Here is a 56,749-nt window from a genome sequence, read left to right as displayed (position 1 = left end):
TTCATTTCGGGCACTGTTTGCAACAGTTCATCAGAAGGCATAGGTTCTTTAACGGCTCTTATGTTAAATCCGGAGCCAATTAAGTCATTCAGATAGGTTGAGAGGGTCCGGTGATATTTAACAACGTTCTCCGTTAAGAAGGAGGTTTCGCGTATTCCTTCAAATTGATAGTGGTCGACTGGCCAGTGAAGCCGGTTCCCTTGGTCATCCGAGTACCAATCTTGCTCGCTGCGGGAAGTAAAGATGGGGTGCTCGACTGAAAAAAGAAAAGTCCCTCCGGGTTTCAGCCAAGCATAAACTTTTTGGCAGATGGCTCCAAACGACGCGATATAGTGAAAGGCCAGCGAACTGATGACCAGATCAAATTGTGAGTCCGTAAATTGAATGTCCTCAATGGGAGCTTTGATATACGTAATGGATGGATCGTCTGTGTTTTCACGAGCTTTTTGAAGCATTTTTTCGGAAAGGTCTATACCTGTCACAGAACTTGCCTGCTGCTCGCGGACATACCGGCAGTGCCAACCGTAACCGCATCCCAAATCAAGTACGCTCTTATCGCGCAGCTCAGGTAACAGTGCTTGCCATACATGCCATTCTCCAGCACCTTCAAGCCCTTTGACGGATCGAGGCATTTGTTCGTAAGCAGCAAAGAAAGTTTCCTCATCATATTTATTCTGTTTCATCGGTTACTCAGCTCCTGCAGGTTAAAGTGGTCTTTTAAACAATAACGCTTTTAGAACAACGACCATCCATCATCATACCACACTCTCTAAAAAGAAAAGCGAGTCTTGCCTCCCGAGATCAGACAAGCGGAATGAAGCATGCTGGCAGGGCATATACATGTACAAGGCTCCCGGCTTGGGCGCTATCTTAAATAATCGGATGCGAAGGCAAATGGGAGGAACGCTTATGAGCAAGCGGAAATGGGTGTCCGGTGTGCTTGCGCTGCTGTGCATGTTGAATCTATGGAATGGAGCGGCCTTAGGGGCGGGACCTCCAGAAATCGGTACTCATGCAGAAGCCGCAGCTCTGATCGATGTGCAGTCGGGCCGGCTGGTGTACAGTAAACGGGGGGACAGGCCCATGCGGATCGCCAGTCTGACCAAAATTATGACGGCGATTGTCGCCATAGAAGAAGGCAAGCTGTCCGATGTCGTGAAAGTCAGCAGCCGTGCGGCCGGCAAGGAAGGTTCTTCTCTGTACCTGAAAGCCGGACAAGAAATGAACTTGAAGCATATGCTCTACGGCCTTATGCTGCGTTCCGGCAACGATGCGGCGACCGCTATAGCAGAGCATGTAGGGGGAAGTGTCGAAGGCTTCGCTGTAATGATGAACCGTAAAGCGGAACAGATCGGAATGGAGCATTCGAATTTCTCCAATCCTTCGGGACTTGACGAGGGGGAGCATTTCTCGACTGCCAATGATATGGCTAAGCTGGCTGCGTACAGTCTCAAGAATCCGAGCTTTCAGGAAATTGTCCAGACGAAAATGATCAAAGTGCCGAATCCGAATGATTCGTGGGAGTATACGTGGTTCAACAAGAATAAGATGCTGAGTCTCTTTGAAGGTTCCGATGGGGTCAAGACGGGATATACGAAGCTTGCTAAGCGGTGTCTCGTATCATCCGCGACACGCAGCGGCCAACAGTTCGCCGTTGTGACTCTGAATGACGGGGACGATTGGGCGGATCATGCCAAACTGCTCAACTGGGGATACGAGAACTACCCGCTCGTCTCTCTTGTCGAGAGAGGGAAGTCCGCAGAGGGCACTAACTTCGTAGCGGCGGCCGATTTCACTTATCCGCTGCTGAAGGAGGAGAAGGAGAGGATCTCCCGCATCACGGAGCTGTATCCACCGGAATCGCTGGAAGCGCGGCTGGGGGAACGCGGCAAACTCGTACTTAAGCTGGGGGATACCGTCATCGGAGCGGTTCCGCTTGTAGACGCCGGCAGCCCCAGACTGAAGGCCGCCGACAAATCGGCATTTGGCTTTCAGGCAAGTGAATCGGGTATATCGCGGTGGAATGAAATGAATGTCGTCTTTCGCAAAGTACTGAAGGCTATGCTCTCGCCTTAGGTTGTAGGAGCAAGCAAAGGGCATCCATTAGCGTAATCCGGTAAGAGAGGAGAGGAAGGAATGGTCAACTGGATCTGGTTGTTTTTTATCGTGACAGGATTTATCGTATCGGCTGTTCAAGGCAATGTGGAAGCCGTCACTCAGGCCGCATTCGATGGAGCCAAAAGCGGAGTCACCGTATGCTTCGGCCTGATCAGTGTACTCGTTTTTTGGCTCGGGATTATGAGGATTGCGGAAGATGCGGGTCTGCTGTCCAAGCTGGCTGTTCTGCTGCGCCCCGTGGTCCGTTTCCTGTTTCCGAGCATTCCGAAGGATCACCCGGCGCTCGGATACATCATGTCTAATATGAGCGCCAACATCTTGGGATTGGGTAATGCAGCTACTCCGATGGGGATTAAAGCCATGCAGGAGCTGCAGAAATTAAATCCGGACAAGGACTCAGCCAGTCCGGCTATGTGTACACTGCTTGCATTGAATACCGCCAGCATTACCTTAATTCCGACCACACTGATTGCCATCCGGATGAATTACAATTCGGTTAATCCGGCTGAAATTGTGGGGACTACCCTGCTGGCAACCGCAATTTCAACTGCCGCCGCCATTCTAGTGGACCGCTGGTACAGGCGGAAGCAAACTTTAATTCCAACGACGAGGGGGTGAACCGCCAGTGTATGCACTCGTAACCCTGCTCTCCGCCTGGGCGATCCCGGTCCTAATCGTCTTTATTCCCCTGTACGCCGCTTACCGGAAGGTTCCCGTCTATGAATCGTTTGTAGAAGGTGCAAAGGAAGGGTTCGATACCGCGATCAAAATTATTCCTCATCTCGTAGGGATGATGGTTGCCATCAGTATATTCCGGGCATCAGGTGCCCTCGAATTGACCCTCGGCTGGCTTAAGCCGCTGTTTCAGGCATTCGGGGTGCCTTCCGAGGTTCTTCCTCTGGCTATCCTGCGCCCGATTACGGGTGCGGGATCGCTTGCCTTTACGACAGACCTCATTGCCCAGTTCGGACCAGATTCGCTGATCGGGAGAATAGCCTCCACGGTTCAAGGCAGCACGGACACGACACTCTATGTGATAACCGTATATTTCGGCGCGATAGGAATCCGTAAGGCGGGGTACGCGCTCAAGGTAGGCCTCATCTCCGATGTAGTCGGCTTTATCGCTTCTATTATTATTTGCCTGCTTGTATTCTCATCCTAGCGTCCGCAAAAGCAGGGCCAAATTGTCTCTTATTGAATGCTCCTTGCAAGAAATGGTAACAATAAGAGGACAGGCTTTGGGATCGGGCTAACATTTTCCTTGATCGAAGCTTGTGATTTCCCTCCAGGATAGGTATCATAAGCTTTGAGGTGAACGTAAGCATGGAGAGATTGCAGAAAGTGCTGGCCGAGGCCGGAGTGGCTTCCCGCAGAAAAAGCGAGGAACTTATTTCGGCAGGACGGGTTAGTGTGAACGACGAAGTCGTTACGCAGCTCGGCTTCAAGGTGAATCCCGCAGAAGACGTCATTACAGTGGACGGTCGCGGCATTAGGCAGCAGACGAAAGTATATGTCATATTGAACAAACCCAAAGGCGTTATTACAAGTGCCTCTGATCCAAAAGGCCGTAAAGTCGTAACCGACTATCTGCCCGGGATAAGAGAACGCGTCTATCCGGTGGGACGGCTTGATTACGATACGGAAGGTCTTCTTATTCTCACCAATGACGGTGAATTTGCGAACCTGATGATGCATCCAAGACATCATGTCGCCAAAACGTATCATGCTACCGTTAAAGGTGTTGTGCACGGTTCCGTTCTGGATAAGCTGAGAGCGGGCATTAAGCTGGATGACGGTATGACCGCTCCCGCTGAAGCCGAATACGTTGACGTCCGTCCGGAGAAGAACGAGACCGTGATTTCGATTACAATTTATGAAGGCCGGAACCGCCAAGTCAGAAGAATGTTCGAAGCGGTGTCTTTCCCGGTTATGCGACTGAGAAGGGTACAATACGGACCGCTCCTGCTGGCCGGGCTGCCGAGAGGCAAGTACAGAATACTGCGCAATGATGAAGTTAACAGCTTGCGCGATGAGGCCTTGCAGTCACATAAAATTCAAAAAGGCCGTTAAGTCTGGCCTTTTTTTTCGTTATAATGAGTATAGTTATGTCTGAAATTGAGGGTGTTTTGCGTGAAAAAGAACAAAAAATGGATTCAAATTATCATTTTGAGTATTGTTCTGATCATCGGGGTCTACACAATTGTGAGCAATTTAACATCTTCCGATGAGAATAAGTATCCGGTTGAAGGTTCTAAAGCACCTGACTTTACTTTAGCGGGCCTCGACAACAAAACGTACAAGCTATCCGATTATGCAGGCAAGGCTGTACTCATTAATTTCTGGGGAACATTCTGTCCTCCCTGCAAGAAGGAAATGCCTGCGTTGCAGAGTCAGTATAACCTTTGGAAAGACAAGAACGTCGAATTCCTGGAAGTTAATCTGGATGCGAGCCGCGTAACGGTCCAAAGTTTTATTGACCAGTATAACCTGACGCTTCCTATTCTGCTGGATAGTGAACATGTCGTTCGCAAACAGTATGGGGTAGTCGAGTACCCGACGACTCTCTTTATTAAGCCGGACGGAACGATTATGAAGATTCACAAAGGTGAAATGGACGAACCGTTTATTGAAACCATGTTGAAGAAGTTGACGGAAGGCGCGCAGCAGGGCAAGTGAAGGTGAGCAAGGCACGCAGGGCAAATAAGCAAGACAATTGAATCTAACTGCATAGAGGGGGGATGCGGCATGTTTCAGAATACGAAATGCGAATGTGGGCATCAGAACCACGTAGGCACCGTGCTCTGCGAATATTGCGGCAAGCCGCTGACCGATGAGGCGCAAGCCAGTGACATACTGGAGATGAGATACGATGGAGTGGCCAGGCGTTCACAGCGTCAGAATCCCTCCTGGATTAACAAGATCTGGAATTTCTTTTCCTCGGTGAAAATAGCTGTCTGGATTATTGCTTTAACTCTGGTCGGCTCTTCACTCGGAACGATCTATCCGCAGGAAAGCAACTTTATTTCTGTGGAACCTTCCACTTATTACAAAGAAACCTACGGAACGCTGGGGCACATTTATTATTTGCTTGGACTTTCGCATACCTACGAATCCTGGTGGTTCAAGCTGCTGATTCTTATGATCGGCACATCGCTGGTCATATGCAGTCTGGACCGGGTGCTTCCGCTGTACCGCGCTTTGTCCAAACAAAGCATCCGCAAGCATCACAGTTTCCTGCTGCGTCAGAAAGTATCCTTCGACGGACAACTTCCGTCGGATCAGGACGAGCTGGCCTGGACGGAAGAAATGGCGAAGCAGCTCCGCAAAAAAAGATATCGCGTACATACGGACGGTACGGCACTTTTGGCCGAGAAATACCGTTTCAGCCGTTGGGGTCCTTACGTTCTTCATATCGGTCTGATTATTTTCCTGCTTGCGGTATTAATGAGAAGTTTCCCGGGCTGGCATATGGATCAATACTTGGGAATACGTGAAGGGGAAACGAAGAGAATTCCCGAGACCTCTCTCTACATCAAGAATGAGAAGTTCACGATTGATTTCTACAAACCTGAAGAAATGACAGATGAATTCAAAGAACGCAACCGCGCGGTACCCAAGATCTATGAAACGCAAGCGGTTATTTATTCATGCGAAGCCAGGTGCGACACGCCGGGACAGGAACCGGAGCTCAAAGAAGTCCACCGGCAGAAGATTATCGTGAACGAGCCCCTTGATTACAAGGGACTGCTTGCCTTCCAGTATGATTACGAAGACGACCCCTTGTTAATTTCGGTTCAGCCGACTCTTAAGAATAAACAGACAGGCGAAGCCTACGGCAGCTTTGTGCTTCCTATGAAAAACCCTCAATCTTCTTACGAAGTCGGGCCTTACCAATTATCGCTCAAGGGCTACTTCCCGGATTTCGGTTTAGACGAAAAGGGAGAACCGATTACGAAGTCGAACGAAGCCAAAGCTCCAGCGTTTATTTTTCAGATGACAGGTCCGGGCCTGAATGAAAAAGGGGAGCCGTACTTGTACTTCCCGCGTCAAGTCGACAAACAGGAATTCCGGCAAGACGAGATTAACGGTGCATTGGGCAGCAAATTCGAACTGTCCGTCGATTCGATGGATAAAGTATCATTTTCAACCTTTACTTCCTTCCTTAATATCCGCACGGACCGGGCACTCCCTTACATTTGGGCCGGTTCCGCGATAGGAATGCTCGGATTAATCATGGGCTTTTACTGGCAGCACCGACGGATTTGGATCCGGATAGACGAAGGCCGTCTGGTGCTTGGCGCGCACACGAACAAGAACTGGTTCGGAGTCCGTAAAGAGGTTGCAGCAGCTCTATCGGCAACGGGGATTAAGACCGATCAGAAGCAGCTAGAAAAAGGAGGGGATGCACATTGAATTGGTTAGCTATTAGCGGTAATGCTTTGCTTATTTCTTTTGTTATTTACTGTATCGCATTTCTGATTTTCGTGCTTGCCATTACGGGTAAGACATGGAGTAATCGTGATGCAGAGAAGCATTCGCGCAAGTGGGGAAGCGCGGCTTACATTTTATCTGCGGTAGGCCTCTTATCTCAGATTATTTACTTCTTTACCCGCTGGTATGGCGGCGGTCATTTCCCGCTCAGCAACATGTTTGAGTTTATGACATTCCTAGGCCTGGCCATTATGGCCGCTTTCCTCGTTATGTATGCGATTTATCGTACCCCGGTTCTCGGGGTGTTTTCTCTGCCGGTCGTTGTTCTGATGATCGCCTATGCGGCGGTATTCCCGAACGAAGTACAACCGTTAATCCCGGCGCTCCAGAGCTATTGGCTGAAGATTCACGTGTCCACAGCAGCAGCGGGCGAAGCATTCTTCGCCGTTGGTTTTGCAGCTGGGCTCATGTACCTGCTCCGTACGGTCAATTTTGACAGCAAAGAAGCCAGAGACCGCAAAGAACAAAGAGGTGTGGAATTTACCCTCTTCGTCATCTTCATGCTGGTTGCTTTCATCGGATCGGTCTTTACGTTCAATGCAGCAGGTTACGAAGCGAAGTTTACCAAAGAATCCATTGTGAAAAGCAATGATGGAACACAAAATAAGGTGGCGCAGTCCGTAACCTACGTACTCCCTCCCATTGTGGCCCCTTATCAAGCCAATTTGGAGCACATGGACACATTCCTCGGAATGGACAAGCCTCTCTTTACGGCCCCTTCCTGGATGAGCGGCGAGAATGCCGGTCGCAAGTTAAACACGGTCGTGTGGACGGTTCTCGGCGGCATTCTGCTGTACGGACTGCTGCGCCTGATTCTGCGCAAGCCGGTCGGCAAGGCGATCTCGCCTATTATGAAAGGCATGGAGCCGGAAGATCTGGATGAGATCGGTTACCGCTCCATTGCTATCGGGTATCCGATTTTCACACTCGGAGCTCTCATCTTTGCGATGATCTGGGCCCATAAAGCTTGGGGACGGTTCTGGGGATGGGATCCTAAAGAAGTATGGGCGCTTATCGTATGGTTGTTCTATGCGGTTTTCCTGCATTTGAGACTTTCCAGAGGGTGGCAGGGCAAACGGTCTGCATGGCTCGCCGTTATCGGCTTCCTGGTCGTTATGTTCACGCTGGTCGGTGTTAACCTGGTCATTGCTGGTCTGCACTCTTATTCCGGTGTATAATTTGAACAACACGAACATGTAATCAATCAAAGGAACCAATCATTCGCTACTATCGTTTACGGACGGAAGGGACTGTGAAACTCCATGGAACAGAAATTGCATATTCTGGTTGTGGACGATGAAGAAAGAATTCGGCGTCTGCTTCGTATGTATCTGGAGAAAGAAGGCTACGGAATTGAAGAGGCGGAAGACGGAGAGACGGCTCTCGCTCTGGCAACTGAACGTGACTTCGATCTGATTCTGCTTGATCTGATGCTTCCCGGAATAGATGGTACAGAGGTGTGTGCACGCCTGCGGCAGGTGAAATCAACTCCGGTTATTATGCTGACTGCCAAAGGGGAAGAGACCAACCGCGTCCACGGCTTTGAAGTCGGTGCAGATGATTATGTGGTCAAGCCTTTTTCCCCGAGAGAAGTCATTTACCGGGTAAAAGCGATTCTGCGCAGGTCGTCGGCTACCGCTTTTCTGTCCAAAGAGGCGAATTCAAGCAATAACATTGTATTTCCCCACCTGGTTATCGAGCATGATGCTCACCGCGTATCGGCTGGAGGGCAGGAAGTGGCGTTGACACCCAAAGAATATGAGCTGCTGCATTATCTGGCAGTTTCTCCCGATAAAGTATTCTCCCGTGAAGAGCTGCTGAAAGATGTTTGGAATTATGAGTTTTTCGGAGATTTACGCACGGTTGATACACATGTGAAAAGGCTGCGCGAGAAGCTGAACAAGGTATCGACTGAAGCTGCTGTCATGATTACCACGGTATGGGGCGTAGGATACAAGCTAGAGGTGCCGAAGTAACGTGTTCAGTCTGCGAAGTGTTGTCGGCAAGCTGTGGTTAACGATTATCGGACTCGTGGCCGTTATACTGATGATTCTTGGTTTGTTCCTCGTTCAGTCTCTGGAGCAATATTTTTCCCAGTCTGAAGATCAGATCAAGAATCTCGAGAAATTAGCAACCGATTATTCCAGCGGAGCGTCTTCTCATCCTCTGAGAGATGATGAGTATTACCAGATGGCTAACGAGCTTCTGGAACTCCAGGATGCCAGAATGATCGCACTCGACAAATCGCTTACTGAGCTGAATTCGACCGCAACCGGGAACAACGAAGAACTTCTTCGTTTCCATGCGGTCGATTTTTTCTCGGAACAAGAACTGGCTTCCGTATTAAGCGGATCTACAGTGGAGAAGCAGATACCCTATAATGCGAAAAAAACGAACACACGGAACGACTACATTGCCGTAGCAGTTCCCACTTATGCGAATCCGGATAACGGTTCCAATGAAATACAAGGTGCCATTATTATTTATCAGTCTTTGAAATCATTGGAGTCGACGCAATGGGATGTTTTTAAGCTTTTTGTCATCGTTTCGATTATCGGATTTCTTATGACGACCGTCTTTGCTTTCTTCTTGTTCTACCGGATTACACGGCCGCTGCTTCAGCTTAAAGAAGCCGCCGGCCGTATATCCAAAGGAGAGTACGGGACCAAAGTGCCTATTTTATCATCTGATGAAATCGGGGAGCTTGCGAAATCTTTTAACGTGATGGGCGAGGATCTGCAAGAGAGCGTGAGGGCGCTCCGCCGTGAGAAAGAAAACCTTGCCAGCGTACTGAGAAGCATGACAGATGCTGTCATGACCTTTGATTCCGAGGGCTCTGTCACGCTGACGAACCCGCAGGGAGATAAGATTATTCAGGAATGGAACAAAATCACATGGAACCCGGATATTCAGCCGGAGGAGGGGGAGGAGACTTCCCGCATTCCGGTAGACCGCAGCATTCCGGCTCCCCTGCAGGTTATGTTCCGCGATGTCGTCAAGGAAGCGCGTGAACAGACGGACAAACTCCACGTCGAGAACGAGGTTTGGTCGGTGGCTATGACCCCGCTGCACTCGCGTGAAGGCGTCCGCGGAGCGGTTGCGGTCCTCCGTGATGTTACGGAGGAGTTCCGCCTCGACAAGCTCCGCAAGGACTTCGTGGCCAATGTCTCGCATGAGCTGCGGACACCGCTGTCCATGGTGCAGGGCTACAGCGAAGCCCTGATCGACGACATCGCGGGATCGCCCGAGGAGCGGCAGGAGCTCGCTCAGGTGATCTACGACGAGGCGCTGCGAATGGGTCGCCTCGTCAGGGACCTGCTCGATCTGGCCCGTATGGAAGCCGGCCATCTCGAGATGAACTTCAACCGGACGGATGTAGGCGGGCTCCTGAAACGGATGCACCGCAAGTTCTCCGTCCTGGCGAGGGAGAAGGACATCCGCCTGAGCTTCGAGCTTCGGCAGGAAGACCTCTTGTGCATGGCGGATGAAGACAGGCTGGAGCAGGTGCTCACGAACCTGCTCGACAACGCATTCCGGCATACGCCGGGCGGCCGGAGGATCACGATTAAGGCAGAATCGTGTTCGTATAAATCCGGTCCCGGCTGCCAGATTGAAGTGATTGACGAGGGCCAGGGAATCCCGGCCGAGGATGTGCCGTACGTGTTCGAGCGCTTTTATAAAGCGGACAAGGCTCGGACACGCGGGGCAACCGGCGGAACAGGCCTGGGCCTGGCCATCGTCAAGAACATCGTGGATGCGCATCAGGGGACCATTACGATGCGCAGCAAGCTGGGCCAGGGCACGACGTTTACGATTGTGCTGCCTTGCCGCTCCTGCGAACTTGCGTGATGGTTCACGTGAGGGGGCGTCTGCCAAGCCGCAAGAGCGGCCATGTCAGTTGCCTGAGGAATCCTGTCCGGACTTTGCAGACATTCGAATAGCGGGGAAAAAGGCGGAAAGACTGCTGAAAAACAGCACCTTTCCGCCTTTTTTGTTGAAAAAGAAAGCTAAATCTTGTTGTACGTGAAACAATCCGAATTGCAGGCTGTCCTTAAGCTGTTGATCTTCATAAAAAAGAGCCTGCCGGGGAATAAAGATTCCAGGGCAGGCTCTTTACAACTGTCATTAGATTGCCAGTTGGCGTACATTTACGATTTCCGGCTGTTTTTCAAGCTCGGCGATCACTTCTTTAGGGGCTTTTTTGTCAATCGTCAGAACCATGATGGCAGATCCGCCGACGACAGTACGACCCACCTGCATCGTTGCGATGTTCACTTCATTACTTCCGAGAAGTGTACCCACGCGTCCGATGATACCCGGCTTATCATTGTGCGAGATAAGCAGCAGGCTGCCTGCCGGTGCGAAGTCTACCGGGTATTGGTCGATTTGTACGATTCGCTCGCCATAACCCGAAAGCAGGGTGCCTGCGAAAGTACGGTCGCCTTGCTTGGACTTGATGGTGATCGTCACCAGGTTCGTAAAAGTGCCCGTAGTGGACGATTGCTGCGTCGTAATGTTGATGTCTCGCGATTTGGCCATATGCATTGCGTTTACAAGGTTAATACCTTCTAGATGCTGGGTGAATACACCCTTCACGATATAGCGTGTCAGCGGGTTGGTATCGACATCGGCAAGATCCCCGGAATAGCTGACAACGATTTCTTGAACAGGGCCTTCGGTCAACTGACCCGCAATAAGACCGAGCTTCTCGCCAAGATTAAAGTACGGCTGTAGCTTATTCATAACGGTTGCCGGAACTGGCGGCATGTTGACTGCGTTCTTGAACGGCTCATCGCGCAGAATGTGCAGCAACTCTTCCGATACGTCAATCGCAACATTCTCCTGGGCTTCAATTGTGGAAGCTCCGAGGTGAGGCGTCACGATGATTTTCGGATTATTCAGGAAAGGATGACTCGCTTGCGGAGGCTCCTGCTCGAATACGTCGAAAGCGGCGCCAGCGACAGTTCCGCTTTCAATCGCTTCCACGAGCGCGTTCTCGTCAATGATTCCGCCGCGTGCGCAGTTAACGATGCGTACGCCTTTTTTCATAATAGCAAACTGTGCAGGACCCAGGATATGACGGGTTTCGTTAGTCAGTGGAGTATGAACGGTAATGAAATCCGCTGCCGCCGCGATATCATTGACGGAGCCGAGCTTCACGCCGATTTTCTCAGCACGCTCTTCCGTCAGGAACGGGTCATAGCCGATCACGTTCATTCCGAATACTTTGGCGCGTTTGGCCACTTCGCTGCCGATCCGGCCCATGCCGAGAATACCCAGCGTTTTGTTGCGCAATTCAACGCCGACGAACGTTTTACGATCCCATTCACCGGTGACCGTTTTTTTGTAAGCTTGAGGAATCGAACGGGCTACCGACATGATCATGGCAAAAGTATGCTCGCACGTAGCAATGGTATTTCCGTCAGGCGCATTGATTACGACGATTCCGTGTTTGGTAGCCGCTTCAAGGTCAATGTTGTCGACACCGACACCTGCGCGGCCGATCACTTTCAGCTTAGGAGCCGCATCCATGATGCGGGGAGTTACTTTGGTCTGGCTGCGTACAAGCAGCGCGTCGTAATCGCCGATGATAGCGATGAGTTCTTCTTCGCTAAGTCCGGTTTTTTTGTCTACCTCAACATCGCTTGCGTCATGGAGCATTTGAATGCCCATATCGCTGATTGGATCCGATACAAGTACTTTAAACATGATAATGCCTCCTCAATGGTCTTTTGAAAATATAAAAAAACCCCCGAACCTCATACGTAACCCGTATGAAGGGACGAGAGTTATCTTCGCGGTGCCACCCAACTTTACCTCACGCTTGCACGGGAGGCCTTATAAGTCCTAACAAGGACTTTGAACGATAACGGGTTCTGCCGATTGATCCTCCGCAGTGCTTCGGACCGATGCTCGGGAGTGCTCTGTATACGCGTATCCTGCCGGTTCTCACCAACCACCGGCTCTCTGAAAGGCTAGCATGCATACTTGTCTCCGTCAACGCTTTAACGTGTTATATGACTTTAAGTTGACCTTAATGTAACATGGCTTCGTCGGGGGTGTCAATAGGGTTTGAGCGAGTTTCACGCATTCTTTGCAAAGTGCCGCGGTGTCCATGGAATAGTCCTCTTTACGGCTTGAGGTTGCTCCGGGAATTGTGTATTCTGCATAGAGGCATAGATACGGATGAAGAATGAAAGGTGGTTAATCCTTTGAAACAGATCGGACCGGAACCTTTTCTAAGGCTATTAGAAGAAGGGGAGAATATTCACGGGAAATACAAGGTGATCGATGTACGGGAGACAGTTGAATGGAACTACTATCATTTGAAGGGGACGGAGCACATTCCGATGAATACGATTCCGGGACGTCTCGGAGAACTTCCTGAGGACGTTCCGCTTTATGTGATCTGTGCTCACGGCGTACGAAGCGAGATGGTATGCGCTTATTTGCAGCAAAACGGTTATGAGCAGCTGATCAATGTCGAGGGCGGTATGGCCGCGGTATCGGGATTGCGGGGCTTCGCGTACGATTAAGCGCCTGTGATTCCCTCATTCATTTAAGCGTGCAGTCTAGATGACTGCGCGTCTTTTTTTGTGCAGCGGCAGATGTAACTTTTGAAGAGTCTGGTTCGTTATAAGAGAGTAAGATTTTCTGAAGCGGCAATTCATGGTATGTTAAAAGAAGAGCGCCGAGTATGCTGGGCAAGTGCAGCGGGGCGCTATTCTGATAAAGGGCAATTGGGAGCCAATTGATTCCCTGGGAAGGACCTTCATGAATAAATGGAAATCGAAATGGAAGGATCTCAAAAATATCCGCTTCCAAAAAGCGGTTCGTGTAGACGAACTGAGCGATAAGGTCCTGCTGCTGAACTTATATGCAACGCAAGTTTTAATTCTGATCATCGGTGTGGTTATGCTCCTGATTCAGCAAACGGATATGAAGACTCTGCTTTCATTTAAGCCGGGTTGGGGGATTCTTCTGTGGGGCGGTGGACTGGCCCTGCTTGTTGTTGCGGCGGATCTGATCGTAACGAGGTTTGTGCCGGAGGATGTGATGGATGACGGCGGGGTCAATAAACGCATTTTTGCAAAGAGGCCCTTATGGCATATCGCCGTTCTATGTTTAGTCGTTTCGGTCTGTGAGGAACTGCTGTTCCGCGGAGCTATCCAGCACTATCTGGGCCCGTACTGGACGAGTATCTTATTCGCCGCTATCCATGTCCGTTATCTGCAGCATTGGCTGATGACAGGTCTGGTTTTCAGCATTAGCTATGGGATTGGCTGGATTTATGTACATACCGGTTCTCTTTGGACAGCCATTTGCGCTCATTTTATTATTGATTTTATTTCAGGATGCATTTTGAGGTACAGTAAGGAGGAATAGTGAAGCATGCGCCACAACCAGACCGGCGAGGAATTGGTTAATCAGCCGAACACCATTGAAGCAGGCGAAGCGGCCGAAGATGAAAGCCATTACCTGCCCCCGCGAAGTTCCGTTCATCCGTCTGAGCAAACGAAAGTAACCCGGACTTTTTATCAGATCCTGCTTCTTTTGTTTCTTCTGCTCGTAGTCGGACTTGGCTGGTGGGGGATTGAATATACGTCCAAACCGTAAATGGCCGGGATCGTTTATACGTTGGATATTAAAAGCCTGCACTTGGGCGAATACGGGCTTATGATGCCGGTATTGCGCCCGAACGCAGGCTTTTGTTACGGATGGTTTACGATTCCGCAGTTATTTGCGCCGGATCGACAAACGTATAGCCTTTCTTTTCCAGCTCTGTAAGCAGTTTGTCCAGCGCCTCTGCTGTCCAGGGAAGTTCATGCATCAGAATGTTGCTTCCGGGATGAAGCTGTTCAAGTACGTTGGCGACAATTTTGTCCGGATCGTTCTTCTTAGCGGACATTTCCCAGTCCATAGATCCGTTGGACCAAGTCATATAAATCAGTTGATGAGCCTTGGCCTTTGCTTTGACCGCATCATTGCCCGAACCGTAAGGCGGACGGAAGAACCGGGGTTTACTGCCGGTCATCTCTTCCAGAATTTGGACCACATCCCCAATCTGATGCTCCAGATTATCCGGATTCTCTTTCTTGAGATCCACATGGTCCCAGGAATGATTGCCAAGGGCTTGTCCACGATCATGGATCAGTTTGGCGAGTTCGGGATGCTGCTTGATACGGGTTCCGTTCATGAAGAAAATGGCTTTGGCTTTATGTTTATCGAGAGTGCCGAGCATAGATTCAAGCATGGCTTTTTCTTTGGGCCCGTCATCGAAAGTTAGAAGCACCACCTTCTTTTCGCCGCTCGCATCGACTGGGACGACATCATAATTTGAATTGATGCGGTACTTTGTTTTCTGGGAAGCCTCCGTGGAAGGCGCCGGCGTAGCCTGCTGCGCGTTAGCGGAAGGCGAGGGGGCTGGGGACTGCGGCGCTGCGGATGAAGCTGGGGCAGGAGAAGGCGTCCCCGGCTCAACCTGATTGGCAGATGGCTTTGTACCGGCGGTTTTGCTCTCCGTCCCAGGTCCGCAGGCTGTGAGTGCCAGGCTGAGGGTAAGAGCAATTCCGGTCGTACGCACAATATTCGTAAGGGTCATGGCATTAAAGCTCCTGTCTTAATTAATTTGTGTAAAGTTCAAGTTAATGCGGCGTATCCTTTTCAAATCCTATCGTATTACTCTCTATATAGGTTTTATGCTACCGCCGGTATATTATACCCGTTGATCCGAAGGGCGAATCCCTGCGATTCCCTGCAAAGCTGCGCATGACCCCTGTAGAGCCGAAGCAACCTAAGAGAGGTTCATTCATTCTAAACTTTGGAGGGATACAGATGAGATTCAGTTCTATGCTTATCGGGGGCATCGCCGGTGCAGCGCTTGCCGTATATGTCATGAATCGTAAAAGCAGCTTCAGGGGTGCTTTAATGAGTTCCGGCAGCAGTACGGGCAAGGCAGTCAGCGGAATGATGAATGAAGCGCTGCAGATGTTTTCGGGGAAATCAGCTGCAAATTCGCCGAATCAAAGTCAGGCTGGCAATTCCGGCCACTCGGACTCGAAAGCCGCTTCTCAAGGAAGCAGCCAATCTTCTTCCTACCCGCAGCACAAGAAAAGCCACAGTGCCGGCTCCGCCTCTAACTCGGCCCAGGACGAGCAGATGATTAAAGAACTGATCGCCAAGGATTCACATGTGAAGTCTGCCGTGGATGAAATTCTCGACAAGAACGATTCCAGGACATCCGGGACTCACTGAAGATTCCCTGCATGACCATGAGAAGAATGGACGATCCAATCCCGAACACCGCTTCTGCCATGGGCAGAGGCGGTGTCTTTAAATTTTTCCCGTATGACTAACATTTTGCGCGTGACATGGTATAATAATAGAAGGTGGCACCCAGTTATGTGCTTGTTTCAGCAAGCGCACACACCGTGGTTTTCAAACCGGCATATTATGTTTATAACCATTCAATAAAGGTGTCATGGAAAGGAGGATCCTGTCATGAAAATCGAACGTCTAAGCCCGGATAAAATACGGATTTTCCTTACATTCGATGACTTGACGGAACGGGGTATCCAGAAGGACGATATGTGGAGGGAGATACCCAAAGTTCACGATCTGTTTAGTGACATGATGGATCAGGCTTACTCCGAGTTGGGTTTTGAACCTTCCGGACCTTTGGCTGTTGAAGTATTTGCGCTTCCTGCCCAGGGAATGGTCGTCATCGTGACCCGCGGAAACATGGATTTATCCCTGCAGGCCGACATTCTTGATGATCATGAGGCGGAGGAAGTATATGAGATGGAAGTAACGCTTGAGCAAAGCGATATTATTTCTTACGCATTCCGCGATTTTGAAGATTTGCTGCGTGCCGCCAAAGTCATCAAGCCGATGTTAACGGATGGCGGGGCGCTTTATACGTATAAGAATAAATGGATCCTTCAGCTTGAACCGACGGAACTGCCTGAAGCAAAGTTCCAGACACTCATTGCAGTACTTTCTGAATACGGGGATGCTACGAATGTGACGAAAGCCGTCCTGGAAGAGTACGGCAAAGCCGTCATTGCCGAACAGGCGGTTCCGGAACTGTGCCGTCATTTCGCTTGAGTTTAAGACCTATAACCGGTGCGGCTTGACCGGGCTGGCGGATCAAGCCTGTCCCTTGTGTTCTTATACCGGACAAGATATAGGCTGCTGCTGCTGGTAAAGCATTCTCCAAAAACACCCGTTTTTGCAGGATGCTTTATTTTCATTGTGTCATAATACATAGATGAGAGGTGGTCACACCATGACTGACAAAAACATAGAAAATTTAAACGTGCTGGAATCGACTCAAATTATTATTGAACAAGCTCTGAAGAGACTCGGTTACTCGGATGAAATGTATGATTTGCTTAAAGAACCTCTGCGTGTTTTGACCGTTCGTATTCCTGTGCGCATGGACGACGGCAAGGTAAAGGTGTTTACAGGTTATCGTGCCCAGCATAATGATGCAGTCGGTCCAACAAAGGGTGGGGTCCGGTTTCATCCGGGTGTAACGGAAGATGAAGTCAAAGCGCTTTCAATCTGGATGAGTTTGAAGTGCGGTATTGTGGATCTGCCTTATGGCGGCGGCAAGGGCGGAATTATTTGCGACCCGCGCACGATGTCTTCGCGGGAACTTGAACTGCTCAGCCGCGGATATGTCAGATCCATATCTCAGCTTGTAGGACCTACCAAGGATATTCCAGCACCAGATGTTATGACGAACTCGCAGATTATGGCCTGGATGCTCGATGAATACAGCCGCATTCGTGAATTTGATTCTCCGGGTTTCATTACGGGCAAGCCGATTGTTCTGGGAGGTTCGCACGGCCGGGAAACCGCGACAGCCAAAGGTGTTACGATTATGATTAACAAAGCGCTGGAGAAGCGGGGCATTCCGCTTCAAGGCGCACGGGTTATTGTTCAGGGCTTCGGCAACGCCGGCAGTTTCCTGTCCAAGTTTATGCATGAAGCCGGTGCCAAAGTAGTAGGAATCGCGGATGTGAACGGGGCTCTATACGATCCGGAAGGTCTGGATATTGAATATCTGCTCGACCGCCGTGATTCATTCGGAACCGTGACGAATCTGTTCTCCGATGTCATGCCGGCCCAAGATATTTTGGAGCAAGAATGCGACATTCTGGTTCCGGCGGCTATCGAGAATCAGATCACCCGCGAGAATGCACACCGCATTAAAGCGAGCATTGTGGTCGAAGCGGCCAATGGTCCTACCACTTTGGAAGCAACCAAGATTTTGACGGAACGCGGTATTCTTATTGTCCCGGACGTACTCGCAAGCGCGGGCGGGGTCGTGGTTTCGTATTTCGAGTGGGTACAGAACAACCAGGGATATTACTGGTCGGAAAGCGAAGTTCATGCCAAACTTCAAGAAGTCATGGAAAATGGCTTCGAAAATGTCTATAATATTCATAAGACACGTGGAATCGATATGCGACTTGCGGCCTATATGACCGGTGTTCGCAAAATGGCTGAAGCGGCCAGGTTCCGCGGCTGGGTCTGAGTAACCGGAACGTTTATTCGTCTGCCGTAACAGAAAGGGGGAAAAGGGATGGACTTGTTTTCCGTGCTTATGGCGGCTGTTGCTCCCGGAATCTCCCTGCTTGCCTATTTTTATTTGAAAGACCGGTATGAAACAGAGCCGATTCATCTGGTCGGCAAATTGTTTCTATTCGGTGTTCTGCTGGTCATCCCCGCCATGGTTATTCAGAGTGCCTTCATTGAAGAAATCGGCGGGGAGAACCAGTTTACATTTGCTTTTTTTATCTCAGGCGGTCTTGAAGAATTTCTGAAGTGGTTCGTGGTGTATCACCTGATTTACCGTCACTCCTCATTCGATGAGCCGTACGACGGTATTGTTTACGCAGTGGCGGTCAGCCTCGGTTTTGCCACACTGGAGAATATTCTGTACGCACTTGTTAACGGCACGAGTATTTCCATGTTAATAATGCGTGCTCTGCTTCCTGTATCCGGTCATGCTTTATTCGGAGTTATGATGGGCTACTATCTGGGCAAAGCTAAATTTATGCGCGCTCATGAACGCAAATATTTGTTTGCTTCCATGCTGCTGCCGATTTTGTGGCACGGTTCCTTTGACTACATCCAGCTCGTTGCCCAAAGCAACTGGATCTGGTTTATGTTACCGTTTATGACGCTTCTTTGGATAAGGACCATTTGGAAAATAAACAGAGCGAATGAGCATTCCCCGCTGGGCCGTATTATGCGCAGTGACGAGGAGTTTGAAGTCGGATGAATTTGTCCATACTGGGATAAGAACACTTATATATTTGCGCTATGGGGTGCGGAGGGTGAACTTATGTCCGGGAACCGAATTAAAGTAACCATACGCTGCAGACAATGCGGGGAGCGATTTATCCTTAAGGGACGCCGGGACAACGGAAGAATCGAAACCGGATTTAAGCAGTGTATTTGTGACAATGACCATGATCTTGAAATGGAAACGCAAGAATGAAAAGACCCGCGCCTAAGCGCAGGTCTTTTTTGCTGTATAAACTTCTTTTGGTAGGCAGACAATAACGGCAACATCGCCTAAGAAAGGAGTTTTTAAGCATGTACAGAAAACTTAGCATGGTACTCTTTCCTCTCAGCACACTGGCCCTAGTCGGCACGGCAGTCTGGGGGTATAATCAACAGCAGCAAAAAAATGAAGTGATGGTAAGAGGCGAGAACCAGTATCAGAGAGCTTTTCATGATTTATCTTTTCATGTGGAAAAGCTACATACGGAGCTCGGCAATACACTGGCCTTAAATTCGACATCAAGCGACAGCTACCGCAAAGGACTCGTTAACGTTTGGAGGCTGACCAGCGAGGCTCAGAGTGAGGTGAATCAGCTGCCGCTTGCCCTGCTTCCATTTAATAAAACGGAGGAATTTCTATCCAAGGTGGCAAAGTTCAGCTACCAGACGTCTGTCCGTGATTTGACCCAGAAGCCGTTAACCGATGGAGAAGTAAAGACATTAAGCACGCTTTATCAGCATTCCAAGGACATTACGAAGGATCTGCGCGGGGTGCAGGATAAAGTTATCGCGAATAACTTGCGCTGGATGGATGTGCAGACAGCGCTCGGCAATAATACGGAACCCAATGACAATACCATTATTAACGGTTTCAAAACAGTGGACAAGAAAGTCGGAGAGTATACGGATTTAAAAGAAGGTCCGTTTACTATGTCAACCCAGGCCAAGTACAGCGCCAAAATGCTCGATGGGAATGATATCAGTGAGCAGGAGGTCCGTCAGAAGGCGGCAGATTTTCTCGGAGTAAACAATCCGGCAGCATTCCAGGTAGTTAAGAACGGCAATGGCGGCAGTGAGTATGAATCGTATACTTGTACACTTCCCGGGGGGAAGAACGGGGCAGATCTTTCTATGGACTTCACGAAAAAAGGCGGGCAGCTTATTTATTACTTGAACCCGCGGGATGTAAAATCGGCTAAATTAAACGTGGAACAATCCAGAGGAGCCGCTGAGCAGTTCCTGGAACGTCACGGCTATAAGAATATGACGGCTGTCAGTTTTGACCGCCATCAGAATATATGCAACATGACGTTTGCCAGACAAGATCAAGACACGGTCGTTTATCCGGAGAAGCTTGTGGTTAACGTAGCGCTAGACGACGGACAGATCATTGGCTTACAGGGAACGGATTACGTATTCGCAAACAGGAAGCATCCGCTGCTGGGACAAGAACCTAAAATTTCGGCAGAGGAAGCAAGGAAACATCTGAGTCCCAATTTGAAAGTAACCCGTCAAACGAAAGCTCTGATTATGAACGATATGAACGAGGAAGTATTGTGCCATGAGTTCATCGGAACCATGAATGGGCAAATTTACCGGATTTACGTGAATGGGGAGAACGGAGTGGAAGAGAAAGTCGAGACCATCCGCCAGGAAGATATTCAGGAAGCCAAATAATGCGGCAGGCAGCAGTACAATCGGGTACCGGATACGTAAGAGAAAGAGCGGTTTCAGGGATGCCTGGAACCGCTCTTTGTTCGCAATTTTGGTCTTCCTTAATAGAAGGGCCGTGCTATAATTAATGAAGACGCAACCGGTGCATCAGCGCGCCGCGCAAGGAATAGGAAGAGGGATGAGGAATAACTGTGGCTGAGCTAATGAAAGTGAACCAGCTTCTGCATCTGCAGGTCAACACGATTGACGAGGAAGAAGCCAAGCAGGAATACAAAGCAAGGATTTCGGATGTACGGGCCGATACGATTCTAATCGAAGTTCCGATGAACGAGCGTACCGGCAGGCTGAAGCGTCTCTACACGGGAGATGAACTGAATGCCTTTTACATTAGCGACGGGGGTGTCAAGAATTACTTCCAGTCTTCGGTAATCGGATTCCGTGAGCAGGGAATCAAGCTCGTAGCTATCGCTAAGCCGGATCCGGCATCTATCACCAAAATACAGCGGCGAAGTTTCTTGCGTATTCCAGCCGAGCTCGAGGTCTCGGTTGCCTTCGCCGATCACACCCCATTTATTGCTCTCACTGAGGACGTGGGAGGCGGCGGCGTGTCGTTTATTTGCGGCGGGGAAGAGAAGATCGAAGCATCGGATCACGTCAACTGCTGGCTGGTGGTTCCCTACAAGAACGGGACTATCGAACATATTAATTTCAAAGCAGAAGCCGTCCGTATCAAACCTCTTGAATCGGGCCGTAAAATCGTCATGCTGCAATTCAGTGAAATCGCGGACCGCGATAGGCAGAAGCTTATCCAATACTGCTTTGAGAAGCAGTTCGATCTCCGGAAGAATTAATTCAGCGTCTTACATAATTTAACCGGTTTCGGGTAACACTGCATCCAGGGCGCTGTTTGACAGGAGGATGCGTGTGAGGAGCCGAAAAATTACACAACGTAAAGAACCTTTATCTCATAATAGCTACGAGCAACTGTTTGTTGAATTTTCCGATCGGGTTGAAAGAATGCTGTTCAGATTGGTCGGTTGTGTCCTGGTTCTTCTGATCTTCAGCCAGCTGCTGTTGCAGGCCGCCCCACTAAGAAGCATTATGACTAGAGTCGATCCCCTTGAAGGAGATCCTTATGTCCGGCATTCGCAGAAGCAGCAGCGTTAGGGCATGAGCCGATTCGCGCGCGTCGGCGTTTTTGCATCTGCCTCCCGACTATGGTATAATTTACAACGTTAGCAGGCTATGCCTGCTTTTTTGTTCGTAAGGTTGTACTAGGAGGAGCCTTGGTTTTGACTAAATTTAATATCGCAATCGATGGACCTGCCGGTGCAGGCAAAAGCACCGTCGCACGAATGGTAGCGGGCGAACTTGGCTTTATTTATGTAGATACGGGAGCCATGTATCGTGCGGTGACCTGGAAAGCCCTCCAAGACGGCATTGATCCTGGAGATGCACCAGGCGTAACCCGAACAGCTTCGGCTATGCAGATCAGCCTGGTGCCCGGCAAGGACGGCCAGCAGGTATTTGTGAACGGTCAGGATGTATCTGTCCCGATCCGCAGCAAGACCGTAACCGATCATGTCTCGCAAATCGCAGCAATCCCTGAGGTCAGAGAGCTGCTTGTGAACTTACAAAAGCAAATGGCCGCATCCAAGGGTGTCGTGATGGATGGCCGCGATATCGGCACGCATGTACTTCCGGATGCGGAGGTCAAAGTATATTTGACTGCAAGTGTGCGTAAGCGGGCCGAAAGAAGATTTGAAGAGGTCCGAGGCGCAGGTGCGGTGACGACCCTTGATGATATGGAAAGGGATATCGCCCGCCGGGACAGGCTGGATGAAGGCAGAGAGGCTTCCCCTTTGGTTCAGGCCAAAGACGCCATCCTGCTGGACAGCACGAATATGACCGTACCCGAGGTAGTCGAGTACATTCTTGAGTTAGGCCGATCGAGAACAGGCGGTGAGCACCAATGATGTTTTACCGGTTCGCGCGGGGACTTTGCAATCTTTTTTATGCCTTATTCTTCAGGCTTCGCGTAATTGGAAGAGAGAACATCCCCGAAGTAGGAGGGGTCCTGCTGTGTTCGAATCATATCAGCAATTTTGACCCTCCGACTGTGGGAATCCGCCTTAAGCGCCAGGTACACTTTATGGCAAAAGCGGAGTTGTTTCAAATTCCGGTTCTTGGTCCAATAATTAATAAACTGGGCGCTTTTCCGGTCAAACGGGGAGGCGTCAGCAAAGAATCGATCAAGGGGGCAATTTCCCTTCTTCGGGACGGTCATGTACTCGGGATTTTTCCGGAAGGAACGCGCAATAATCCAGGCGGTATCGGCAAGAAAGGCGCGGCAATGTTCGCGCTGAAATCTGGTGCAGCGGTTATTCCTGCTGCTATCATAGGCGATTACCGGCTATTCCGCCGGATGACGGTCGTCTACGGTAAGCCTGTTGATTTAACATCCTTCACCGAATCAGGTTCGCCTGATCTGGAACAGGTCACCGAGCACATTATGCAAGCTATTCAGGCCTTAGCCGATGAATATCGGAACAAGGTCGCTTAATTTTTTGAAAACGAACCCGGTTGTGTAGCCGCTTCACTTTCTAACCGTGAGCTGCTTATACAAATTAACCGATGGTGTGTTTATTTTGAGGAGGCGTATCCCTATGTCAGAAGAAATCAAAAACAACGAAACACAAGCGAATGAAAACCAGGCTGAGCAAGAAGCTCAAGAATTGATGAGCCAAGCTGCTGCTGTCAAAAAAGGCGATATCGTAAAAGGTAAAATCATCAAAGTTGAGCAGGATCAGGCTATTGTCGATATCGGTTATAAGTACGATGGAACGATTCCTCTCCGTGAACTTTCTTCCGTTCAAATCGAGAACGCAGATCAAGCGGTTCAAGAAGGTCAGGAAGTCGAACTTAAAGTCGTGACAATCGACGATAACAAAGAAAAGCTTGTTCTTTCGAAGCGTTCTATCGATAGTGAAAAATCATGGGAGACTCTGCAGCAGAAGCTTGACGAGAAAGTAATTCTCGAAGCTACCGTTGCTGAAGTTGTAAAAGGCGGCCTTGTCGTTGACGTAGGCGTACGCGGTTTCGTACCTGCTTCCATGGTTGAACGCTCTTTCGTAGAAGATTTCAGCGATTACAAGGGTCGTACTCTTCGTCTGAGAGTCAAAGAAATCGACCGTGAGAAGAATAAAGTGATTCTGTCCCAAAAAGACGTGCTGGATGAAGAATTCGAAGTGCAGAAGAAAGAAATCATCGGCAAAATCGAAGTTGGCCAAACTTACGAAGGTACGGTACAACGCCTGACTCAGTTCGGCGCATTCGTAGACATCGGCGGAATCGACGGTCTGGTTCACATTTCCGAAATGGCTTGGCACCATGTTGAGCATCCGTCCGAGATCGTTAAAGAAGGCGACAAAGTAAACGTTCAAGTCCTGAAAGTTGATCCTGAGAAAGATAAGGTCAGTCTGAGCCTGAAAGCGACTCAAGAAGGTCCTTGGGAGAAAGCTGAGAAAACTTTCACAACGGGTGAAATCATCACAGGTACAGTAAAACGCCTGGCCGGTTTCGGTGCATTCGTTGAAATTGCTCCAGGTGTTGAAGGTCTGGTTCATATTTCTCAAATCGCTCACCGCCACATCGCGACTCCGCAGGAAGTTCTGAAAGAAGGCCAGGAAGTGAAAGTGAAGGTCCTGGACGTGAACGCGGCTGAGAAGCGTGTAAGCCTGAGCATCAAAGAAACGGAAGAAGCGCCTGCGCAAACAGCTTCTGCTCCATCGTATTCTTCCAGACCGGAGAAATCCTCTAACCACCAGAAAGAACTGGCTGGCAACGAGAATGTATCCCTGAGCAATCAAGGTCTGTCCATGACGCTTGGCGAGCGTTTCGGAGATAAGCTGTCCAAATTCAAAAAATAAGATGGACTTGAACAGGAGGAAGCTCAATGCGCTCATCGCGCAAAATGGATCACGTGCAGTATGCGCTCCAAACCGGGCAGTCCGGTAACCAAGGACTGTCCGATGTGAAATTGGTGCCCAATTGCCTTCCGGATGCTTCCACTGAGTCAGTCGCACTATATACGACAATCGGCGAACTCAAATTGAGTTCGCCGATTGTCGTTAATGCGATGACCGGGGGAGCAGACGAAACGGAGGCGATTAACCGGGAACTGGCCGTCGCGGCGAGAGAACGCGGATTAGCCATGGCGGTAGGCTCGCAGATGGCTGCGATCCGTGATCCGCGCAACGAATCCAGTTACAAAGTTGTACGCCAGGTGAATCCCGGCGGACTGGTATTCGCCAACCTCGGCAGTGAGGCGAATGTGGAGCAGGCGGAGCGTGCGGTTAATATGCTCCAGGCAGATGCCTTCCAGATCCATCTGAATGTCATGCAGGAGCTGATTATGCCGGAAGGGGACAGGAACTTCCATGGCATGCTGGGAAGGATACAGCGCATTGTAGAGGCGCTGCAAGTGCCTGTGATTGTCAAAGAGGTCGGATTTGGAATTCCGCGCGAGAATGCAGCGGCACTCCGGGAGGCCGGCGTTCAAATACTGGATGTTGGCGGTTCGGGCGGAACGAATTTTGCCGCAATTGAGAATGCCCGGCGCGAAGTTCCTCTATCCTGGTTGAACGAGTGGGGGATGCCGACCGGTGTAACCTTACTGGAAGCGCTGCAAGTGTTCCCCAAGGGCAGTGTCATGGCGACGGGGGGAATCCGGACCAGCGAGGACATTGTAAAAGCCCTTGTACTGGGAGCATCAGCGGCGGGGATGGCAGGGTTGCTGCTTAAAGTGCTTCAGGAAGAAGGAACGGCCGCTTTGATTGAGCGGATCGATGAACTGCATGAAGGAATCACTCTGATGATGACGGCACTTGGAGCGAACCGGATAGAAGAGTTATGGAAGCGTCCTGCGGTCATTACCGGCAGTATGGCGCAGTGGTGCGCAGCAAGAGGAATCGACCTAACTGAATATGGGACTGAACGCAAGTAGAGTAAAAACGGGCTGTTTTGTCATACTAGGAGTAAAGAGACAGATCTTAGGTGAACAAAATGAATCCAGGTTATCTTGCTTCCGTGCTTTTCTTCATCCTGCTTATATTTTTCTTAAGCGGTTGGAGGGAAATCTTAATGAGAAGTATATCCAGGCGTGACATACTTCTTTTTTTTGTGTGCTGGCTCCCGTCGTTGTTCCTCCATATCTCAGCTCCGAGTGTCATCTTGAACGGGGCCGTCGTTGTTACGTTCCTGGCCGCCATGCTCGTCTGTTTCCGTAGTCGCCAAACTTCCCATTCCGCTCATCTGCTATCGATGGGACTGCTGCTCTCTGCGATCTATTATCTTCTGCTTGAGCTGTACAGTGTGGATCCTGTTATGGTGGTCACCAAGCCGGATTGGGATATAGCTGTGATCTTGGCCGTTCTTGTCGTCGGCATGCAGCGGGGAGCTGCGGATCAATTTGCCTGCTTGACAATCGGAGTCGTCTTAGGAGAGCTAAGCTACTTGTATATGAACCGGGAGAGGATGCCGATTGTACTAGGGACACCTTCACTGCTGGATAAATGGCTGCTTGCATTCTTACTGGCAAGGCTAATGACGGCGTCAGCAGAGGGCATTTGGGCAGGTTTCAAGGTATCGTCCCGGACTTGGAATGATCGAAAGCGAGGATGGAGAAAATGATCGCCCAGTTTTTATCACAAAAAGAAACCGTAGGTATCGTCATGGGTCTGTTTTTTGGGATCGCCGCCCGTGTCTACCTGCTGCGGACAGATTATCGTCAATATCCGACCTATCCTCACGGCAAAATTATTCACATGTCGCTTGGTGTCATCGCCGCCGCCCTTGGCGCGGTTGCAGTACCGGCTTTATTCGACAAAAACTACACGGCCGTAACGTTCCTGACAGTAGCTGCCCAGCAGTTCCGCGATGTACGCAATATGGAGAGGCAGAGCCTGACTCAGGTAGACCAGATGGAACTTGTCCGCAGGGGAGCATCGTATATTGAAGGGATCGCCATGGTATTCGAAGGGCGCAACTATCTGGTGATCTTTACTTCCATGATGGCTTCCTTGTTCAGTCTGTTATTCGCCTGGTACTGGGGAGCTGCAGCGGGTCTCGCGGCATTGTTTATTTCCGTATTTTTTATGACAGGCAAAAACATGAATCAGATTGTAGATATTCAGACAACGGATGTACGGCTTGAAGGCCCGAATCTATATGTCGGCAATATCTACATAATGAACGTCGGTCTGGAGAGCGACAGAGAGCTGATCGCCAAGCAGGCGATAGGTCTTCTGGCTGTTCCCAAGGGACCCGATGCCCGTGTCACGATCGCGAATCTGGGCCAGCGCCAGGCTATTCTTCATGATCTTTCCACAGTCTTAGGCGTTTACAGGGACAGTGGAGAACCGGCTCTTATGCCTATGGCAAAATTAGATTTGAACAGCGGGACTCTGGGAATTCTCGTACTTCCGCAAATCAAGGATGCCGCCAAAGCAGTGGCAGCCCTGAAGCGGGTTCCTGTTCTTGAATCCGCTGTCCGGATGCCCACAGAATCCGCTGCCGGACCGCATAAGGAGGCATAAAAAGTGGCGACAATTAAAGCGATTGCTGTACTAAATGGGAAGAAAGTAGACGGTGGCGCCCCTATTTTTATCGCGGAGAATGAAGATGAACTTCAGCAGCTTGCTTTTGACCTCGAAAAAATATTAGACGCGAACGCCCATGACCTAAAAAATGGAACAATCATCCTTGTGGAACATTGATTAAGGGGCATTACAGGCGAGAAACACCATTTTAATAGCCAAGAAGACGCTTTTTTGCTATGATGAAGAATGTGAAATTTCCAATAATGAGAATTTGAGTGACCAATCAGTAAGGAGTGAACCGAATGGCAAGACCCATTCTAGCGATTGTCGGGCGTCCGAATGTCGGGAAATCGACTATATTTAACCGGATAATCGGCGATCGGCTGGCCATTGTTGAAGATAAACCGGGAATAACCCGAGACAGATTGTATGGTATTGGCGAGTGGCTGAACCGTGAATTCAGTGTCATCGATACCGGTGGTATTGAAATTGAAGGGGAAGATGAGATTCTGAAATCCGTCCGGATGCAGGCTGAACTCGCCATTGAAGAAGCGGATGTTATTGTTTTTATGGTGGATGCCAAGGCGGGTGTGACAGGAGCCGATCAGGAAGTGGCCCAAATGCTGTTCCGTTCGCGTAAACCTGTCGTTCTGGCAGTAAACAAAGTGGACAACATTCAGCGCCAGGATGACATTTATGAATTCTACAGCTTAGGGTTTGGCGATCCGATCGGTATTTCGGGGGCGCATGGTATCGGAATTGGCGATATGCTTGAAGCCGCTTCCGAACATTTTCCTGAAGAACATGATGAAGAGTATGGGGACGAGGTTATCAAGGTTGCTCTTATCGGACGTCCGAACGTCGGTAAATCATCCCTTGTGAACGCTATTCTCGGAGAAGACCGCGTTATCGTGAGCGACCAGGCGGGTACAACCCGGGACGCGATCGATACCCCATTTGAAAGAGACGGTCAGAAGTACGTGATCATCGACACGGCCGGGATGCGGAAGCGGGGCAAAGTGTACGAGAATACGGAGAAATACAGCGTCATGCGCGCAATGAAAGCTATTGAACGTGCGGATGTGGTACTCGTTGTTATTAACGGCGAAGAAGGCATTATCGAGCAGGACAAACATATTGCCGGTTATGCGCATGAAGCAGGTAAGGCAGCGATTTTCGTCGTGAACAAATGGGATGTTGTCGAGAAAGACGACAAGACGATGCATCAGTTTACACAAAAAATCCGTGATCACTTCCTGTTCATGACCTACGCACCCGTACTCTATGTGTCTGCCCGTACTACAGCGCGCGTACAGAAATTAATGCCGGTTGTGAACCAGGTTGCCGAGCAGCATACCATGCGGGTTCAGACCCACGTTCTTAATGATGTCGTTTCGGATGCGGTTATGTTTAATCCGCCGCCGACCGATAAAGGCAAACGGCTGCGAATTAACTATGCCACGCAAGTGTCTGTTAAGCCGCCGACCTTTGTGTTCTTTGTGAATGAACCGGATATGATGCATTTCTCGTATGAACGGTACCTGGAGAACAAAATCCGAGCTGCTTTCGGGTTTGAGGGGACGCCGATCCGGTTGTTTACACGCAGAAAATCTGACGACGAATAGGGGAGAAGTCGTTTGATCTACATAATTCCTGTAGTGGCAGCTTACTTAATAGGATCGCTTAGTTTCAGCTTTATAATCGGCAGACTGGTCAAAGGAATCGACATCCGCAAGCATGGGAGCGGTAACGCAGGAGCTACGAATACGCTCCGGGTACTCGGTAAGGGTCCCGCTATTCTCGTGCTTGCTCTCGATGTTGTCAAGGCCATCCAGGCTGTATGGATCGGCAAGTGGATGGCGCCCGATGATGTCTGGGTTCAAGTAGCCTGCGGTCTTGCCGTTATAATTGGACATAACTGGCCGGTTTTCTTCGGCTTCCGCGGTGGTAAAGGAGTTGCCACGGCTATTGGTGTAACGGCTACTCTCTGTTTTCTGCCTGCGCTTTTTGCCGGAATTATCGCAATAGGATCCATTGTCATTACCCGGTATGTTTCACTCGGCTCGCTGCTGTTCACCGCACTTTTACCATTCTTTGTATGGGGGATGGGCCGGCCGCTTGAAATCTTATGGGGTGTCATTATTATCGGTTTGTTTACCTTTATTCGTCACCGGACCAACATCAGCAAGCTGGTTCAAGGCAGAGAAAGCAAGATCGGTTCCAAGAACTTGTAACTTTGATTAAAATGGAGCATCAGGGCCGTGCTTGACCATCATGAGAAGGGGGACTCGTCATGACTAAACAAGTATCCGTGCTGGTTGCGGGGAGCTGGGGGACTGCTATTGCCTCTGTGCTTGCGGACAACGAGCTTGATGTAACGCTGTGGACAAGAAATTTACAGCAAGCCGAAGAAATTAACGAGCTTCACACAAACAGCCGGTATTTAAAAGACATCCGGCTGTCTCCCCGGATCCGGGCGACAACATCCATTCGCGAAGCAGTGGAGAATAAGGATGCGGTAATATTCGTTGTTCCCTCTGCCGGTATGCGGGAAGTGGCTGCTCAAGCCAGACCTTTCATTTCTCCTGATACCCTGATTATTCATGCTACCAAGGGGTTTGAAGCGCTGACACTGAAAAGAATGACGACCGTTCTGGCCGAGGAGCTCCCGCATTGTGACCCCGGGCGCTTTGTCGTTCTGTCCGGTCCCAGTCATGCGGAAGAGGTCATTCGTGAGTGCCCCACGACAATCGTGGTCGCGTCTCCGACTGCCGAAGCGGCTGAACAGGCTCAAGATTTATTAATCAGCAATTACTTCCGGGTTTACACCAATCCGGATGTAACGGGTGTTGAAGTTGGCGGTGCGCTCAAGAACATTATCGCGCTTGGGGCCGGATTATCCGATGGTCTGAAATTCGGCGATAATGCGAAAGCTGCACTCCTCACCCGCGGACTGGCTGAAATTGCCCGGCTCGGCGTCGAGATGGGAGCGAATCCCATGACTTTCGCGGGCCTTGCCGGTATTGGCGATTTGGTGGTGACTTGCACAAGCACGCACAGCCGGAACTGGAAGGCGGGCTATATGCTCGGTCAAGGAGAGCCGCTGGATAGCGTGCTGGAGAAGATGGGGATGGTCGTGGAAGGGGTCAAAACGACCAAATCGGCTTTTACGCTCGCCCAGGAATATGGCGTGACGATGCCGATCACATCTGAACTCCACCAGGTGTTATTCGAAGGCAAAGAGCCTCGCGCAGCTGTAGAAGATCTCATGGGCCGGGGCCGCACGCATGAGATTGAGGAGATAGCCAATCAGAATAATAAATGGATTCTCTAGCCTACACCAATCCTGCCGAGCCTTCATACAATACCATAGGATTAACGCCCGGTTACTTAGGCGTACCCGATGGAACATGTAAGGAGGCGGCAGTGTGCCCAAGAATCCTAAAGATATTCTTAATGTCGTTAAGAAAAAGACCGGTAAAAGCGTAACGGAAAAAGATATTCAGAAACTTGCCAGTGGCGTGAAACCGTCCACTGTTCAGGATGAAGCGCAGCTGCGCCAGCTGATCAAGCAGGTATCCCAGCTCGTCGGCATCGATGTGCCCGAACAGACGGTAAAGGAAATTATTCATGCCGTCAAAAGCAGCAAGCTGGACGGCAATAACATGCAGCAGCTCATGAGTCTGATCATGAAGCAGTAAGAGATCATTCCCGGACCGCAGGAGTAGCCATGTGCACTCTGCGGTCTTTTTCTATGCGGCTCCCAAAGCCGGCGTCTAAATGTTATAATCATCATAAAAAGATTTGCATCATTGCGGATACTAAGGGGGAACTTGCAGCATGATTACACTGCGCACACGTACTGGGGATAAGACGGTAGAACCTGAGATTGGTTTGAGCATTCTGGAACTAGCTTTGAAAAATAAAGTGGAGTGGGGATTCTCCTGCACCCGGGGAACTTGCGCACGCTGCCGCTGCTTCGTCAAAGAAGGCATGGAACTGCTGGAAGCGCCGACAGAGGCGGAGCTTAACCGGCTGGAGCCCGAAGAAATCGAAATCGGCTACCGCCTGGGCTGTCAAGCCGTTATCCGCACTACCGGTACGGCTTCCGTAACCCACAAGCCATACTTCTAGGAGGAAGCCGATGAAACGGATGTCGCGGATGGAGCTGGGATCTGTTGAGTCCGTTACGAATCCTGCGGATTCCGGACTATATCCCGCCCTGACGGTAGCTGTAAGCAAGGTAACGGAGCTGCTGAGCCCGACAGGCACAGCCTGGCTTCTCGGAGGGAGCTGCGGCCTTGCCCTGCAAGGGGTCGAAATCGGAGCGCAGCCAAGGGATCTGGATGTGTATGTGGATGCTCCTGAGGCTGAGATTGCCGCACGTTCACTGGCAGAATATGCAGTGGACAAGCAGGAACTGAATTGTACGGACATGTACACATCCATTCTCAGCCACTACGTGCTGGACGGTGTTCAGGTTGAACTCGTGGGAGGATTTCAGGTGCGTGCTTCTGGTTGCCTGTATGCAGTGGAAGCCTCCTATCTTCGCAGGACACATCCGGAGATTAGGAGGATTAGCAGCGGAACACTGGCTTTAATGCCGCTTGCTCACGAACTTCTTTTTAATATCCTTCGCGGCCGCCCGGACCGCTATGAGGCCATTGCAGAGGTCATGAACAGGGACACTGCCTATCACTTGCCCGTTCTGCAGGATATAATGGCCAGACATACTTGGAGCGAGGAGACATTTCAGCAAATAGACAAGCTTATACCTGACTGCTTGATTATAAAGGATAGAGAAGACAGGTGAACGCTAATACAAAGGATGTGTGCCGGATGGGTCAGCGGACCATCAAAGTAACGTTTATGCCGGATAACCGGACCGTGTCTGTCCGTCCGAATCTGACACTGCTGGATGCGGGCCGGCAGGCGGGCGCAGGGATCCGGACCCGGTGTGGAGGCCGGGCCGGCTGTCTCATGTGTAAAGTGCATGTAGAAGATCAGAGCGGATTAACTCCGCCTGCTACGAACGAATGTCTGAAGCTTGGGGATCTGATACAATCCGGCACCCGTCTGGCATGCCAAGCACGGATCACCGGGGATACGACCGTTAAGGTTCCCGAAGACCCGCTCAAAGCGGCTGTTCGTGCTCAACTGGCCAGACAGAAAGAAGAAGAGAACTGGTAACAATCGGGACTCTAATGGGTATAACTGGAACACAAGAAAAGCCAGGAAGGGGTTCGTTCATGAAAATCAGAAGCGGCGGCTCTGCTTCACGCATGTTGGTGTGCATTGCCGCTCTTATTTCGCTAACTTTACTCGGCGGCTGTATGTATCCGAAAGAAATGAAGAAAGAAAATCAGACAAACCCCAGTGAATACATAGCAGTTGTTCAGCAAAGTATCGAGACGTATCACCAGAAGAAAAGTGTCTATCCGATTAAGAACAGTGAAATGGATACCCCGCTTTATGAGAAATATGTGATCGATTTTCAGAAATTGAAAAACAGCGGTTACTTGACGAATCTTCCCGCTAACGCTTACGAGAGCGGTGGAGATTACATGTATGTGCTTGTTGACCCCGAGGATAAGCCCCGGGTAAAAATGTTTGATCTGATCGCCTATCGGGCCGTTTCGGATATCCAGAAGAAAGTTTATGATTATTTTGGCAAAAACAATGCGGCTGTGCCTGGCGGGGAATTGTATTCTCCCGGCTTTTATTATGTGGATTTCGATAAGCTGAACATGAAGGCGCCAGAGATTAAAAGCGTGTTTAACCGCCAGAATCGCATCCATTTTCTCGTTCATGAGACAGGTAAAGTAGCCATTGATTATGGCCCCGACCTTGCCGGCCTGATTAGAGAGAAACAGCTTCAATCGACTTTGAAGAAGGGTCAAAAGCTGCTTCCGCTTCTTGTAGAGGAAGGCCACTTCGTCCCGATTCAATCTTTTGATTACGAATGGGATGAGGGCAAGCAGATACCGGTTCCTGTCCTGAAATAACATATAAATCTCGTAAAAGACGAATCTTTACGGCCCCTTTCTTGATTTCCGGGAAGGGGCTTTTTGCTGTTTGCGCATAATTCTTCACTTGGGCTCATATATTTTTCCAGAGATGAATGCCTGGCATATTTCCATGACCGGCACATATATTGGTTACAAGTCCAAATGATGTACGAGTTATGTCGCATACGGATGGCAAAAGGAAGGCCGGCTAAAGAACGTATCGTGGCTCTCGCTTCATTTAACAACCTGTAGGAGGGATTCTCTTGGAGAAAGTGGATATCTTTAAAGACATTGCTGAGCGAACGGGAGGAGATATTTACCTGGGGGTCGTTGGAGCGGTCCGTACGGGAAAATCGACCTTCATCAAACGCTTCGTGGAAGCCGTCGTACTGCCGAACATCCAGAGTGAAACCGATCGCATCAGAGCCACGGATGAGCTCCCGCAGAGTGCGGCAGGGCGCACGATTATGACGACCGAGCCGAAGTTCGTTCCGAATAACGCCGTGCAAATATCCGTGGCGGAGGGATTGAATGTAAACGTCAGGCTGGTGGATTGTGTCGGCTATGCCGTTGAGGGAGCCAAAGGCTACGAAGATGAGAATGGTCCCCGTATGATTTCAACGCCATGGTTCGATGAGCCGATTCCATTCCAGGAAGCAGCTGAAATCGGAACGCGCAAAGTCATACAGGAGCACTCAACGCTCGGGGTAGTGGTCACAACGGATGGTACGATTTCCGATATTCCCCGTTCTTCCTACGTATTGGCTGAGGAACGGGTCATTACGGAACTGAAAGAAGTCGGCAAGCCGTTCATCGTGGTGATTAACTCGCAGAAGCCCAGTAGCGAACCGGCTCAGGAGCTTCGAAGCGAGCTGCAAAGCAAATATGACATTCCGGTAGTCACTATGAGTGTAGCTACGGCAGGCGAGGATGAAATGATCGGCGTGCTGAGGGAAGTCCTCTATGAATTCCCTGTGCATGAAGTGAATGTGAATCTGCCAAGCTGGGTCATGGTCCTTCCGGAGAAACACTGGCTGCGTACTCATTTTGAGAATTCTGTTCGCGATACCGTTCAGGATATCCGGCGTTTGCGTGATGTAGAGCGGGTCGTGGGTCAATTCTCCGAATATGAGTTTATCGACCGTGCAGCCCTTGCGGGGATGAATATGGGGCAAGGGGTAGCCGAAATCGACCTGTATGCACCCGATGAGCTGTACGACAAAATTCTGGTCGAAGTAGTGGGAGTCGAGATTCGGGGGAAAGATCACCTGCTGCAGCTGATGCAGGAATTTACGCATGCCAAGAGAGAGTACGACCAGTTCGCAGAGGCTCTTGAAATGGTCAAGACGACAGGCTACGGCATTGCACCGCCGACACTGGCTGAGATGGCGCTGGATGAGCCGGAGCTCATACGTCAAGGTTCCCGCTTCGGAGTAAGGCTCAAGGCTACCGCTCCTTCCATTCACATGATCCGTGTCGACGTAGAATCGGAATTCTCGCCGATTATCGGCACGGAGAAACAGAGCGAAGAGCTGGTCCGCTATCTGATGCAAGATTTCGAAGACAATCCGCTTAAAATATGGGAATCGGACATTTTTGGACGCTCTCTTCATTCCATCGTACGCGAGGGTATTCAAGGCAAGCTGGCGATGATGCCGGATAATGCCCGCTACAAGCTCCAGGAAACGCTCGGGCGTATCATTAACGAAGGTTCCGGCGGCCTGATCGCCATTATCTTGTAAGCAGCCGGAACTACTTGACAATTCTATGATTCTAGTGAACAAAACAAGGATATTTTCATGAGAACCATTGGTTCTCCAAGAATATCCTTGTTTTTTTGTGCATTTTCCACAAAAACACCCCCCTAGACTTGAAATAAGCTCACACGTATATTACTATAAGTTTGTTCGTTTTCCTCTGTACTCGTTTTTCGTTGATGGGACTGGGTTTTTGGCCCAGTTCATGTATATTTATTGACGAAACGGTGAAAACAGAAAGTAACAACGATTTAGTAGATATTTTGGGAGGGAGGTGAAAGGCATGAATAAATCCGAACTGATTGCTAAAGTATCTGAGACCTCCGAGCTTTCCAAGAAGGATGCGACGAAAGCGGTTGACGCTGTATTCGATGCAATCTCCGAAGCTCTGCAGCAGGGCGACAAAGTTCAACTGGTTGGTTTCGGTAATTTCGAAGTTCGCGAGCGCTCCGCACGTAAAGGACGCAACCCGCAAACTGGCGATGAAATCGAAATCCCTGCCAGCAAGATTCCTGCTTTCAAACCTGGCAAAGCGTTGAGAGACGGCATTCAATAATCGCTTCTCTACATACGATTCAGAAGAAGACAACCGTGTGCCTAAGGAGGCGCGCGGTTGTCTTTTTAGCAACCGGGCGGTTTTATAGAGGAGGAAACCTTCCATACTGCATGGCTATTATAACGGCCCCCGGCTCCGCGTTCTGATAACGCTGGAAGTAGCGGTTTTTTGGTAGGCGTAGAGAGGCGACGACGGAATGGAAGAACTGAAATGTATCTATCCTAATGAGTAGGTCTAAAGTCACAAAAAAATATTGATAAAAAACTTATGCAGAGTTATAATTCCCTTTGGCAAATAATTCCTGGCACTATAAAGAGATTTCCGGGAAAAGAGAACATAAAGGGGTCTGCTAACATGTCAAAATTGTTGAAGTTTCTATGTTTAATCGCTATATTCATGGTTTCGGTTCCTTTAGAATCCCATGCGGCAAACAGCAGCTATCAATTGTTCGTGAATGATAAAAAATTCGAGGGCCAATATCAGCCGATCGTCCGCAACAATGCTATCTATGTGCCTATGTGGGGAGTATTGTCGGAGCTGGGTATTTCTCCGGAATGGGATGAGAAGTATCGCACGTTTAGAGTAAACACCTCTTCCGGTGTCGTTTTCTTCAAGACCAACAGTCCTATGATCATCAGAACGGAACTCAATGTGAACAATTTTGATGGAGGGGACACAAGCCAATCGAGTGACAAAAGATTCGGCCGGGAAGTGCTCCGCCTGAATTATTATCCGATTGCGGTTAATGATGTGGTCTATGTTCCGCTTGTGTTCATGACCAACTACTTGAATTTGAATGTGGTTTGGGGCGAGAACAACGACATTCAGATCAGCGGCGGGAATTTCAGCGTGGAACAAAACTTAAAAAACCTGTATAAAGCCTGGAATGACAAATTCGGTAAAACGGGAAATTCCTACTCGAATTACTGGTATGCCTATAATTATGAAGGCTTTCGCAGCAAGTATTTTAATACAGCCTTTATGTACTTTCCTCAACAGTTAGCGAATTACTCGGAGCTTGCCGAGTACTTTAATCAAGACCTGTGGGTCTACAAACCTTCCGATTTATTCACGGATGTAGGACTGCCTAACTTAACGAAAGTAAAAATTACCTATATCGGTGACGGAGCGATTCTGGTCAACGACGGCAATTATGATTATACGGTTCCGATCAGCCCTTTGGCTGAAGATTCAATATCTGGATTTTTAACCGACAATCCTTACAAAGCCTATAACTGGACGCAAAAGGCCTGGGATGCGATCCGTGCCGAAAAAATAATGATTGGCATGAATCAAGACATGGTTGTGATGTCATGGGGGTATCCAAAACGTACGAATTCCTATGAAGGCCTTTATGGGACGTATTCTCAGTGGGTGTATGATTCGGATACCTACGTCTATTTCGAAGACGGGATCCTTTCCTCTATTCAATATTAATATAGAGATTAAATAGATACATCGGGACCAGAAACCTCTTTACAACATCGCCGGACGAAATTATAATGATTTTATCATTCAAAACCCGATTACGGGTTACGGCGTCGGGGTATGGCGCAGTCTGGTAGCGCGCACCCTTGGGGTGGGTGAGGCCGTGGGTTCAAATCCCGCTACTCCGACCATTAAGCTGTACATACAAACAAGCTTTCGAGCAGGCCCAGGCCAATCGGAGGCTTTTTTTGTTCATGGCGTCTAAGGATGAGTGTCTGTTTCTTAAACCTGCAAGAATTTCAGCCGGAATCACTTGAATTACTCTTTTTTGGTAAAAGTGTGCGGCTATGTTACGATGAGCTTAACGGTATAAAGGAGGTCTGCAATGAACCAGCCTTTCAAAAAGCGGATATATTTATGGGGGACATTGTTTGCTGCAAGTGCCATTGTCTTGTCGGGCTGTGATCAGCAGGTCACAACGGATCGCAGTAATCAAGAAAGCACAGCTGAGGGGAATAAACCGGTAGTGCCTAAGCTGCAAGAAAACAGCAAGACCGGTTATATGGCGGAGGTCGTTGCTTCCGGTCTTAACGTTCCTTGGGAGATCGCGTTTGCGTCAGGCGATCGCATATATTTTACGGAACGACCAGGCAAGGTGCGTGTTATTCATGGAGGCAAGCTTCAGGAGAAGCCGCTTCTTACGCTGGAGGAACCTTTTGTCAGCAGCGGGGAGGGAGGCCTGCTCGGGCTGGCGCTTGATCCGGCTTTCGATACGAATTCATACTTATATGTCTACCATACCTACACCAGCGGCCCAGAGACCAGGAACAGGGTCCTGCGGCTGGTTCAGGAAGGGGATACAGCCCGTATTGACCGCACTTTGATTGACGGCATCCCGGGTGCGGAGAATCATAACGGAGGACGGATTAAATTCGGGCCCGATGGAATGCTTTATATCACCGCCGGGGACAAATATGAGCCGTCTCTGGCACAGGATCAGCAGAGCCTGGGCGGCAAGATTCTGAGAATCCGTCCGGACGGCACGATACCGGACGATAATCCATTCCCGGGTTCGCCGGTTTATTCCTGGGGGCATCGCAATGCCCAGGGGCTGGCGTGGGAACCCGGCAGCGGGAATTTGTTCAGCTCCGAGCACGGCCAGTCGGCCCATGATGAGCTGAACGTCGTGATTCCGGGCGGCAACTACGGCTGGCCGCTGATCGAAGGGGACGAGACCACGGCCAAGGATGCCGTCTCGCCCACTGCGCTGATCCCCCCGCTGCTTCACAGCGGCCGGGATACCTGGGCCCCTTCCGGCATGACGTTCGTCACGCAGGGCCCGTGGAAGGGGCGTCTTGTCGCGGCAGGGCTCCGCGGAACGCAGCTGCTGGTCTTTAGCTTAGAAGCGGAGAAGAAGAGCGGATCGGTTGCCCAAGGAAAAGGCAGCCCGGACGATGCCGCCAGGCCGCCTGTGTACCGGATTACGGCTGCCAAGTCGGCCTACAAGGATGTTTTTGGCCGGCTCCGTACGGTAGCGGAAGGCAAAGACGGCTTCTTGTATGTGCTGACGAACAACCGTGACGGCCGCGGCAAACCCGCAGGAGATGACGATAAGATTATCCGTCTTAAGCCTTCCGCACCATAGAAGGCGGGATAGAGGTTGACAGGCGGCGTCTTTTTAAGCATGATAAATTGTAAGCAATTTCGGCTAAGCAGCCTGGACATATGGGGGTAGAGCAATGGAACAGCAGGGTGATTATTTTATTATCAAAGCGAAAGAAAACGGCGTTCATGTAATCGGATTGACCAGAGGGCAGGACACCCGCTTTCATCATACGGAGAAGCTCGACAAGGGCGAGGTCATGATTGCCCAGTTCACGGAACACACTTCGGCAGTCAAAGTGCGCGGCAAAGCGATCATAATGACGAAATTCGGCAACGTGGAAACGGAACAATAATTTACGCCGGCAGGCATAGCCTGCTTTTTTTCATTGTACAATGGGGTATAGACAGGAGGTGCCCCTGTACCATGAGATTGGATAAACGGATTGTTCTGGCAGCCGCCTTATGTGCGGCGATTGTGACGGCGCTGAGCTCTGCTCCGCTGCTGGATAAGCTTGCTGTGAGCCAAAGCGCATATGCCTGGCAGCATGTATCGGGCTCGGAATTGACGGAGCGTAATCTCGTGGATTACATGGCAGGTCTGCCGCTTCAGCTGAGGGTACGCAAAGTGGAACTGAATCATTCCATCTTGTCAGTCGATCTGCTGCTGCCTGGAAGTGCGGAACCCAGAGTCGTCTACGGGGATCTTTACCGGCTGGCACAGTCCTCTCTCCAGCGGACTTCGAACATCAGCCGGGTATTGATCCGGGTGCTGGAGTATGACCGGGATCCCGCAGCCTCGGGGCCGCAGCTTGTTATAGCGATGGAAGCGGCCAGGGAACAAGCGAAGAGACTTGCTCCGGCGCAATCGTTTGAGACGCAGCAGCTGCTGGCGGGCGAACTTAAGCGGAGGTTTCAGCTGACCTATACTAAGAAATGGCAGCAGCGTTACCCGGAATAAATGCTTGTGCGCCATTCAAAAGGTTATGCTATAATTGCTTAGATACGATCTAGGAAATAGGCACATGTACGGAGGCTTTTTGTATGAATTCATATCGGATCCCCGAGATCGCTAAACAATATACGGATTATGACATGATCCGGCTGCATACGGATCTGCCTGATTTTCCAGAACTTCGGGCGAGATTGCTGTATGCTTTTTTGAGCAGGGATTCCCGGCTGAATTCTTCATCCGAACTGTTTGCTCTCGTTACATCGCTTGTCCAACTGGGACTCGATACGCATGACGAAGTGACGGTATCGAGTGACGTCAAGGAGAAGAAAGCGGCTAGATCCCGCCAGATGAAAGTACTCGCGGGCGATTATTTCAGCTCGCGTTTTTATCATTTATTATCTCAAGCCGGCCGGATTGACCTGATCATGAGACTTTCCACGGCTATATGTGACATGAACAAGCTTAAGACGGACTTTTACTTAATGATGAAGCAGCTCAAGCTTAATGCGGAGGATTATCTTCGTCTCTCGGTTGAGATTAAATCGTATTTGTTCCGGGCTTTCGGCGGGCTGATGGACGAAACCCACCGTCTCATCTGGCCGGAGCTTCTATCCGACTTTACCCGTTGCGAAGTGATTTTCAAAGAGATCTTCCGCTGTGAGTCGTTGAATGATTTCGAAGGCAGCTGGGGGTATTGGCACATTCTTCAGCACGGCTCCAAAGATGAACGCAAGTTCATTCAAGCCGGTGAAGAGGACCCGGGCAAGCTCCGTACCCTTCTGCACAAATATAACGTCCTTTCACAGCTTTACGTTCTTCTTGATGATCAGCTGACCCGACTGGGGAACAAATTAAAGCAGTTGGATTCGGACAAGCTCGCAAGTGAACTGTTTCACATTGGCGAGCCGTTTTTTCGTTTTAATTCCAAGGCAAGATTACTTGAAGAAAGATAAGTGGGGGGAGAGCCGTGCAGCAGGGCAAAACGAAAGAGCAGTTTGTTCATTCGGTGTTTGAGAAAATCGCGCCCAAATACGATTTAATGAACAGCATTCTAAGCTTCCGCAGGCATAAGGCCTGGCGGAAATTTACGATGGACAAAATGCGAGTAAAACCGGGATCGAGTACAATTGATGTTTGCTGCGGCACGTGTGATTGGACTATTTCCTTGGCTCAACAGAGTCGAACCGGGCCTACGGTAGGTCTTGATTTCAGTCAGAATATGCTCGATTACGGGGCCGTGAAGGTCCGTGAGAAGGGGCTGGACCGGCAAATTCGTCTTGTGCAGGGGAATGCGATGAGCCTGCCTTTTGAAGACAATGCGTTTGATTACGCCACGATCGGTTTTGCGCTTCGCAACGTCCCGGACCTAAAGCAGGTTCTGCGGGAAATGCAGCGTGTGGTTAAGCCCGGCGGATTAGTCGTTTCGCTTGAGTTGTCTCAGCCAACCTGGAAGCCTTTCAGGTCCCTTTATTATTTTTATTTTCAAAAAGTGCTTCCGTTGCTGGGGAAACTAATCGCCAAATCCTATGAACAATACAAATGGCTTCCGGAATCACTTAAACATTTTCCAGATCACAAGCAGCTTGCAGAAATTTTCCGCGGTACCGGACTTGAGAAGGTCGAAGCTTATCCGCTTACCGGCGGAATTGCAGCGCTGCACATCGGTGTGAAAGGAAATTCAAGTCAGGAGAATCAGCCAGATGCAGCTATTCATTCGTAAAGTTAAAATATTTCTGGAAATGATCAAATTTGAACATTCCATTTTTGCCTTGCCATTTGCCTATATGGGAGCTATTCTCGGAGCGGTTGTCCTGACGGGAGTACTGCCGGAGTGGTCTCAGATCGGCTGGGTTACACTGGCCATGATTGGAGCCCGTACGGCTGCCATGTCGCTCAACCGCGTGATCGATAAGAAATATGACAAGAAGAATCCGCGTACTGCGGGAAGGGCTATCCCGGCCGGCCTTATTTCGATTACGGAGGTCATGCTGTTCGTTGCGCTATCCTTTCTTCTGCTGTTCTGGTCGGCTGCCCAGCTTAATATGCTGTCTGTCTACCTGCTGCCGGTCGCGGTCTTCTTTCTTGTTTTCTATTCGTATACCAAGCGCTTTACCTGGGCCTGTCACTTCGTACTCGGTATTACGCTCGGCCTGGCGCCTCTAGGCGGCTGGGTAGCGATTACGGGTGAAATCACGCTGGCATCTCTTGTGTTATTTATAACCGTTGCCATGTGGAGCGCGGGCTTCGATCTGATCTATGCTTGCCAAGACGTGGAGTTTGACCGTGAGGAGGGACTTCATTCTTTTCCCGGCCGATTTGGAATTCCAACGGCGTTAATTACCGCCAAGATCCTTCATGTGCTGACGGCCGTCGGTCTGATCGCGCTGTTCTTTATGACCGATTTAAGCTGGTTATATTTAGTCGGCATTCTTATCGCTTATATTATTTTGTTTTACGAGCACAGACTTGTATCGCCCAAAGATTTGTCTAAGCTCAATACGGCTTTCTTTACGATGAACGGGGTACTCAGTGCAGTTGTCTTTACTTTCACGCTGGTAGACATCCTGATGGAGTCTTTTAGATGAAGAAAGGCTGGGTTGTCGGAATTACGGGGGCAAGCGGCGCTGCATATGGGGTCACGCTAGTTAAGGAACTGCTTTCAAGAAGTCTGCCGGTCCACCTTGTTATTACAGAGGCAGGATGGCGGGTGCTTCACGAAGAGCTGGATTGGGTCGTTACCAGGCGCAAGGAGACGCTGGATGCCGAATTTGGCGGATACCCGGCTTCCTATGAGTATCATTCTGTGAAAGATATCGGAGCAAGCATTGCAAGCGGCTCCTTCCGGACCGAAGGCATGGTTGTGATTCCATGTTCTATGGGAACACTATCGGGTATATCGCGCGGAGCATCCGATAATCTGCTTGAACGGACAGCTGACGTTATGCTTAAAGAAGGGCGCAGGCTTATTCTGGTTCCCCGCGAAACGCCGCTGCACGCGATCCACCTGGAGAACATGCTGACTTTGGCAAGAATGGGCGTCCGGCTTATTCCGGCTATGCCGGCCTTTTATCAGCGTCCTGAGACGATTGAAGACATAATTTCCTTTCTGGTGGGGAAGGTACTAGACAACATGGACTTGGATCATGAACTGTTCAGAAGATGGGGAGAAGGCAATGACTACAACAGAGAACAAACTGAGGATCGGAAGGATTGATTTTACTAACGTCTGGCCAGTGTTTCATCACTTTCCGATGCACGCAATGGGCAATTCAATTGAATTCGTCAAACAAGTGCCGACAGGACTGAACCGCGCGCTTGCAGCCGGTGAAATAGACATGAGTGCGATTTCTTCGTTTGCTTACGGGGAATCGTTCCAAGATTATGTGCTTCTTCCGGATTTATCCGTAAGCGCATTGGGTCCGGTAAATTCACTCCTGCTCTTTCATAAAAAACCGATTGAGGAACTTAGGAACGGCAGAATTGCTCTGCCCACGACTTCGGCTACGACGAATAATTTGCTGAAGATCATTATGGAAAAAAAATACGGCGGCAAGCCCGCCTACACATACGCCCGTCCGGATTTGGATGAAATGATGCCGGAGCATGACGGGGCACTGCTTATCGGAGATCATGCCATTAAGGCAAGCTGGCTGGATAACGGGTATATCGTCACGGACCTGGGACAGGAATGGAAAGACTGGACAGGGCGCTGGATGTCATTCGCAGTATGGGCTGTGCGCAAATCAACCATTGAACGCTCCCCGGAGCTTGTGAAGAAAGTATGGGACGGGTTTGTTGAGAGCAAAAGGAAGTCCCTTCAGGATTTAACCGGCGTTGTGAGCGAAGCCGTACGCACGATCGGCGGCACCGAAACTTACTGGCACCATTATTTCAGTCATCTGTGTTATGAGTTTGGTCCTGACCAGTGGAGCGGCCTTGAGCTGTACTACCAGTATGCGTGGGAACTTGGCTTTTTACCGGAGCAGGTACCTATTCAGATTTGGTCTGATATTACGAGGGTGCGGGTGACAGAATGAAAATTCTTAACATATATGTTCGGAAGAAAAAAGACGTGGGCGTAATTGAGCGCGAACTGGAAGTGCATCTGCAGACGGATCACGCACTGCTGACGGAAACGTCCATGCATTTATTAAAGGCCGGGGGCAAACGAATCCGGCCTGTTCTTGTCCTGTTAGCAGGTGAATTCGGCCGTTACGATATCCAGCAGCTCAAATACATCGCGGTCCCGCTGGAGCTGTTCCATTCCGCCTCTCTTGTACACGATGATGTAATCGATGATTCGGATAAACGCCGCGGGCAAGATACGGTTAGAGCCAAATGGGATAACCGCATCGCGATGTATACAGGCGACTATATTTTTGCTAAAGGCCTGGAAATTGCGGCTCACGTTGACAATCCGCGTGTGCACCAAATTTTGTCCAAAGCCCTGGTAGAAATGTCAATCGGCGAAATGGAGCAAATCCGGTTCTTTTTCCGCTCGGATCAGAGCCTGCGTGATTATCTTCTGCGGATTAAGCGTAAAACAGCTCTTCTTATCGCGATCTCCTGCCAGCTGGGGGCTATGGTTGCGCATGCTCCGGAGTCTGTATCTAACCGTCTGTATTCGTTCGGTTATAACGTTGGTTTGGCCTTTCAGATCCGCGATGATATACTGGACTTGTGCGGTACGGAGAAAGAAATCGGCAAACCGCCCGGGAGTGACATTAAACAAGGCAACATTACACTGCCGGTTATCTTTGCCCTGCAGGATGAGAAGCTGCGTCCGCACATCCAGGCTGAGCTCAGACGTATTCACGAAGCGGACGGTCAGACGGATGTCAGCCGGGTGCTGGATATGATCCGCGGCAGCGGCGGGATTGAGCGGGCGAGTGCGCTCGCAGACCGCTATATAGCCAAAGCCATCGCGGCGCTTGAGCCTCTGCCGGACATCCGGGCCAAGCAGGATCTTATTCAGGTGGCGTATTTCATCGCCAACCGTTCGCACTGAACCCGAGTTAGCGAGGATCCCTTTACTGGCAGGCCGAGTGTGCAATTCTTCATTGTATCTGTATGACAATCCCTGTACAGTAAGGGCGAATGACATGACTACCAGATGGAGGCAATGACATGGAAAAAACATTTCTTATGGTAAAACCAGACGGCGTCCAGCGCGGATTGATTGGCGAAATTATCAAAAGGCTGGAACAAAAAGGCTTTCAATTGGTAGCCGGCAAACTGATACTGATGACAAAAGAGCAGGCTGAGGAACATTATGCCGAGCATAAAGGTAAAGATTTCTTCGAGCCGCTCGTTGAATTTATTACATCAGGACCTGTCTTTGCAATGGTATGGCAGGGAGAGCAGGTTATTGCACTTTCCCGGATTCTGAACGGCAAAACCAATGTTCTTGAAGCAGCACCAGGAACGATTCGCGGCGATTTCGCATTACATACGAGACTTAACCTGATTCACGGTTCGGATTCTGTTGAAAGCGCTGAACGTGAAATCAACCATTTCTTTAAACCGGAAGAAGTTCTGGATTATAAACGCGACGTATCCCGCTGGCTGTAGTACTGACAAAAGGGCTTGAAGAAAAGATATGGGCACAATCGGCTCATATCTTTTTCTTTTAAGCAGGAATTTAAATGAGTCTCATGGAATATTTCACGGACGATTACATCAGAGGTGGGATACGGATTGGAGACCGATGACTTTCCATTATTCATACGCAAGATTAAAGAATTTACTTCCATTGATCTGGCTTTGTACAAAGAAGCGCAGATGAAACGGCGTTTAACGACGCTGCGCACCAAGAAAGGGTATGATACCTTCCTGGCGTATTACGAAGCACTGACCAGAGACAAAGCATTGTTTCATGAGTTTTTGGATCGCATGACCATTAATGTATCCGAATTCTGGAGGAATCCGAATCGCTGGGAAGTGCTTGAGGGTAAGTTTCTCCCTGAGCTTAGAAGTGCGAACCGCAACCTTAAAGTTTGGAGTGCCGCATGCTCTACAGGGGAAGAGCCCTATACACTGGCGATGATCTTGGCGCAGCAGGGCGCTTTGCGGGATTCGTCTGTATTGGCAACCGATATTGACGACGGGGCCATTGAGAAAGCCCGCCGCGGCATTTATGTGGAACGTTCTCTTAAAGACGTGCCGGTCGCTTACGTTCAAACGTATTTTAAACAAGAGCAAACGGTCTATCATGTGGCGGATGAGCTCAAAAAAGCCGTCAGATTTCAAAAGCAGAATCTTCTTGAGGACCGGTTCGATTCGGGATTTGATTTGATTATATGCCGGAATGTCATTATTTATTTTACGGAAGAAGCGAAAGACAGGCTGTATCAGAAGTTTTCCAAAGCGCTGAAACCGGGCGGCATTTTGTTCGTTGGCTCCACAGAGCAGATTTTTTCACCGGCTCAATATGATCTTGAACCCGCAGATACCTTTTTTTACCGAAAAAAAGGGAAGTAGAAGTATAACTTTTCCCATTCTTACCCATACTTGAAGTACCGTCTCTCAAGGAGGACTGACATGGATAAACGAAAAGTGATTTCTGCTTATCGACGGGGGTTCATCACCATGCAGGAATGTACTCAGATACTAGGAATAGATTCTGTACAGATTCTGGGCATGATGAATGATCCGAAAATGGTAGAGCCGATTGGGCCCAGGCAGAAGCAGTCTGCAGGGGGATGATCTTCCGCTCTCGTTTCGGAGAAGACAAAGGCCGATGGAACACGCTTTGTGCCGCTGACGGGCAGGGCGTGTTTTTTGCGTGCGCGGTTGTCAAACGCAGGGTGGTATACTATAATGATAGAAAAACTTAGTCGCTTGAAAGCGCTAAAGTGTCCTTGGCACGTTTGGCGCTCGGATTAGGGAGGGAGCAAGATTGTGAGATATTTAACGGCGGGGGAAACACATGGTCCGCAGCTGACCGCGATTATTGAGGGATTTCCAAGTAATATAACGATTGATTTTGAGGCGATGAACCATCAATTACATAGACGGCAAAAAGGTCATGGCCGGGGACGCCGGATGCAGATCGAGAAAGATACAGCAAGTATCGTAGGCGGAGTACGTCACGGCAGAACTACCGGGGCTCCGATTGCTCTTGTTGTTGAGAATAATGACTGGAAACATTGGACATCGATTATGAACATCGAAGAACAGCCGGATACGGTGGAAGGCAAGCGCCGAGTCAACCGCCCGCGTCCGGGTCATGCGGATTTGAGCGGCGGACTTAAATATAACCAGCGCGACCTCCGGAACATTCTGGAACGTTCGAGCGCGCGTGAGACGACTATGCGCGTCGCATGCGGAGCCGTTGCCCGTCAGCTTCTGGAAGAGTTCGGAATCAAGCTGGCCAGCCACGTCGTGCGGATTGGAGAAGTCGAAGCTAAAGCGCCTGAACTGCCGATAGATGAGCTGATCCGCATAACCGAGGAGTCGCCTGTCCGGGTTGTCGACGCCGAGGCGGAAGCTGCGATGGTTGCAGCCATCGATGCGGCCAAAGCTGACGGTGATACCTTAGGCGGTATCGTTGAAGTTATTGTAGAAGGCGCACCAGTGGGGCTGGGAAGCCATGTCCAGTGGGATCGTAAGCTTGACGGAAGAATCGCGCAAGCCGTGTTGTCCATTCAAGCTTTTAAAGGCTGCGAAATCGGTATTGGTTTCGAAGCGGCTAAACTTCGCGGTTCCAAGGTGCATGATGCCATTCATTTCGATGAGAATAGCGGTTTTCACCGTGCAACGAACCGTGCGGGAGGATTCGAAGGCGGCATGACTACCGGAGAGCCTATCGTAGTCCGCGGCGTTATGAAGCCAATCTCTACTTTATACAAACCGCTGCAAAGCGTAGATATCGATACGAAAGAGCCTTTCACTGCCCAAGTTGAACGCTCGGACACCTGCGCAGTGCCGGCTGCAGGCGTGATTATGGAGAATGTCGTCGCCTGGGAAGTCGCGCAGGCATTCATGGAGAAATTCGGCGGGGATTCCCTCGAAGAGATCCGCCGCAACTACGAAAGCTACCTGAAGCAAGTGGAGAGCTATTAAGATGATGGAACTAAAGGTTGATCTGGGCGAGCGATCTTATCCGATCTACCTCGGGGAAGGGTTACTTCAAGAGGCGTCTGCTTATTTCGACAAACACGGAATAAGCAAACGTTCCCCGATTCTAATCGTTACGGATGATTCCGTAGCCGGCTATCATTTGCAGCCTGTTAAGGACGGATTGCAGGCCGGAGGATACAATGTGCATTCATTTGTTGTCCCTTCCGGCGAATCTTCCAAGTCCCTTCATATGCTGGAGCGGATTGTGACGGCATCGCTGGAAGCGGGCCTTGACCGCAAATCCGCGATTGTTGCATTAGGCGGAGGGGTTGTAGGGGATTTGGCCGGCTTTGCAGCCGCGAGCTTCATGCGGGGGATCGCATTCATTCAGATGCCGACTACAATTCTGGCTCATGATAGCAGCGTAGGAGGCAAAGTAGCGGTAAACCATCCGCTGGCGAAGAACATTATCGGTGCTTTTCACCAGCCCGAAATGGTCCTTTATGATGTATCTACGCTCTCCACGCTGCCTAAACGGGATATTTCAGCCGGCTTCTCAGAAATGATCAAGCATGGTCTGATCTGGGATGCGGAGTTTACCAGCTGGCTTGAGGAGAACAGGGAGCGGCTGTTAGCTCTTGATCCGCAGGCGCTGCAGTACGGATTATACCAGGGATGCCGGGTTAAATCGCTGGTTGTTTCCGAGGATGAACGGGAGAACGGCCTGCGAGCGATCCTTAATCTGGGCCACACGATTGGTCATGCCTTGGAAGCAGTTGCAGGATATAACGAGCTTCTGCATGGTGAGGCGATTTCTATCGGGATGGTCGGTTCTGCGCGGCTCGCGATGAAACTCGGCTATTCCGAAGAGATTTATACGGTTACGAAGCGAGTGCTTCAAGATTTCGGTTTGCCGGTTCGGCTTCCTGAACATTACGATACAGCTCAAATCATGAACGCAATGATGCACGACAAGAAGTTTAAGGAAGGCACCATGACGTTTGTTATCCCGACGGAAATCGGACGGGTTGAAATCCGAAGCGATGTCCGCCGTGAATGGGTTGAAGAAGTTGTGGAACAATTGAAGCGGGAGGCATAATTCATGTACGTGAGAGGGATCCGTGGAGCAACGACTGTAGAGAACAACGAGGAAGGTCCGATCTTGTCATCGACTCTGGAACTGCTGGATAAGATTGTTCAAGATAATTCAGTCAATCCGGCTGATATATCCTCGGTTTTCATTACGGTTACAAAGGAGCTTACAGCGACATTTCCGGCAAGAGCGATCCGTCAGATGGATGGCTGGGATCTAGTGCCGCTGATGTGTTCCATCGAGATTGATGTGGATAACAGTCTGCCGAATTGCATTCGGCTTATGGTACTGGTTAACACAGAGAAGAAACAAGATGAAATCCGTCATGTTTATTTAAAAGGGGCAAAAGTGCTTCGTCCGGACATTGTGAAATTGACAAATTCATAACCCGGGTAGTATAGTGGATTTAGATGAGAGCAGTAGAGCCGAGAAGAGATCAGTTGAGAAGAGTAGAGAAGAGCACAGCGTATGATTGGAGTCCACCCTTGTTGTAGTAAACAAGGATTCTGTTTCTGTAACGATGCCCGGTACGGGTATAAAGTGGTGAATCTGGCAGCAGCATAGGCCCGATTCGAGCAGAAGCAGTTTATGAGCAGTCAATTGCGGTTTAGGAATTGGCACTGCAGGACCCGCTGCGCGACTAATTCTGTAAACCTACAATTCTTATGATACCGACGGCCTCTACGCCTATGTAGAGGTCTTTTTACATTTCTCGAATGACAGAGCGCAATTAATCGTTTTACATGGACATCTAGGAGAGCAGCCCGGTGATCGCAGCAAATACGACTTTATAGAAGGAGGACGGTCTGATGACGGCGAATGGTACCATTCAGCGGGCAATCTCGACACTCATTGGGGGCGGGAATTTATCTCGCGAAGAAGCAAGGGAACTTATGATTACGGTGATGGATGGAGAAGCGACTCCGGCACAAATCGGCAGCGTACTGACGGCAATGAGAATCAAAGGGGAAACCATTGAGGAGTTGACCGGCTTCGCTGAAGCCATGAGAGTGAAAGCGGCGTCGGTCCATACGGTCCAGCACAACCTGCTTGATACTTGCGGGACAGGTGGAGATGGCGCAGATACTTTCAATATTTCGACCGCTTCTGCGATTGTTGCGGCTGCAGGCGGCATCCGTGTCGCTAAGCATGGGAACCGCGCGATGTCCAGTAAAAGCGGGAGCGCTGACGTTCTGGAAGCACTCGGTGTGAACATCGAGCTGGACAGTACGCAGGCCGCTCATTGTCTGGACCAGCTAGGCATTTGTTTCATGTTTGCGCAGCGGTATCATCAATCGATGAAGCATGCGGCCGGCCCGCGCCGCGAGCTCGGAGTGCGTACGGTCTTTAATCTTCTCGGACCGCTTACGAATCCGGCCGGTGCCGACCGTCAAGTGATGGGTGTCTTTGACCGCAGTAAAACAGAACTTGTCGCTAATGCGCTCGGGGCACTCGGACTTAAAAGAGCCGTGGTCGTAGCCAGCTATGACGGATTGGACGAAATCAGTATCTCGGCACCCACGCAAATTACAGAACTTAAGGACGGAACGATTCGTACGTATTCCGTAACTCCCGATGATTTGGGAATTCAAAGTCATGATCTTCATCTCATCAAAGGTGGAGATGCCGGTGAAAACGCGGATATTATCCGACGTATTTTCACAGGAGACAAAGGTGCGCACAGAGAGATTGTGCTTGCCAATGCCGGAGCCTGCTTCTACGTCACGGGATCGGCAGGAACACTGCAGGAAGGCGTGAAGCTGGCTGCGGACGTGATTGACAGCGGTAGAGCCATGGAAAAATTACAGCAATTAGCCCACTATACAGGAGATTTGAGCTATGTTTCTTGAACGAATTGTCGCAACCAAGCGCGAAGAAGTGCAGCAGCTTCAGGCGCGTATTACCACAGCTGAGCTGGAGCGCCAAATTTCAGATTTGAAAGCATGCCGCGGGTTCGAACAGGCGCTCCGTACGGGACGCAACCGCAAGACGGGTTTAATCGCAGAGGTCAAGAAGGCGTCGCCTTCCAAAGGCTTGATCCGGGCGGATTTTGATCCGGTACGTTTAGCCGAAGCTTACACACAAGCAGGAACAGACTGCATCTCTGTTCTTACGGACGTTCAATATTTTCAAGGCGCCAATGATTACTTAAGTGCAGTCCATGAAGCGGTTCATGTGCCGCTGCTGCGCAAAGATTTCATCATTCACCCGGCACAGATTCTTGAGGCTCGTGTCATTGGAGCCGACGCTATTCTTCTGATCGCTTCTATTCTTAATCGCGCTGAAATGAAACAGTTTTTGGGTTTGGCCCGTGACTATGGCATGGATGTGCTGGTCGAAGTGCATGACCGCCGTGAGATGGAGACTGTTTTGGAACTGGATGCGACTCTAGTCGGGATTAATAACCGCAATTTGAAAACGTTCGTTACCGACATCCGCACCACGGAAGAACTGGCTTCCATCGTTCCGAAGGATCGGCTGCTTGTGAGTGAAAGCGGCATTTCATCCCGTGATGACCTGGACTTCGTGTATAAGTCTGGCGCAGGTGCCGTACTGATCGGGGAGCATTTTATGAGACAGCCGGATGTAAGTCAGGCGGTTGAAGATTTGATGGGGAAAATGGAAGGTATCCGGGCTTAGCCCGGATGCGCTCCTTTTCTTTTTTTTACAAGGAAAGATTGCTTATGCTAGGTGCGGGCGGCACCCATACAGCGGTTCATAAGCAGGGTATTTCTGCAGGAGATGTAAATCTCCGAAATTCTCTCATGTCCTCAAGGAGTGGTAAAATGAGTGGTATAGACACGTCGACGGATGTAAAAATTTGTGGACTTCAAAGCGTTGAAGTGTTAAAATCTATCGTACATCTCCCGATTGATCAGATCGGGTTTGTTTTTGCTCCGAGCAGGCGCAGAGTAACGGCCGGACAGGCTGCGGACATGATTTCTTTTCTGAAGCAATCTTCCGAACCAAGCGGTCACATTCCTTTAACAGTCGGTGTATTCGTAAATCCGACGCTGGATGAATTGGCCGAAATTCTGGCTGTTGCGCCTTTGGACGTCGTACAGTTTCATGGTGATGAGACACCGGAGAATTGCGCTTTAATCAAGGAACGTTTTCATGTCCAGCTCTGGAAAGTCGCATCCATTCAAAATCAGGAGCAGCAGGGTGAACCCGGCTCTTGTTCCAATAGTCAAGCTAGTAGTTCGGATCATGTAGACGCCAGCGCAATTAGGGCGGTGCAGGATAGGAAATCGGAATATGCCCATTCGATTATTAATCGGCTCATTCCGTATAAGGATACAGTGGATGCTGTGTTGATCGATACCTTGGATCCCGTTTACGGGGGCGGATCAGGACGCACTTTTGCATGGGACTGCATCCCGGAAGTTCAGAGCTGGGCACGCTCGCAAGGCCTACCCTTGATCGTCGCCGGAGGATTGAATGCGGATAATGTAAGCGGGCTGGTGGATACTTACCGGCCTGATGGCGTTGATGTATCCAGCGGAGTCGAAACGCAGGGAGTCAAAGATATTGCTAAAATCGCAGCTTTTGTGGGAAGGGTGAAGAAAAATGGCAGCAGTACTACCTGATGAACATGGAAGATATGGCCGTTTTGGAGGGAAATATGTTCCGGAGACGCTGATGAATGCTTTGATCGAATTGGAGGATGCGTACCGTAAATATGCGCAGGATCCCGAGTTCGTTAACGAGGTTCAAACGCTTCTGCACGATTATTCGGGAAGACCGACGCGTCTGTATTACGCGGAGCGTTTATCGGAGAAGCTCGGAGGAGCAAAGATTTATTTGAAACGCGAGGATTTAAACCATACAGGAGCCCACAAAATCAATAATACGATCGGCCAGGCGCTTCTTGCCAAGCGTATGGGCAAAACGAAAGTGATTGCCGAGACGGGAGCGGGCCAGCATGGTGTGGCGACTGCCACGGTAGCGGCCCTGCTCGGTTTGGAATGCAAAGTCTTCATGGGCGAAGAAGACATGAAACGCCAGCAGCTTAATGTGTTCCGCATGCGTCTGCTCGGCACTGAAGTAGTTCCGGTACTTTCGGGTACGCGCACGCTCAAAGATGCGTGCAATGAGACGCTGCGTTACTGGGTAAGCAATGTGCAGGATACGTACTATATCCTCGGCTCCGTAACAGGCCCTCATCCTTATCCGATGATCGTGCGTGATTTTCAGCGGGTGATCGGGGATGAGACCCGTTCTCAAATCCTGGAGCTTGAGGGAAAACTTCCTCATACGGTAATTGCGTGTGTCGGCGGAGGCAGCAACGCAATGGGGATGTTCTATCCGTTCGTAGAGGATAAAGAAGTCCGCCTGATCGCGACGGAAGCAGCCGGAAGCGGTATCGACACCGAAGAGCATGCGGCAACGATGACTAAGGGAAGCCCTGGGGTATTTCAAGGTTCGCTCAGCTATGTTCTGCAGGATGAGTACGGACAAGTTATGCCGGCACATTCCATATCCGCCGGTCTTGATTATCCGGGTGTAGGCCCGGAACATGCTTATTTGAAAGATTTGCAGCGTGCCGAGTATTTGCCGATTTCGGATGCAGAAGCGTTGGAGGCTCTCCAGCTCCTCTGCCGTACTGAGGGAATTATTCCCGCTCTTGAAAGCTCCCACGCGGTTGCGCAGGCCATGAAGACGGCACCGACTATGTCCGGGGATCAAATTCTGGTAATTTGCCTTTCGGGCCGCGGGGATAAAGACGTGGAAGCGATTATGGGGTATCTCGGAGGTGCAGACAATGAATCGCATTGATCTTAAATTCGCTGAGCTGAAAGCCGAGGGCAAGAATGCTCTCATCCCGTTTATTACGGCGGGAGACCCGACGCTGGATCATACGCTGGATATCATCCTGGAACTTGAGAAATCCGGCGCGGATATCGTTGAGCTGGGGGTTCCTTATTCGGATCCCCTCGCCGACGGCCCTATTATCCAGGAATCTTCCGGACGTGCTCTCCGCGGCGCTGTGAACGTGCTGGATGTAATTGAGCTTGCCCGGAAGGCCCGCAGTGCCGGTTCCGAGCTGCCATTCATCTTGTTCACCTATTTCAACCCGCTGCTTCGTATCGGTCTTGACCGTGTGTTCAAGCTGATGAGCGAGAATGAAATCAGCGGAGCCATCATTCCGGATCTTCCTATGGAAGAAGACTCGGAAGCTAAGCAGCTCGCAGAGCAGTACGGCATCCATCTGATTCCGCTTGTGGCGCCGACGTCGAAGAACCGCGTGCAGCAGATCGTATCGCGGGCTTCCGGTTTCATCTATTGCGTCTCTTCACTTGGAGTGACAGGCGTCCGCTCGGAATTTCATACCGGAATCGACGAATTCCTTGCATCCGTAAAAGCGGCTACCGAGCTTCCGATCGCGATCGGCTTCGGCATTCAGAGCCGGGAGCAGGTGGAACGCTTCGAGAAGACGTGTGATGCTATAGTGGTCGGCAGCGCTATTGTCCGCCGGATCGGGGAGCGGGAAGACCGTCTTAATGACGAGAGCACCAAGCAGGAAGCATTATCCGAGATTGGTGATTTTATCAGAGAGCTCAAAGGAACGTCCTTTCAGCCGCAGCACTGAACGACTATGGATACCGACTAACGCGAGGTGAAAGAAAGTGCAAGCTAAGCAGCAAGTGTTGAATCTACCCGTGTACCAGCCAGGCAAACCGATTGAAGAGGTTAAGCGGGAACTGGGACTGACCAACGTCATCAAACTGGCTTCCAATGAAAATCCGTTCGGATGCTCATCGAAGGCTAAAGAGGCTATTCTTGCCGATCTTGAACATTTGAGCCTTTACCCGGATGGAGCCGGAGCAGAAGTTACACGGGCTGTAGCGGAGCATTACGGCATTTCAGCCGATCAGCTTATTTTCGGGACTGGTTCAGATGATGTTATTCTCATGATTGCACGCGCCTATCTATTACCGGGCGATGAGACGATCATGGCCTCGCATACGTTTCCACAATACAAACATAACGCGGAAATTGAAGGCGCCGTATCTATACAGGTGCCGCTCAAAGACGGCAAGCATGATCTGGATGCTATGCTGGAATGTGTGACGGAGCGGACCAAAATAATTTGGGTCTGCAATCCGAATAACCCGACAGGTACAATCGTAAGTCATGATGAGCTGCTTGCTTTTATGGCTAAAATTCCTACAAGCGTTATGGTCGCATTGGACGAAGCTTATTATGAGTACGCGACGACGGCAGAGTATCCTCAGAGTCTGGAACTGCTTCAAACGTATCCCAACCTGGTTATACTCCGGACTTTTTCCAAAATATACGGTCTGGCCGCTCTAAGAGTCGGGTATGGAATCGCCCGCCCGGAAGTCATCCGTACCATCAATCAGGTACGTGAGCCTTTTAATACGTCACGTCTTGCACAGGCCGCGGCAGCGGCAGCGATCCGTGATCAGCAATTTGTGGATCAGTGCCGCACACTCAACGCCGAAGGGTTGAAGTATTTGGAGACGGAATTCCGCCGTTTGAACCTGACATCCTTCCCGGCCCATGGGAATTTTATCATGGTGGACATCGGATGTCCGTCCGGTCCTGTGTTCGATGCTCTATTGAAGCAGGGAATCATCGTGCGCAGTGGTGAAAAGCTTGACTTTCCCACTATGCTTCGTGTAACAGTAGGGAGCAGGGAGCAGAACGAAGCCTTCCTTCATGCTTTAGAAGGTATTCTTCAGGATTCTCCCAAGATTCATAATACTTAGAGGAAAAGGTTAATTTCATGACTACGATTTCAATATTCGGCGTCGGGCTGATTGGCGGCTCGCTCGCTTTGTGCTTTAAAGACAAACCGGATACCCGGGTTATCGGGCACTCCAATAATCCGATATCCGTAGACAACATGCTCAAGCGCCGTATTGTGGATGAAGCCACGACTTCTATGCAAGAAGCGGCTGAAGCTGCAGATGTCATTTTCCTTTGTGTACCTGTGGGAGCTCTGGAGGAGTATCTGGTCCGTTTAAAGCAGTTTTCCTTGCGGAAAGGATGCATTATTACAGACGTAGGCAGCACGAAGTTGTCTGTAGTGGAGTGCGCCGAGAAACTGGGCTTCGAGGATGCATTTTTTATCGGAGGCCATCCCATGGCAGGTTCTGAACGCTCCGGTATGGAGGCAGCCTCTGCACACTTGTTCGAGAATGCCTTCTATGTGCTGACTCCCGGTACGAACACGCCGCCGACTGAGATTGATCGGCTGGCCAATCTGCTTGCATGGACACGCGCGCAAATCATACGGGTTGATGCCAGAGAGCATGATGATATAGTAGGGGCAATCAGCCATCTTCCGCACATTATAGCGGTGGCGCTCGTGAATCAGATACGTTCCTATAATGAATCCAATGAGCTTTACAAGAACTTAGCGGCGGGGGGATTCCGCGATATCACCAGGATTGGTTCAAGCGATCCTTCGATTTGGCGTGATATCCTAGTCAATAACCGTACGGTACTGCTTAAATTGTTGGATGATTGGGATCGCCAGATCTCGACATTCCGGGAACTGTTAATCAACGAGGATGGCGAAGGTATTCAGCGGCAGTTCGAAACTTCCCGGGACTTCCGGAGACAGCTGCCGGACCGCCGTAAAGGTATGCTAAGTCCGCTTTATGATATTTATGCGGATATTCCAGATCATCCGGGAATGATCGGCCAGATTGCGACACTGCTGGGTAAACACCGGCTTAATTTGAGCAATCTTGAGATTATTGAGAGCCGCCTGGATGTTCCCGGCGTTCTTAGGTTATCTTTCCGCGATCAAGAGACAGCAGAGAGGGCATCTGCTCTGTTGAGCGAACAATTTTCCATTCATGTGTAGCGATACCAGCCTATAATGCCTTCTTCCAGCTGAAACGGATTGGACCGATCTGTTCTATCAAGCATGGGGAGAAGGTTTTTTAGTGGCTTTATCCAAGCAGTTGACTAAATTCGAAAACGTTTACAAAAAATCGTTGACATATTGTAAACGGATACATATAATAAAAGTACAGTATGGTTTCTCTCCACTCCTATCCGATAATCGCACAATGTGCAGCCACCTCCTTGAGGTGGTTTTTTTTTGTTTCCATTTTCTGTGTTTGGT

The 56,749-nt window shown here is 50.0% G+C and carries 63 protein-coding genes, 1 tRNA gene and 1 other annotated feature (1 of these 65 running past the window's edge); of the genes, 61 read left to right on the top strand and 3 right to left on the bottom strand.

Annotated features, from left to right (window positions below):
* On the bottom strand, window positions 1-683 hold the 5' portion of the coding sequence (locus EDM21_RS11225; protein ID WP_157335545.1) for a class I SAM-dependent methyltransferase. Its footprint begins 58 nt before the window's first position; 683 of the gene's 741 nt are visible here — the first part of the coding sequence; its start codon is at window positions 681-683; its stop codon lies beyond the left edge, outside the window.
* 226 nt (window positions 684-909) lie between these two features.
* On the opposite strand from EDM21_RS11225, the gene EDM21_RS11220 reads away from it, so the two are divergent.
* The 9 genes from EDM21_RS11220 to EDM21_RS11180 all read left to right on the top strand — a co-directional run bounded on the left by EDM21_RS11220 (window position 910) and on the right by EDM21_RS11180 (window position 10,458).
* Window positions 910-2,076 (top strand): D-alanyl-D-alanine carboxypeptidase family protein, encoded by a 1,167-nt coding sequence (locus EDM21_RS11220; protein ID WP_157335544.1) that lies wholly within the window; start codon window positions 910-912, stop codon window positions 2,074-2,076.
* Window positions 2,077-2,136: 60 nt separating this feature from the next.
* Window positions 2,137-2,736 carry a nucleoside recognition domain-containing protein gene (locus EDM21_RS11215; RefSeq protein WP_157335543.1) on the top strand — a complete coding sequence of 200 codons (600 nt, stop codon included), beginning with the start codon at window positions 2,137-2,139 and terminating at the stop codon, window positions 2,734-2,736.
* Window positions 2,737-2,743: 7 nt separating this feature from the next.
* A complete protein-coding gene (locus EDM21_RS11210; protein ID WP_068775359.1) occupies window positions 2,744-3,280 on the top strand; it encodes a spore maturation protein in 537 nt (178 codons plus the stop codon).
* A 161-nt stretch (window positions 3,281-3,441) separates the two neighbouring features.
* Window positions 3,442-4,188 carry a pseudouridine synthase gene (locus EDM21_RS11205; protein ID WP_157335542.1) on the top strand — a complete coding sequence of 249 codons (747 nt, stop codon included), beginning with the start codon at window positions 3,442-3,444 and terminating at the stop codon, window positions 4,186-4,188.
* A 60-nt stretch (window positions 4,189-4,248) separates the two neighbouring features.
* Window positions 4,249-4,794 (top strand): thiol-disulfide oxidoreductase ResA, encoded by a 546-nt coding sequence (gene resA / locus EDM21_RS11200; RefSeq protein ID WP_166541953.1) that lies wholly within the window; start codon window positions 4,249-4,251, stop codon window positions 4,792-4,794.
* Window positions 4,795-4,863: 69 nt separating this feature from the next.
* On the top strand, window positions 4,864-6,531 hold the full coding sequence (gene resB, locus EDM21_RS11195) for a cytochrome c biogenesis protein ResB (protein ID WP_157335538.1): 1,668 nt from the start codon (window positions 4,864-4,866) through the stop codon (window positions 6,529-6,531).
* Window positions 6,528-7,787: a cytochrome c biogenesis protein CcsA gene (ccsA, locus tag EDM21_RS11190; RefSeq protein ID WP_157335536.1), complete on the top strand. Its 1,260-nt coding sequence runs from the start codon at window positions 6,528-6,530 to the stop codon at window positions 7,785-7,787. The genes resB and ccsA overlap by 4 nt, the downstream gene beginning before the upstream one ends.
* Before the next feature lie 84 nt (window positions 7,788-7,871).
* Window positions 7,872-8,585 (top strand): response regulator transcription factor, encoded by a 714-nt coding sequence (locus EDM21_RS11185; protein ID WP_157335534.1) that lies wholly within the window; start codon window positions 7,872-7,874, stop codon window positions 8,583-8,585.
* A 1-nt stretch (window position 8,586) separates the two neighbouring features.
* Window positions 8,587-10,458 carry an ATP-binding protein gene (locus tag EDM21_RS11180; protein ID WP_166541952.1) on the top strand — a complete coding sequence of 624 codons (1,872 nt, stop codon included), beginning with the start codon at window positions 8,587-8,589 and terminating at the stop codon, window positions 10,456-10,458.
* Window positions 10,459-10,734: 276 nt separating this feature from the next.
* On the opposite strand, the gene serA is transcribed toward EDM21_RS11180, so the two are convergent.
* A complete protein-coding gene (gene serA / locus EDM21_RS11175) occupies window positions 10,735-12,318 on the bottom strand; it encodes a phosphoglycerate dehydrogenase (RefSeq protein ID WP_157335533.1) in 1,584 nt (527 codons plus the stop codon).
* 66 nt (window positions 12,319-12,384) lie between these two features.
* Window positions 12,385-12,619, bottom strand: a binding site (T-box leader).
* 202 nt (window positions 12,620-12,821) lie between these two features.
* Here serA and EDM21_RS11170 point away from each other — a divergent pair.
* From EDM21_RS11170 to EDM21_RS11160, 3 genes are all read left to right on the top strand, one after another.
* A complete protein-coding gene (locus EDM21_RS11170) occupies window positions 12,822-13,145 on the top strand; it encodes a rhodanese-like domain-containing protein (protein WP_157335531.1) in 324 nt (107 codons plus the stop codon).
* Between the two features lie 238 nt (window positions 13,146-13,383).
* Window positions 13,384-13,995, top strand: coding sequence for a CPBP family intramembrane glutamic endopeptidase (locus tag EDM21_RS11165; protein ID WP_157335530.1), 612 nt, complete (start codon window positions 13,384-13,386; stop codon window positions 13,993-13,995).
* A gap of 6 nt (window positions 13,996-14,001) precedes the next feature.
* Window positions 14,002-14,226 carry a hypothetical protein gene (locus EDM21_RS11160; protein ID WP_156430883.1) on the top strand — a complete coding sequence of 75 codons (225 nt, stop codon included), beginning with the start codon at window positions 14,002-14,004 and terminating at the stop codon, window positions 14,224-14,226.
* Between the two features lie 106 nt (window positions 14,227-14,332).
* Here EDM21_RS11160 and EDM21_RS11155 read toward each other — a convergent pair whose 3' ends face one another.
* Window positions 14,333-15,211, bottom strand: a complete 879-nt coding sequence (locus EDM21_RS11155; protein WP_157335528.1) for a polysaccharide deacetylase family protein — start codon at window positions 15,209-15,211, stop codon at window positions 14,333-14,335.
* Between the two features lie 233 nt (window positions 15,212-15,444).
* Between EDM21_RS11155 and EDM21_RS11150 the strand changes: the two genes are divergently transcribed.
* The 49 genes from EDM21_RS11150 to EDM21_RS10925 all read left to right on the top strand — a co-directional run bounded on the left by EDM21_RS11150 (window position 15,445) and on the right by EDM21_RS10925 (window position 56,485).
* Entirely contained in the window at window positions 15,445-15,864 is a 420-nt protein-coding gene (locus EDM21_RS11150) for a hypothetical protein (RefSeq protein WP_157335527.1), read from the top strand.
* Window positions 15,865-16,110: 246 nt separating this feature from the next.
* On the top strand, window positions 16,111-16,716 hold the full coding sequence (locus tag EDM21_RS11145) for a genetic competence negative regulator (protein WP_068775371.1): 606 nt from the start codon (window positions 16,111-16,113) through the stop codon (window positions 16,714-16,716).
* A gap of 181 nt (window positions 16,717-16,897) precedes the next feature.
* Entirely contained in the window at window positions 16,898-18,154 is a 1,257-nt protein-coding gene (locus EDM21_RS11140) for a Glu/Leu/Phe/Val family dehydrogenase (RefSeq protein WP_157335525.1), read from the top strand.
* A gap of 48 nt (window positions 18,155-18,202) precedes the next feature.
* The gene (gene prsW, locus EDM21_RS11135; RefSeq protein ID WP_068775373.1) at window positions 18,203-18,904 is read left to right on the top strand and encodes a glutamic-type intramembrane protease PrsW; all 702 of its coding nucleotides are present in this window, start codon (window positions 18,203-18,205) and stop codon (window positions 18,902-18,904) included.
* 63 nt (window positions 18,905-18,967) lie between these two features.
* Window positions 18,968-19,123 (top strand): hypothetical protein, encoded by a 156-nt coding sequence (locus EDM21_RS24575; protein ID WP_166541951.1) that lies wholly within the window; start codon window positions 18,968-18,970, stop codon window positions 19,121-19,123.
* Window positions 19,124-19,221: 98 nt separating this feature from the next.
* Window positions 19,222-20,586, top strand: coding sequence for a germination protein YpeB (gene ypeB / locus EDM21_RS11130; RefSeq protein WP_157335523.1), 1,365 nt, complete (start codon window positions 19,222-19,224; stop codon window positions 20,584-20,586).
* Window positions 20,587-20,774: 188 nt separating this feature from the next.
* Window positions 20,775-21,434: a flagellar brake domain-containing protein gene (locus tag EDM21_RS11125; protein ID WP_166541950.1), complete on the top strand. Its 660-nt coding sequence runs from the start codon at window positions 20,775-20,777 to the stop codon at window positions 21,432-21,434.
* A 73-nt stretch (window positions 21,435-21,507) separates the two neighbouring features.
* Window positions 21,508-21,750 (top strand): hypothetical protein, encoded by a 243-nt coding sequence (locus tag EDM21_RS11120; protein WP_166541949.1) that lies wholly within the window; start codon window positions 21,508-21,510, stop codon window positions 21,748-21,750.
* Between the two features lie 125 nt (window positions 21,751-21,875).
* The gene (cmk, locus tag EDM21_RS11115) at window positions 21,876-22,559 is read left to right on the top strand and encodes a (d)CMP kinase (RefSeq protein ID WP_157335520.1); all 684 of its coding nucleotides are present in this window, start codon (window positions 21,876-21,878) and stop codon (window positions 22,557-22,559) included.
* Window positions 22,559-23,146: a lysophospholipid acyltransferase family protein gene (locus EDM21_RS11110; protein ID WP_201280783.1), complete on the top strand. Its 588-nt coding sequence runs from the start codon at window positions 22,559-22,561 to the stop codon at window positions 23,144-23,146. The genes cmk and EDM21_RS11110 overlap by 1 nt, the downstream gene beginning before the upstream one ends.
* A gap of 103 nt (window positions 23,147-23,249) precedes the next feature.
* Window positions 23,250-24,512: a 30S ribosomal protein S1 gene (rpsA, locus tag EDM21_RS11105; RefSeq protein ID WP_157335517.1), complete on the top strand. Its 1,263-nt coding sequence runs from the start codon at window positions 23,250-23,252 to the stop codon at window positions 24,510-24,512.
* A 26-nt stretch (window positions 24,513-24,538) separates the two neighbouring features.
* A complete protein-coding gene (fni, locus tag EDM21_RS11100; RefSeq protein ID WP_157335515.1) occupies window positions 24,539-25,588 on the top strand; it encodes a type 2 isopentenyl-diphosphate Delta-isomerase in 1,050 nt (349 codons plus the stop codon).
* 59 nt (window positions 25,589-25,647) lie between these two features.
* Window positions 25,648-26,274, top strand: a complete 627-nt coding sequence (locus EDM21_RS11095) for a YphA family membrane protein (RefSeq protein ID WP_157335513.1) — start codon at window positions 25,648-25,650, stop codon at window positions 26,272-26,274.
* A complete protein-coding gene (locus EDM21_RS11090) occupies window positions 26,271-27,179 on the top strand; it encodes a YIEGIA family protein (RefSeq protein ID WP_157335511.1) in 909 nt (302 codons plus the stop codon). The genes EDM21_RS11095 and EDM21_RS11090 overlap by 4 nt, the downstream gene beginning before the upstream one ends.
* A gap of 3 nt (window positions 27,180-27,182) precedes the next feature.
* Window positions 27,183-27,359, top strand: a complete 177-nt coding sequence (locus EDM21_RS24570) for a capping complex subunit for YIEGIA (RefSeq protein ID WP_166541948.1) — start codon at window positions 27,183-27,185, stop codon at window positions 27,357-27,359.
* A 125-nt stretch (window positions 27,360-27,484) separates the two neighbouring features.
* Entirely contained in the window at window positions 27,485-28,807 is a 1,323-nt protein-coding gene (der, locus tag EDM21_RS11085) for a ribosome biogenesis GTPase Der (RefSeq protein ID WP_157335510.1), read from the top strand.
* 12 nt (window positions 28,808-28,819) lie between these two features.
* A complete protein-coding gene (gene plsY / locus EDM21_RS11080; RefSeq protein ID WP_157335508.1) occupies window positions 28,820-29,416 on the top strand; it encodes a glycerol-3-phosphate 1-O-acyltransferase PlsY in 597 nt (198 codons plus the stop codon).
* A gap of 59 nt (window positions 29,417-29,475) precedes the next feature.
* Window positions 29,476-30,516, top strand: a complete 1,041-nt coding sequence (locus EDM21_RS11075; RefSeq protein ID WP_157335506.1) for an NAD(P)H-dependent glycerol-3-phosphate dehydrogenase — start codon at window positions 29,476-29,478, stop codon at window positions 30,514-30,516.
* 94 nt (window positions 30,517-30,610) lie between these two features.
* A complete protein-coding gene (locus EDM21_RS11070; protein WP_068775384.1) occupies window positions 30,611-30,883 on the top strand; it encodes a stage VI sporulation protein F in 273 nt (90 codons plus the stop codon).
* A 139-nt stretch (window positions 30,884-31,022) separates the two neighbouring features.
* Window positions 31,023-31,316 carry a 2Fe-2S iron-sulfur cluster-binding protein gene (locus tag EDM21_RS11065; RefSeq protein ID WP_157335505.1) on the top strand — a complete coding sequence of 98 codons (294 nt, stop codon included), beginning with the start codon at window positions 31,023-31,025 and terminating at the stop codon, window positions 31,314-31,316.
* Between the two features lie 10 nt (window positions 31,317-31,326).
* A complete protein-coding gene (locus EDM21_RS11060) occupies window positions 31,327-31,995 on the top strand; it encodes a nucleotidyltransferase domain-containing protein (RefSeq protein ID WP_157335503.1) in 669 nt (222 codons plus the stop codon).
* Between the two features lie 26 nt (window positions 31,996-32,021).
* Window positions 32,022-32,372: a 2Fe-2S iron-sulfur cluster-binding protein gene (locus EDM21_RS11055; protein WP_157335740.1), complete on the top strand. Its 351-nt coding sequence runs from the start codon at window positions 32,022-32,024 to the stop codon at window positions 32,370-32,372.
* Between the two features lie 59 nt (window positions 32,373-32,431).
* Complete coding sequence (locus tag EDM21_RS11050; RefSeq protein WP_157335501.1) at window positions 32,432-33,187, top strand: hypothetical protein; 756 nt, start codon at window positions 32,432-32,434, stop codon at window positions 33,185-33,187.
* Window positions 33,188-33,453: 266 nt separating this feature from the next.
* The gene (spoIVA, locus tag EDM21_RS11045) at window positions 33,454-34,932 is read left to right on the top strand and encodes a stage IV sporulation protein A (RefSeq protein WP_157335499.1); all 1,479 of its coding nucleotides are present in this window, start codon (window positions 33,454-33,456) and stop codon (window positions 34,930-34,932) included.
* A 298-nt stretch (window positions 34,933-35,230) separates the two neighbouring features.
* Window positions 35,231-35,503: an HU family DNA-binding protein gene (locus EDM21_RS11040; protein ID WP_009671985.1), complete on the top strand. Its 273-nt coding sequence runs from the start codon at window positions 35,231-35,233 to the stop codon at window positions 35,501-35,503.
* Window positions 35,504-35,857: 354 nt separating this feature from the next.
* Window positions 35,858-36,940 (top strand): stalk domain-containing protein, encoded by a 1,083-nt coding sequence (locus EDM21_RS11035; RefSeq protein WP_157335497.1) that lies wholly within the window; start codon window positions 35,858-35,860, stop codon window positions 36,938-36,940.
* A gap of 105 nt (window positions 36,941-37,045) precedes the next feature.
* A tRNA-Pro gene (locus tag EDM21_RS11030) sits at window positions 37,046-37,122 on the top strand.
* Window positions 37,123-37,316: 194 nt separating this feature from the next.
* Entirely contained in the window at window positions 37,317-38,576 is a 1,260-nt protein-coding gene (locus EDM21_RS11025; protein ID WP_157335495.1) for a PQQ-dependent sugar dehydrogenase, read from the top strand.
* A gap of 94 nt (window positions 38,577-38,670) precedes the next feature.
* On the top strand, window positions 38,671-38,889 hold the full coding sequence (gene mtrB / locus EDM21_RS11020; RefSeq protein WP_068775392.1) for a trp RNA-binding attenuation protein MtrB: 219 nt from the start codon (window positions 38,671-38,673) through the stop codon (window positions 38,887-38,889).
* A gap of 71 nt (window positions 38,890-38,960) precedes the next feature.
* Entirely contained in the window at window positions 38,961-39,494 is a 534-nt protein-coding gene (locus tag EDM21_RS11015) for a hypothetical protein (RefSeq protein WP_157335492.1), read from the top strand.
* Window positions 39,495-39,577: 83 nt separating this feature from the next.
* Complete coding sequence (locus tag EDM21_RS11010) at window positions 39,578-40,441, top strand: heptaprenyl diphosphate synthase component 1 (protein WP_157335490.1); 864 nt, start codon at window positions 39,578-39,580, stop codon at window positions 40,439-40,441.
* 14 nt (window positions 40,442-40,455) lie between these two features.
* Entirely contained in the window at window positions 40,456-41,208 is a 753-nt protein-coding gene (locus EDM21_RS11005) for a demethylmenaquinone methyltransferase (RefSeq protein WP_166541947.1), read from the top strand.
* Window positions 41,189-42,073, top strand: coding sequence for a UbiA-like polyprenyltransferase (locus EDM21_RS11000; protein WP_157335488.1), 885 nt, complete (start codon window positions 41,189-41,191; stop codon window positions 42,071-42,073). The genes EDM21_RS11005 and EDM21_RS11000 overlap by 20 nt, the downstream gene beginning before the upstream one ends.
* Window positions 42,070-42,702 carry a UbiX family flavin prenyltransferase gene (locus EDM21_RS10995; protein ID WP_068775397.1) on the top strand — a complete coding sequence of 211 codons (633 nt, stop codon included), beginning with the start codon at window positions 42,070-42,072 and terminating at the stop codon, window positions 42,700-42,702. The genes EDM21_RS11000 and EDM21_RS10995 overlap by 4 nt, the downstream gene beginning before the upstream one ends.
* Entirely contained in the window at window positions 42,662-43,525 is an 864-nt protein-coding gene (locus tag EDM21_RS10990) for a menaquinone biosynthesis protein (protein ID WP_157335486.1), read from the top strand. Before EDM21_RS10995 ends, EDM21_RS10990 begins: the two co-directional genes overlap by 41 nt.
* The gene (locus tag EDM21_RS10985; RefSeq protein ID WP_157335484.1) at window positions 43,522-44,496 is read left to right on the top strand and encodes a polyprenyl synthetase family protein; all 975 of its coding nucleotides are present in this window, start codon (window positions 43,522-43,524) and stop codon (window positions 44,494-44,496) included. The genes EDM21_RS10990 and EDM21_RS10985 overlap by 4 nt, the downstream gene beginning before the upstream one ends.
* 119 nt (window positions 44,497-44,615) lie before the next feature.
* Window positions 44,616-45,059 carry a nucleoside-diphosphate kinase gene (gene ndk / locus EDM21_RS10980; protein WP_157335482.1) on the top strand — a complete coding sequence of 148 codons (444 nt, stop codon included), beginning with the start codon at window positions 44,616-44,618 and terminating at the stop codon, window positions 45,057-45,059.
* A 126-nt stretch (window positions 45,060-45,185) separates the two neighbouring features.
* Complete coding sequence (locus EDM21_RS10975; protein ID WP_157335480.1) at window positions 45,186-45,968, top strand: CheR family methyltransferase; 783 nt, start codon at window positions 45,186-45,188, stop codon at window positions 45,966-45,968.
* Window positions 45,969-46,028: 60 nt separating this feature from the next.
* The gene (locus EDM21_RS24565; protein WP_166541946.1) at window positions 46,029-46,193 is read left to right on the top strand and encodes a hypothetical protein; all 165 of its coding nucleotides are present in this window, start codon (window positions 46,029-46,031) and stop codon (window positions 46,191-46,193) included.
* 195 nt (window positions 46,194-46,388) lie between these two features.
* Entirely contained in the window at window positions 46,389-47,552 is a 1,164-nt protein-coding gene (gene aroC, locus EDM21_RS10970; RefSeq protein ID WP_068775402.1) for a chorismate synthase, read from the top strand.
* 1 nt (window position 47,553) lies between these two features.
* The gene (gene aroB / locus EDM21_RS10965) at window positions 47,554-48,648 is read left to right on the top strand and encodes a 3-dehydroquinate synthase (RefSeq protein WP_157335478.1); all 1,095 of its coding nucleotides are present in this window, start codon (window positions 47,554-47,556) and stop codon (window positions 48,646-48,648) included.
* A 3-nt stretch (window positions 48,649-48,651) separates the two neighbouring features.
* Entirely contained in the window at window positions 48,652-49,029 is a 378-nt protein-coding gene (gene aroH, locus EDM21_RS10960; protein ID WP_157335476.1) for a chorismate mutase, read from the top strand.
* Between the two features lie 422 nt (window positions 49,030-49,451).
* The gene (gene trpD / locus EDM21_RS10955) at window positions 49,452-50,492 is read left to right on the top strand and encodes an anthranilate phosphoribosyltransferase (protein WP_157335474.1); all 1,041 of its coding nucleotides are present in this window, start codon (window positions 49,452-49,454) and stop codon (window positions 50,490-50,492) included.
* Window positions 50,482-51,282: an indole-3-glycerol phosphate synthase TrpC gene (trpC, locus tag EDM21_RS10950; protein ID WP_157335472.1), complete on the top strand. Its 801-nt coding sequence runs from the start codon at window positions 50,482-50,484 to the stop codon at window positions 51,280-51,282. The genes trpD and trpC overlap by 11 nt, the downstream gene beginning before the upstream one ends.
* Before the next feature lie 146 nt (window positions 51,283-51,428).
* Window positions 51,429-52,232 (top strand): phosphoribosylanthranilate isomerase, encoded by an 804-nt coding sequence (locus tag EDM21_RS10945; RefSeq protein ID WP_157335470.1) that lies wholly within the window; start codon window positions 51,429-51,431, stop codon window positions 52,230-52,232.
* Window positions 52,213-53,421, top strand: a complete 1,209-nt coding sequence (gene trpB, locus EDM21_RS10940) for a tryptophan synthase subunit beta (protein ID WP_157335468.1) — start codon at window positions 52,213-52,215, stop codon at window positions 53,419-53,421. Before EDM21_RS10945 ends, trpB begins: the two co-directional genes overlap by 20 nt.
* Complete coding sequence (gene trpA / locus EDM21_RS10935; protein WP_157335466.1) at window positions 53,408-54,235, top strand: tryptophan synthase subunit alpha; 828 nt, start codon at window positions 53,408-53,410, stop codon at window positions 54,233-54,235. Before trpB ends, trpA begins: the two co-directional genes overlap by 14 nt.
* 37 nt (window positions 54,236-54,272) lie before the next feature.
* A complete protein-coding gene (hisC, locus tag EDM21_RS10930) occupies window positions 54,273-55,379 on the top strand; it encodes a histidinol-phosphate transaminase (RefSeq protein WP_166541945.1) in 1,107 nt (368 codons plus the stop codon).
* 17 nt (window positions 55,380-55,396) lie between these two features.
* Entirely contained in the window at window positions 55,397-56,485 is a 1,089-nt protein-coding gene (locus EDM21_RS10925) for a prephenate dehydrogenase (RefSeq protein WP_157335464.1), read from the top strand.
* The last annotated feature ends 264 nt before the right edge of the window (window positions 56,486-56,749 follow it).

Origin of the sequence: Paenibacillus lutrae (assembly GCF_009757775.1) — a bacterium.
Lineage (GTDB): Bacteria > Bacillota > Bacilli > Paenibacillales > NBRC-103111 > Paenibacillus_F > Paenibacillus_F lutrae.
Note: the sequence above shows the minus strand (reverse complement) of the source record. Positions and strands in the feature narration are given on the sequence as shown.

Excerpts from the sequence above, each read along its gene's own strand:
- EDM21_RS10945 (WP_157335470.1), top strand. The coding sequence starts at position 51,429 with ATGAGTGGTATAGACACGTCGACGGATGTAAAAATTTGTGGACTTCAA.
- EDM21_RS24565 (WP_166541946.1), top strand. The coding sequence starts at position 46,029 with ATGGATAAACGAAAAGTGATTTCTGCTTATCGACGGGGGTTCATCACC.
- fni (WP_157335515.1), top strand. The coding sequence starts at position 24,539 with ATGCGCTCATCGCGCAAAATGGATCACGTGCAGTATGCGCTCCAAACC.
- trpA (WP_157335466.1), top strand. The coding sequence starts at position 53,408 with ATGAATCGCATTGATCTTAAATTCGCTGAGCTGAAAGCCGAGGGCAAG.
- rpsA (WP_157335517.1), top strand. The coding sequence starts at position 23,250 with ATGTCAGAAGAAATCAAAAACAACGAAACACAAGCGAATGAAAACCAG.
- EDM21_RS11220 (WP_157335544.1), top strand. The coding sequence starts at position 910 with ATGAGCAAGCGGAAATGGGTGTCCGGTGTGCTTGCGCTGCTGTGCATG.
- EDM21_RS11075 (WP_157335506.1), top strand. The coding sequence starts at position 29,476 with ATGACTAAACAAGTATCCGTGCTGGTTGCGGGGAGCTGGGGGACTGCT.
- ypeB (WP_157335523.1), top strand. The coding sequence starts at position 19,222 with ATGTACAGAAAACTTAGCATGGTACTCTTTCCTCTCAGCACACTGGCC.
- EDM21_RS10990 (WP_157335486.1), top strand. The coding sequence starts at position 42,662 with ATGACTACAACAGAGAACAAACTGAGGATCGGAAGGATTGATTTTACT.
- EDM21_RS11060 (WP_157335503.1), top strand. The coding sequence starts at position 31,327 with ATGAAACGGATGTCGCGGATGGAGCTGGGATCTGTTGAGTCCGTTACG.
- aroH (WP_157335476.1), top strand. The coding sequence starts at position 48,652 with ATGTACGTGAGAGGGATCCGTGGAGCAACGACTGTAGAGAACAACGAG.
- EDM21_RS11090 (WP_157335511.1), top strand. The coding sequence starts at position 26,271 with ATGATCGCCCAGTTTTTATCACAAAAAGAAACCGTAGGTATCGTCATG.
- EDM21_RS11025 (WP_157335495.1), top strand. The coding sequence starts at position 37,317 with ATGAACCAGCCTTTCAAAAAGCGGATATATTTATGGGGGACATTGTTT.
- EDM21_RS11015 (WP_157335492.1), top strand. The coding sequence starts at position 38,961 with ATGAGATTGGATAAACGGATTGTTCTGGCAGCCGCCTTATGTGCGGCG.
- EDM21_RS11050 (WP_157335501.1), top strand. The coding sequence starts at position 32,432 with ATGAAAATCAGAAGCGGCGGCTCTGCTTCACGCATGTTGGTGTGCATT.
- EDM21_RS11000 (WP_157335488.1), top strand. The coding sequence starts at position 41,189 with ATGCAGCTATTCATTCGTAAAGTTAAAATATTTCTGGAAATGATCAAA.
- prsW (WP_068775373.1), top strand. The coding sequence starts at position 18,203 with ATGGACTTGTTTTCCGTGCTTATGGCGGCTGTTGCTCCCGGAATCTCC.
- EDM21_RS11040 (WP_009671985.1), top strand. The coding sequence starts at position 35,231 with ATGAATAAATCCGAACTGATTGCTAAAGTATCTGAGACCTCCGAGCTT.
- EDM21_RS11155 (WP_157335528.1), bottom strand. The coding sequence starts at position 15,211 with ATGACCCTTACGAATATTGTGCGTACGACCGGAATTGCTCTTACCCTC.
- EDM21_RS10985 (WP_157335484.1), top strand. The coding sequence starts at position 43,522 with ATGAAAATTCTTAACATATATGTTCGGAAGAAAAAAGACGTGGGCGTA.
- EDM21_RS11140 (WP_157335525.1), top strand. The coding sequence starts at position 16,898 with ATGACTGACAAAAACATAGAAAATTTAAACGTGCTGGAATCGACTCAA.
- ndk (WP_157335482.1), top strand. The coding sequence starts at position 44,616 with ATGGAAAAAACATTTCTTATGGTAAAACCAGACGGCGTCCAGCGCGGA.
- mtrB (WP_068775392.1), top strand. The coding sequence starts at position 38,671 with ATGGAACAGCAGGGTGATTATTTTATTATCAAAGCGAAAGAAAACGGC.
- serA (WP_157335533.1), bottom strand. The coding sequence starts at position 12,318 with ATGTTTAAAGTACTTGTATCGGATCCAATCAGCGATATGGGCATTCAA.
- EDM21_RS11055 (WP_157335740.1), top strand. The coding sequence starts at position 32,022 with ATGGGTCAGCGGACCATCAAAGTAACGTTTATGCCGGATAACCGGACC.
- EDM21_RS11160 (WP_156430883.1), top strand. The coding sequence starts at position 14,002 with ATGCGCCACAACCAGACCGGCGAGGAATTGGTTAATCAGCCGAACACC.
- EDM21_RS11150 (WP_157335527.1), top strand. The coding sequence starts at position 15,445 with ATGAGATTCAGTTCTATGCTTATCGGGGGCATCGCCGGTGCAGCGCTT.
- trpD (WP_157335474.1), top strand. The coding sequence starts at position 49,452 with ATGACGGCGAATGGTACCATTCAGCGGGCAATCTCGACACTCATTGGG.
- EDM21_RS11185 (WP_157335534.1), top strand. The coding sequence starts at position 7,872 with ATGGAACAGAAATTGCATATTCTGGTTGTGGACGATGAAGAAAGAATT.
- EDM21_RS11110 (WP_201280783.1), top strand. The coding sequence starts at position 22,559 with ATGTTTTACCGGTTCGCGCGGGGACTTTGCAATCTTTTTTATGCCTTA.
- EDM21_RS10925 (WP_157335464.1), top strand. The coding sequence starts at position 55,397 with ATGACTACGATTTCAATATTCGGCGTCGGGCTGATTGGCGGCTCGCTC.
- EDM21_RS11010 (WP_157335490.1), top strand. The coding sequence starts at position 39,578 with ATGAATTCATATCGGATCCCCGAGATCGCTAAACAATATACGGATTAT.
- resB (WP_157335538.1), top strand. The coding sequence starts at position 4,864 with ATGTTTCAGAATACGAAATGCGAATGTGGGCATCAGAACCACGTAGGC.
- EDM21_RS11095 (WP_157335513.1), top strand. The coding sequence starts at position 25,648 with ATGAATCCAGGTTATCTTGCTTCCGTGCTTTTCTTCATCCTGCTTATA.
- aroB (WP_157335478.1), top strand. The coding sequence starts at position 47,554 with ATGATGGAACTAAAGGTTGATCTGGGCGAGCGATCTTATCCGATCTAC.
- EDM21_RS24575 (WP_166541951.1), top strand. The coding sequence starts at position 18,968 with ATGTCCGGGAACCGAATTAAAGTAACCATACGCTGCAGACAATGCGGG.
- EDM21_RS11065 (WP_157335505.1), top strand. The coding sequence starts at position 31,023 with ATGATTACACTGCGCACACGTACTGGGGATAAGACGGTAGAACCTGAG.
- trpB (WP_157335468.1), top strand. The coding sequence starts at position 52,213 with ATGGCAGCAGTACTACCTGATGAACATGGAAGATATGGCCGTTTTGGA.
- der (WP_157335510.1), top strand. The coding sequence starts at position 27,485 with ATGGCAAGACCCATTCTAGCGATTGTCGGGCGTCCGAATGTCGGGAAA.
- trpC (WP_157335472.1), top strand. The coding sequence starts at position 50,482 with ATGTTTCTTGAACGAATTGTCGCAACCAAGCGCGAAGAAGTGCAGCAG.
- EDM21_RS11215 (WP_157335543.1), top strand. The coding sequence starts at position 2,137 with ATGGTCAACTGGATCTGGTTGTTTTTTATCGTGACAGGATTTATCGTA.
- EDM21_RS10995 (WP_068775397.1), top strand. The coding sequence starts at position 42,070 with ATGAAGAAAGGCTGGGTTGTCGGAATTACGGGGGCAAGCGGCGCTGCA.
- EDM21_RS11145 (WP_068775371.1), top strand. The coding sequence starts at position 16,111 with ATGAAAATCGAACGTCTAAGCCCGGATAAAATACGGATTTTCCTTACA.
- EDM21_RS11205 (WP_157335542.1), top strand. The coding sequence starts at position 3,442 with ATGGAGAGATTGCAGAAAGTGCTGGCCGAGGCCGGAGTGGCTTCCCGC.
- EDM21_RS11035 (WP_157335497.1), top strand. The coding sequence starts at position 35,858 with ATGTCAAAATTGTTGAAGTTTCTATGTTTAATCGCTATATTCATGGTT.
- EDM21_RS11165 (WP_157335530.1), top strand. The coding sequence starts at position 13,384 with ATGAATAAATGGAAATCGAAATGGAAGGATCTCAAAAATATCCGCTTC.